Genomic DNA, 40,579 nt, shown 5'->3' on the forward strand with positions numbered 1-40,579 from the left:
GCTGCTGGCCCAGGCCGGCGAACGCGCGCCGGCCACCGACCGCGAGTGGGCCGCCCGCCACCGCGCCGGGCACGATGCGCGGGCGGCCAAGCTGGTGCAGGCCATGTCGAACGCGCCCGCCGGCAGCGATGGGCTGATGCATCCCAACCGCCTGCTCGCCGCGCTGCGCGAGGCGTTGCCGCAGGACGCCATCGTCGTGGCCGACGGCGGCGACTTCCTGAGCTTCGCCCGCGTGGGGCTGCCGGCCTCCACCTACCTCGATCCCGGCCCCCTGGGCTGCATAGGCGTGGGCACGCCCTTCGGCGTGGCCGCCAGCCTGGCCTGCCCGGACAGGACCGTGGTGGTGGCCACCGGCGACGGGTCCTTCGGCTTCAACGCGATGGAGATCGACACCGCGGCGCGCCACCGGGCGCCGGTGCTCATCGTGGTGGCGAACAACGGATCCTGGGCCATCGAGGTGCGCGACCAGCAGGAGACGCACGGCAAGGTGGTGGGCACGCGGCTGCAGTTCAGCGACCACGCCGCCATGGCCCGGGCCTTCGGCCTGCACGCCGAACGCGTGGAGCGCCCCGAGGACCTGCCCGGCGCGATCCAGCGCGCCCTGGCCAACCGCCCGGCGCTGCTGGACGTGCTGGTCACGCCCGAGGCCGCGTCCTCCGACGCCAAGAGCGGCCTGGCCTGGGTGCCCGACCTGCAGGCCCTGGGCGCCTGGGACGAGGCCGAACGCGCCTGGCGCGAGGGCTGATCGCCACCGAGACACAAGGAAACCCATGATCGACTTCAGCCTCCCCCCCGCCCTCGTGGAACTGCGCGAGCAGATCCGCGCCTTCGTCGACGAGCAGGTGATCCCGCTCGAGCGCGACCCGCGCCAGGGCGCCCATGGCCCGCACGAATCCCTGCGCGCCGAGCTGGTGGCGCGGGCGCGCCGCGCCGGCCTGCTCTCGCCGCACGCGGCGCCCGAGTACGGCGGCATGGGCCTGTCCCACGTGGGGCGCGCCATCGCCTTCGAGGAGGCCGGCTACTCGCCCCTGGGTCCGGTGGCCCTGAACGTGTTCGCGCCCGACGAGGGCAACATGCACCTGCTCGAGGCCGTGGCCACCCCGGCCCAGAAGGAGCAGTGGCTGCGGCCCCTGGTGGAGGGCCGCATCCGCTCTTGCTTCTGCATGACCGAGCCCGCGCCTGGCGCCGGCTCCGACCCGTCGATGCTGGCCACCACGGCCGAGCCCGACGGCGACCATTACCTCATCCGGGGCCGCAAGTGGTTCATCACCGGGGCCGAGGGCGCCACGCTGGCCATCATCATGGCCAAGGTGCCCGACGCGGGCGCCACCATGTTCCTGGCCGACATGGGCTCTGCCGGCATCACGGTCGAGCGCAGCATGGACACCATGGATCATTGCTTCCCCGGCGGCCATGGCGTGGTGGCCTTCGACGGCCTGCGCGTGCCGGCCTCGGCCATCCTCGGCGAGCTCGGCCAGGGCTTGCGGTACGCGCAGGTGCGCCTGTCGCCGGCACGCCTGACGCACTGCATGCGCTGGCTCGGCGCGGCACGCCGCGCGCATGACGTGGCGCTGGACTACGCGCGCCGCCGCCAGGCCTTCGGCCAGGCCATAGGCCGGCACGAGGGCATAGGCTTCATGCTGGCGGACAACGAGATGGACCTGCATGTCGCCCGCCTGGCCATCTGGCACTGCGCCTGGGTGCTGGACCAGGGCGAGCTGGCGATACGCGAATCGAGCCGCGCCAAGGTCATCGCCTCCGAGGCCGTGTGGCGCGTGGCCGACCGCTGCGTGCAGGTGCTGGGCGGCCAGGGCATCACCGGCGAGACGGTGGTGGCCCGCATCTTCAGCGACATCCGGGGCTTCCGCATCTACGACGGGCCGTCCGAGGTGCACCGCTGGAGCCTGGCCAAGCATGCGCTCAAGTCCGGCGGCCGCGCGGAGGCCCACGCATGACGCACCCCGTGGACGCCTTCCGCCTCGACGGGCGCACGGCCCTGGTCACCGGCGCCTCCAGCGGCCTGGGCCGCCATTTCGCCGGCACACTCGCGCGCGCCGGCGCGCGGCTGGTGGTGGCCGCGCGCCGCAGCGAACGCCTGCAGGACCTGGTCGCGCATCTGCGCGAGGCCGGCCACCAGGCCCTGGCCGTGCCCATGGACGTGACCGACCCGGCCAGCGTGGCCGCGGCCTTCGACGCCATGGCTGGCGAATGGGGCGCGCCCGACCTGGTCGTGAACAGCGCCGGCGTGGCCGTCTCGCGCCCCTTGCTGGAGCAGTCCGTGCAGGACTGGGACAGCGTGGTCGACACCAACCTCAAGGGCGCCTGGCTGGTCTCGCAGGAAGCCGCGCGCCGGCTGCTGGCGCAGGGCCGGCCCGGCGCCATCGTCAACATCGCCTCCATCACCGGCGAACGGGTGGCCGGCGGCGTCGCGCCCTACTGCGCCTCCAAGGCCGGCCTGCTGCACCTGACCCGCGCCATGGCGCTGGAGCTGGCGCGCGCCGGCATCCGCGTCAACGCGCTGGCGCCGGGCTACGTGGCCACCGAGCTCAATGCCGGCTTCCTGGCCTCCGAGGCGGGCGAGCGGCTGAAGGCGCGCATCCCGCAGAAGCGCTTCGGCCGGCCCGAGGACCTGGACGGCCCGCTGCTGCTGCTGGCCAGCGACGCCGGCCGCTTCATGACCGGCAGTGTCGTCGCCGCCGACGGCGGCCACCTGGTGGGCAGCCTGTGAGCGCCGCGCTGCCCGATGCCGCCCGCCTGGCCGACTGGCTGCGGGCACAGGTGCGGCCCTTCCGCGGCGGCGTGCAGGTCGAGCCGCTGGCCGGCGGCCAGTCCAACCCGACCTTCCGCGTCACCGCCGGCGAGCATCGCTGGGTGCTGCGGCGCAAACCGCCCGGCGTGCTGCTGGCATCGGCCCATGCGGTCGAGCGCGAGTTCCGCGTCATGCGCGCGCTGCAAGGCACGGCGGTGCCGGTGCCCGCCATGCACGCGCTGTGCGAGGACGCCTCGGTCATAGGCAGCCCCTTCTATGTGATGGACTTCGTCGAAGGCCGGGTGCTGGCCGACCCCGCGCTGCCGGGCATGGACCCGGCAGCGCGGGCCGCCATCTACTCGGAGCTGCAGCGCGTGATGGGCGCCATCCACCGCGTGGACGTCCAGGCCGTCGGGCTGGCCGACTTCGGCCGTCCGCAGAACTACCTGGCGCGCCAGGTCGAGCGCTGGACGCGCCAGTACCGCGCCAGCGAGACCGAACGCATCGAGGCGATGGAGCACCTGATCGCATGGCTGCCCGCGCACCTGCCAAGCCACGAGGAGGCGGCCCTGGTGCACGGCGACTTCCGCATCGACAACGTGATCTTCCATCCCAGCTTGCCCCGCGCGGTGGCGGTGATCGACTGGGAGCTGTCCACCCTGGGCCACCCGGTGGTCGACTTCGCCTACCACGCCATGGCCTGGCGCGTGACGCCCGACGAGTTCCGGGGCCTGCGCGGCCACGACCTGGCGGCCCTGGGCATTCCCGACGAGGCGGCCCACGCCGCCGGCTACTGCGCGCGCGTCGGCCGCACCGACCTGCCCCACTGGGAGTACTGCCTGGTCTTCAACATGTTCCGCATGGCGGCCATCCTCCAGGGCATCCTGGCGCGTGCCCGCGCGGGCAACGCCGCCGCAGCCGATGCCCAGGCCACCGGCCAGCGCGCGCGCCGCATGGCCGAGGCCGGATCGCGCCTGGCCCGGCAGGTCACGGGGGCCTGATGGCGCTGCTGGCCCAGATTCTGGGCGTGACCTTCCCCTTCTTCGCGCTGGTGCTGTGCGGCTTCGTGGCGGCACGCCGGCGCCTCGTCGGCTTCGAGGCGATCCCGGGGCTCAACGTCTTCGTGCTGTATCTGGCGCTGCCGTGCATGCTGTACCGCTTCGCCGCGCGCACGCCGCTGGCCCAGCTGCTCGACGCGGGCGTGGTGCTGACCTACCTGCTGGCCGGCCTGGCCATGCTGGCGCTGGCCCTGGCGGCCGCCCGGCGTCGCGGGCTGGGCTGGAACGACGCCGCCTTCGGCGCGCTGGTGGCGGCCTTCCCAAATTCGGGCTTCATGGGCGTTCCGCTGCTGGTGGCCCTGCTGGGGCCGCTGGCGTCCGCGCCGGCCATCGTCACCCTGGCGCTGGACATGGTGCTGACCTCGTCGGTCTGCATCGCGCTGTCGCGGCTGGACGCCGGCGGCGCGCAGGGCCCCGGCCGCGCGGCGGCACTGGCCCTGCGCGGCATGGCGGCCAACCCGCTGCCCTGGGCCATCCTGCTGGGCGTGGCATCCTCGGCCACCGGGCTGCAGGCGCCGCCGCCGCTGGAGCGCGTGGTGGGCCTGCTGGCCGACTGCGCCTCGCCCGCGGCGCTGTTCACCCTGGGTTGCGTGCTGGCGCGCACCCGGCACCAGGCGGCGCAGGCCAAGGTCGCCGGCACGCGCCTACGCGGCGACGTGCTGGAGGTGGCGCTGCTCAAGCTGCTGGTGCATCCGCTGGTGGTGCTGGCCCTGGGACTGGCGCTGGATCCGTTCAGCGCCCTGGTGCTGGTGCTGGTCGCGGCCCTGCCCAGCGCCAGCAACGTGCCCATGCTGGCCGAGCGCTTCGGCGCGCAGGACGGCCGCATCGCCCAGGTCGTGCTGCTGACCACGGCCGCGGCCTTCCTGACCTTCTCCGTGGCCGTCGCCCTGCGTGTGCCGGCCGGCGGGCTGGCGCGGCTGGGTTAGGGCTTGTTAACGCACGGCCTCGGTCCAGTGCAGACATGCGGATGTCACGAGCCAGGCGCAGACTCGGGCGCGACCAACACGACAGCTTCTGATCCAGGCGTAGCCGCGACCCTGCGGCGTTCCGTGTGATGATCCGGCCTGGTACCACCGCGGAGAATCCCATGGCCTCAGCCCCCGACCACGTCAGCATGGCGCTGTTCTGCGACTTCGAGAACGTCGCGCTCGGCGTGCGCGACGCCAAGTATGAAAAATTCGACATCAAGCCGGTGCTGGAGCGCCTGCTGCTCAAGGGCAGCATCGTGGTCAAGAAGGCGTATTGCGACTGGGAGCGCTACAAGGGCTTCAAGGCCGGCATGCACGAGGCCAACTTCGAGCTGATCGAGATTCCGCATGTGCGCCAGTCGGGCAAGAACTCGGCCGACATCCGCCTGGTGGTGGACGCGCTGGACCTGTGCTACACCAAGTCGCATGTCGACACCTTCGTCATCATCAGCGGCGATTCGGATTTCTCGCCCCTGGTCTCCAAGCTGCGCGAGAACGCCAAGCAGGTGATAGGCGTGGGCGTCAAGCAGTCCACCTCGGACCTGCTGATCGCCAATTGCGACGAATTCATCTTCTACGACGACCTGGTGCGCGAGAGCCAGCGCGCGCTGAGCCGGCGCCAGGCCCCTGGTGCGCCCGCCGCGCCGCGGCGCTCGCCCGAGGAAGAGCGGCACCGCAAGGAGACGCAGGAAGCGCGCCGCAGCCAGGCCATCGAGATGGCGGCCGAAACCTTCGATGCGCTGATGGCCGAGCGCGGGGACAGCGGCAAGATCTGGGCCTCCGTGCTCAAGGAGGCGATCAAGCGGCGGCGGCCGGATTTCAACGAGACCTACTACGGCTTCCGCAGCTTCGGCAACCTGCTGGAGGAAGCGCAGGCGCGCGGCCTGCTGGCGTTCGGCCGGGACGAGAAATCGGGCGCCTACGTGTACCGCAGCCTCGGCCCCGGCGCTCGCGCTGGCGCCCCGGAGCTGCCCGAGCCGGCGACCGAGCGGCCGGCAGGCCGCTATTTCCAGCCGGAGCCGCCCGCTGCCCCGGTGGCCGAACCCGCCGAGCCCGCCGAGCCCTTCGAGCGCATCGAGCCCGCCGGTGAGGCGCCCGTTCGGCCCCGCCGCGCCCGCGGCGGCCGCAAGCCGGCAGCGGCGCCGACGGGCCCGGTGGCGCAGGAAGCCCAGGAACCACCGGCAACGCCCTTGGCCGCAGGCAGCGCGACGCCGGTCGAGGCCTCTGCCGAGACGCCCGCGAAGCCGCGCAAGACCACCGCGCGGCCGCGGAAGTCCTCTGCGGCCGCACCCTCCTGAGCCCGCGCGTGGCCACCCGCGCCTGGCCGCAATCGCATTGAAGTAGCGCCGCTCGATGTCTCGCAGCCGGTACAGCGGCTTCCCCGCCATGACCGCGATGGCGAGCCTGGGGGCCGGTTCAGGCGGCGACCGACACGCCGTGGTCGCGCAGGATGTCCATCACCTTGGGCAGGTCCGGCGGCCCCGGCGGGATCTCCTGGTCCAGCTTCCTGAACATCGCGGTCGCCGCCGCGCCCTGGCCGGCGATCTCCAGCATCGCGCCGCCGCCCGGGCCGAACTGGAAGGCGTGCACCGTGCCGGCCGGCACATGGATGAAGCTGCCCGCCTGCCCGCGCACCGGCTGGCCGTCGACCAGGCAGTCCACGCGGCCGCGCAGCACATAGAAGGACTCATCCCAGCCGTGGCTGTGCGGCGGCGGGCCCGCGCCCTCGGGGCCTTCCTGCAGCGTCACCTCGTGGCTGCCGGTCTGCTCGCGCGAGGCCAGCACGGTGATGTTCACCCCGATCACGCGCAGCGGCGCGGCGCAGGCGTCGGCGGCGAGGGTGATGGCTTGCTTGCTCATTTCTGGACTCCTGAAGCTGGATCGACGAAGGGGCCGGCTGCAGCATGCAGCGCGGCGCCAGCTCCATTCAAACTGTTTCCTTTCACCGAATAAACATCGATTCATCGAACATGCTGTTCTATGATGTGCAACAGTCATGGGCCTGGACCTGATCGCCGCGATGCGCGTGTTCACCACGGTGGTGGATGCGGGCAGCTTCGCGGCCGCCGCGGACCGGCTGGAGATCTCGCGCGCCATGGTCACGCGGCATGTGGCGCTGCTGGAGGCGCATCTGGGCGTGCGGCTGCTGCACCGCACCACGCGGCGCGTCTCGCTGACCGAGGCCGGCGCGGCCTACCAGCCGCGCGCCGCTCAGGTGCTGGCCATGGCGCAGGAGGCGGCCGACCTGGTCACGCAGCAGGCAAGCCTGCCCAGCGGCAGGCTGCGCGTGGCCAGCTCCTTCGGCTTCGGCGAGCACCATCTGCAGCAGGCGGTCACCGGCTTCCTGCGCCGGCACCCGGCCGTGCAGATCGACCTGGTGCTCGGCGAGCGGCAGGTGGACCTGGTGGAGGAGGGCGTGGACCTGGCCGTGCGCGTGGCCGCCGCGATCGAGCCCGGGCTGGTGGCACGCCGCCTGGCGCGCGTGCGCACCCTGCTGTGCGCCGCGCCCGCCTACCTGCAGGCGCATGGCGAGCCGCGCGAGCCGCAGGAGCTGCAGGCCCATGCCTGCATCGTCTACGCGCACAAGGACTGGCGCAGCGAATGGCGGCTGCGCCGCGGCGACGAGCTGCAGGTGGTGCCGATCGCGGGCCGGCTGCGCGCCAGCGGCGGATCGGTGCAGGTCAGTGCCGCCATCGACGGCCTGGGCCTGGCGCTGGAGCCCGAGTTCCTGCTCTGCGACGCGCTGCGCGAGGGCCGGCTGGTGCGCCTGCTGCCCGATTGGCAGGGGCCGGAGCTCTCGGTGTTCGCCGTCTATCCCGAGCGCAGGCAGCTGCCGCTGAAGGTGCGCAGCTTCATCGACCATCTGGTCGAGGCCTTCGCCGCGCCGCCGCCCTGGGAGCGCTGGCAGGCACCGGGGCGCTGATCGCCCAGCTGTCGCGGACAGGCAAATGCTCCACCCCGCGACGCCGCGGGTCAGGAACAGCGGGCGGCAGCTCAGGCCTTCTTCAAGAACTCCGCCTTGAGCATGAAGTTGCCCTGATCGGTCTTGCAGTCCACGTCGTGGCCGGCTGCGCCCGGGCTCAGCCGGATGCTTTTCACCTTGGTGCCTTTCTTGAGGACGATGGACGAGCCCTTGACCTTCAGGTCCTTGATCAGGATGACGGCGTCGCCATCGGCCAGCGGGTTGCCGTTGGCGTCGCGGATGACGGCATCGACCTCGGCGCCGTCCTCGTCATTGAGGGTGGCGCTCATCGGCCACTCGTGCGCGCAGTCCGGGCAGACGTAGTTGTCGCCGTGTCGATGGCAGTGGCATGACGGGGCGGTCATGTTGACATAACGTACGCCGGGCTACTTGGGAGGCATGGCCCCCAGGCGCTGCGCTGCGCCCTGCAGGCCCTCGAGGATGCGCGTGGCCACCCGCTCCGGGAAGTCCCGCGGAAGCCGGCTGCGCACCTGCTGGATGACGCCCGGTGTCGCCTCGAGGATCTTCTCGATGAGGGGCTCCGCGTCCATGCGGGCGCGAAACTAAGTCGCAGGCTGCGCTTCCAGTCGCCTGGCTTGTGTTCGCATACCCTCGAAAATTGCTGCGGCAACATCCTCCGGAAAGCCTTCGGGCAGCTGCTTTGCGACCGCGTCGATAGCGCCTTCTACCTTTGCAAGCAGCTCGCCGATGATGTCCTCGGCGTTGTCTCCCCAGCCGCACTTCGCGGCAGTCGCGTTGAAGTGGCGCCGCATGATGGTTGCCAGGTTGTAGTGGCGGTTCTTTCCGGAGACTGCCATCGCTAGCTTGGCGTTCTTCCAGGCAAGCTGATTCTTGCCATTGCCGATGATGGGCCAGGCCGAGAGCACGTCGTACAAGGGTGTTAACGCGTACGTCCCGCCGGCGTGCAGCCGGATGCTGAAGTTCTTTGCGTGGCCGTCGGTTGCGGCCATCAGCCAGAAGGCGATCTGGCTTGCCAAGAGCGTGCGCAAGTCGGCGCGCGCGTTCTGGGAGCCGTGCAGCACCTGCGCCAGCTGCTCGATGCCGGGGCCGCCCTCTGCTTCGTACTTGACGGCAGGGCTCACCCCGCGCGCCTGGCAGAAATCTTCCTGGGGTAGGCGAAGAATCCATGGCCCCGATGGGTGTGGCTTGCGGTCAAAGCGCTGGACCACCAATACGGGGGGATGGTCTGCGAAGGTGGCGATGTTTGCCTGGGCTACGTCGAATCCAAGCGCGCCCATGAGCCTCAAACACAGCCACTCGTTGTAGACCGAGGTGCGCATGTCGGCCTGCATATTGCCAACCAGCCCCAGAGGCAACTTGAGGATGTGCGTCGTCGGTGTGGCGCCGCGCGGCCGCATCCACTTGCCGTCGTGCCAGAGCAAGGCCGTCTTCTCTTGGGCGCCGGCAATCGAAATACGAAAGTCCTGTTCCTGGTCCTGTTTGCCGAATTGGGACCCAGTCACCGTGCTGCGAAGCAAGGCTGCCACGGTCTCGTCATCCAGAGGCTCTCCTTCTGTGTGGTCAAACCCCTTCGGCTCTTCATCCGCGCCCAGAAGTTGCACGGCGCCAACGCAGTCGCGTCCGATGGCAGCGAGCAAGTCAAAGGTGTCCTCGGAGCCCGCGGCATACCGCTGCGCGAGGCGTTTTCGGATGGCACTGCTTTCCGGCAGCAGGTTCTCGAAGAAGTTCGCAACGGTCTCACCACGCAGGGGCTCGTTGCCCAGCAGCGGCATCGGCAGAGACAGCGACAGCGGCCGCGCGGAGGCTGACTTCAGCCAGCTATCTGCGTAGGTCAGCTCCATGGGTCGACGACCCGCCGGAGCCCATTGCCCCACGAACTCACCATTGGTCCAGATGGAAAGCGGACGAGAATGTGCGCGGCGGCCCATGGCTTACCAGATGGCAGCGGGGGTGCCTAACGCGGGCAGGTTGTCGTCGCGCGGCTGCACGCTTAGCTGTAGGCCCAGTTGGGCGCAAATCGCCAGGAGCTGGTCAACGCTCAGCGTACCCGGGGCGAGTTCCAGCTCAGACAGTCGCTTTTGGCTCAAGCCCAGCCGTGCGCCCAGCTGAGCTTGGGTGAGCTTGCGGCTCTTGCGAGCACTTTGCAGCAGCGTCCCAAGCTGTGATGCTGTGGCGATGGATTGGATTCGAGTGGACATGTTTACCGCCTATTCCGGTAAAATTATTTTAGTTGCATAACCAGTAATCGTCAAACACCGGCATTCCCGGTAAACCGTATTTACCGGAATGCCCGGTTCTCTGACGATTCGGCACCGACAGAACGCTCTTGCCTGCGGCGGCAACACCTCAAGTCACGGAGGGCGCAAAGGCGCTCCAGCGGGAGCTTTGGCGCCGCATGGCTTTCAACGCCATCTGCGGCTATGGCGACGACCACCCGCGCAACCACGGCCTGCTGTTTCGGGACGGCCGCTGGGGCCTGTCCGAGGCCTTCGATATCGCCCCGTACATCAGCTTCCCGGGCACGCTGGCCATGGCCATCACCCGCGAAGGGAGCGCTTTGGCGACCACTGAGAACCTCCTGAAAACCTGCGACAACTTCGCCTACGACGCGAAGGCGGCGGCAGAGTACATCGAGCAGTGCAAGGACAGCATCGCCAAGGGCTGGGGCGAGGAGCTGGCAGCCTGCGGACAAGCGCGAGACCTGTTGCCGGCGCCCACCTTTGAGTGGCTGGACGGCAGCACCTTACGGTAGGGCGGGCCTCGCCGTCCGGCTATCGACCCGACCGGCGCGCCAGGTACCGATGGCCGCGCCCGGCTGCAGGCAGCATCCTGGCCATGGCGGTGAGCTTCACATACGGGCAACAGTTGAAAACGGGCCTGATGATTCATCATGCCTTCCACTTGGCCAGGCGCGTTTGGCACTCCGCGTGAGGCAGTCGCGCACCACGCGCAAGCATGGCCTCCAAGCCTGTCGCGGCCCGTGCAGGCGGAATGACAGCGTGGGTAAGCATTTCATCGAGCAGCCACAGAGCGCCATGCACCTCGAGGCCGTCGTGCATCGCTTGCTTGCGCAGGCGGCCATCCCCGGTCAGCAATGGGCGGCCCGTTTCTTGTGCGAGCAGGTAACACGACACGTCTGCCAAGGAGCTGTTGTTGTGTGTGGTGATCAATGCAGCCAGTTTGGGTGTCGCGCTCGAATCCAATGTCTCGACGAGGAGACCAAGCTGCGTCAGCGCGCCATGATCGAAGTCGTCCAGTTCGGCCAGGACGAAGTCGGTGCAGCACAGCGTGAAGGGCAGCCGAAAGAGCTTGTCGAGCAGACCCGCGTTCCTGAAGTCGATCCAGATGTTGCTGTCGCCGACGTAGACGCGGTTCATTCATGCTCCGCAGCTGCATGAAGCGCGGGTTCCAGATCTCCGATCGGACGCTGCAAGAACTCTGCCGCACGCGACGGGCTGAACAAGTCCTCGGCAAGGCCCCAGAAAACGAGCGATTCAAACCGCCGGGGTCGCTCGGGCAAGAGAGGCTCCGGTTCTGCCGAACGCCAGCCCGCCTGGCTGAACTGGATGAACGCAGCCTTGTAGCCCGCCTCGCTCAGCAGGCTGAGGTCTTTCAGGCGTCGTAGAGCCACCTGCATGGAAATGCCGTAGCGTCGCTTGGCGTTGAGCAATTCGACGGGATGCACCTTCGACCTCTTGTGGCTGCCGAAGTCGATCAGCACGTGGTCTCGCGGATAGAGAAACGCACCGGCGAACCGGTGACAACATGCCTCCTTGTCCTTCTCTGGCATATCGTCCGGCAAAGCCATGATCCAGTGCCCCAGCTCATGCGCCGCGGTAAAGCGCATCCGCTCGCCAGGCCGCGCGGTGTTGAGCGCGATCAGTACATGCTGTTCGTCATGCGTCGCAGCGCAGGCGCCATCGAAGTCGTCCTGCGCATCTATCAATGCCACCTTGATGCCATGCTCTTCGAGCAGCTGGGTCAGGTTTGCAATGGCATCCCCCCCGATATCCCATTGCTGCCGAAGCCGATGCGCCGCATTCTCTGCTTCCTCTACCACCGTCACGGCGATGGACCGGGCGGGCGGTGGCGCAACGCTCACGTCTGCCGCATCGAAGCAGCGCTCGAGGGCCATGTAGCGTTCCAGATGCTCGCGCATCTGCTCTTCCACCTGAAGCTGCCGGTACTTCGGCATCTTGGCCAGCTTGCGGAACTCCAGGGGAGCGAGCGTTACAGCCTCGGACCGGAAGAAGTATTCCGGCTTGACGTGGAGCGCCTTCGCAAGCTGCAGCAAGCGGGTCGAGTTGGGCGTGGCTTCCCCCTTCTCGAACTTGCTCAACCCTTGCTTGGTGATGTCCCCCAGGCGTTGAGCGAGCGCATCAAGGCTCATGCCTCTCAACACGCGCGCACGCCGAATGCGGTCGTGAATCATCGCTGTGGTCCCCTTGGTTGACAAAAATTATATCAACTTGAAATTTGTCAACCTTGGCCACAGTCCAGGCTTGGCTGGGCCCACGATAGGCTCGGCTCAATCGAATCGCCGACGCAGGTTCTCGATGCGCCACTCCAGCGCTTCGCGCTTGGGCGCGAAGCGGGCCTGCGTTGGCAGGATCAACGCCTTGCCTTCGAGGTTTATCAGCATGGCGAGGTCGGGCAGGCGGTCGTCCAGGACAGGACTCACATGCCACTTTAGATCGGGGCCGGGGGCGATCAGGTTGCGGTCCATGGCCCAGTGCATGTTGGGCGTCAGCGCGAGGCCGTTACGCGGGTCGTCATCGCCCGCCTCGCTGAAGGGATGGATGTGCGCGGCCTCGACCATGGCCTCACCGGTAGGCAGCAGGATGCGGACGCCCGTGGCCGCGCAGCGGTAGTCATACAGCTCCGTGACCAAACGGCGGAACGCTGGATCGCGTACATAGGCTGGGGGCGGGCCCTCGGTGGCCGTTGCGACAGACCCGAGCCGCAGGCGCTGCTCGTAGCGGCTGATCTCGCTGCTGGCGGCGGCGATACCGCGCAAGTCTTGCAGCCCTCGATCGAGCCAGTGCGTGGAGATCGTCTCGGCCAGCGCCTCCAGGGTCACTGGCTGCTGCAGCAGGTCGAACAATTCTTCGTCGAGTGCTGCGCATTCGATGTTGGCCGTTATGTCAGAAGGACTGCGGGCCGTCGCCATCGCGGCCAGGACGGCCTCGCGCCCCGGCAGCGGCTTCAAATGCCAGAAGCTGGTTCCGCCTCCTCGCAGCTTTCCCTCAAGGTGGAAGAACGGAAAGTACGGATTGGGGTGATCGCCCGGCGCCCTCACCGCCGAGAAGAAGCGGTTGTAGCGTTCGAGCAGTGGGGGCGCATAGAGCACGCGGTTCTCTGCTATTCCGCCGGCCCGGGCCAGGTCCAGCACAGCCAGCAACATGCAAAGCTTGTGCGGGCTCGCGCGCCCGCCGCTCATGTTGACGACGAGTCGCTTGAACTTGTCCTGATACTCAGCAAGGCTCATGACCGATCGTGGTGCTAATTGCTGTGACACAGCGCCGACGCCTCGCACGCTCTGCACTCGGTGAAGGCCTGTCGCGCGGGCATCAAATCTGCGCCAAGCCAAGGCTCAGCAGGTAATCAAACGTCGAGTCGCAGAACTGTGGCAAACGGGTCGGATCGTTGCGGTCACCTTCTGGCACAACGATGACCATACCCTGCCGGGCACGAGTCAGCAGCACGCGGTAGGCATTCTTGAGATAGGTCTGACGTTCAGCTTTGTGAATATGTTGCCAGCGAGAGCCAACAAATGAGAAATGCTGCCAGCCATCCGGGCTGTGTCGGAAGTCGCCATCCCAAACGACGCATGCCCAGTCGAGTTCCAGCCCCTGCACATGGAATTCGGTCGCGACATCCTCGAGGTAGTACGACGAGCGTACGTCGTCTTTGCCATCAAGAAACCAGTGAATGGGGTCTATGGGTGACCGGACGTCGATGGCGTGCGGCTTGAGGCGCTGTGCCTGTGAAGACACGACGAGCCCATAACGTTCGCTACCTCTCGCCTGGGCTTTCAGCCAGGCTTTTGCCTGGCCCAGATGGCGTGTTATCAGTATGGGAAAGCGCTTCGTCACTAGCTCCAACGATTGCCGCGCTTGCGCGATGTCACGGTCCAGCAGCTGCTTCACGAGCGCAGACACATGCTCCGAACGGAAGGATCGCATAGACACGCGCAGGTGCAAATCGTCACTGAAATGCACGTTGCCATGACCTTGCACCGCTTCGAGGATTCGGCCCGCACCGTATTCGTCATCGTGCAGACGCGGTGACATGTGGACATGCCAGTCCGGAAACGATCGCCGGAGGGCATCGATCCACTCTTCGATGCCCGCTTCGCCGGTATTGATCTCCTGACCGCCGCCAACAAGACAGATGACGACCGCCCAGTCTCGATGGCGGTCGAGGCAGGAAATCAAGAATTCCGGCTCAGATTGACTGAAGCCAGGGCGTTGCTTCTTGCGCTGCATGAACGCCGCGGTTTGCTCCAGGTTCCAGGCCCGCTGCGCTTCGTCAAAGATGGCGACATGCTCAATCGGTGGTCGTTCGAGATCGATTAGACAGTCATCTCGGAAATGATGGACGTTCTGAATGAACTGCTTGACACGGCTGAGCGCCTCGCCTTTCTTTAGCTTGCGTCCACCTTCGGCCTCTCGACGCACACTGTCGCGGGCCAATGCCTCACGCAAGATATCAACCAAGGGACCATTGCCTGACAAGAACACGGAATACAGCGCGCTGTCTTTGTCCGTATGCTGGTTGGCGATGTTGAGTCCTACGAGGGTCTTCCCGGCGCCGGGTACTCCGGTGACTAGACAAAGGACTTTGTGCCGATTGATTTGTGACGACTCGATGATGCTGGAGATCGCATCGGATGTTTGGCTCAAATTGATGGCCGCGGCATCGCTGCGCGAGATGTCGGTGACGGCGTGGCCACCATACAAGGCCATGGCTGCCTCGATGATGGTAGGTGTGGGGTGATACCCGCCGGTCTCCCACTGTGCGGGGGCAATCGCCGGACCGTCACAGAACTGCAGCGCCAGTTCTATGAGATCCCCGATCTGGCGCGGAGCGATGCACATTGGTCGCAGTACGCCGTCATCTTGCAGCGTGGTCTCCGGCAGTAGCGGTTGCTCGGTCGCACGGGTGGCGATCAGTACAGGAACGACGGCTTTGTCGTGGGTGGTCTCGTGGAAGTTCTTCAGATCGATTGCGTAGTCCCAGACCTGATCAACGGCGTAGGACGGGAAGGTATCTTCGCCGACCTTAAATTCGAGCACAAAGAGCACATGTTCGATGAGCAGCACCACATCGATTCGCTTACCAAGGCGTGGGATGGCGTACTCGAAATACACCTTGCCCCGTTGGACATAGGGGGCCAGGTTTATGTGAAGAAGGCGGATCTGTTCTGCCCACGCATCGCGCTGGGTTGCTTCGACAGCAAAGGTGCTCTTTGCTGTAAGCGCCCCGAGAATTTCGTTAGATGAGCGCCCGAGAAAATCAGTAATGGAATCGCTGTAGTACGCCCGGGCGGTCATGGACGTCAGGCCTTCTTCAGGAACTCCGATTTGAGGAGCATGCTGCCAAGGTCGGTCTTACAGTCGACGTTGTGGCCATCGGCGCCGTCCACCAGCCGGATGCTCTTGATCTTGGTGCCCTTCTTCAGCACCGAGGACGAGCCCTTGACCTTCAGGTCTTTCACCAAGATCACGGTGTCGCCATCGGCAAGCGAATTGCCGTTGGCGTCGCGCACGACGAAGTCTGAGGCGTCATCGTCCTCTGCAGCAGCCTCGACCATCGGCCATTCGAAGCAGCAATCCGGACAGATGTAGTTGTCGCTGTCGACGTAGGTGTTCTCAAGCCCGCATTGCGGGCAGGCCGGCAAAGTGTTGGGTGTCGACATTCCCATCAAACGTCAATATTCCCCGCCCTCAACGCATTCGTCTCGATGAAGTCCCTGCGCGGCTCCACCTCGTCGCCCATCAGCATGGTGAACACGCGGTCGGCCTCGATGGCGTCTTCGATCTGCACGCGCAGCAGGCGGCGCACCTGGGGGTCCATGGTGGTTTCCCACAGCTGCTCGGGGTTCATCTCGCCCAGGCCCTTGTAGCGCTGGCGGCTGGTGGTGCGCTCGGCCTCGGCGATCAGCCAGGCCATGGCCTGGCGGAAGTCGCCGGCCTTTTCTTCCTTCTGCCGCTCGCCCTCGCCGCGCATGACCTTGGCGCCCTCGCCGAGCAGGCCGCGGAAGGTTTCTGCGGCCTCGGCCAGGGCCGCGTAGTCGGCGCCGTGCACGAAGTCCTGCGTGATCACGCTGCTCTTGATGTTGCCGTGGTGGCGGCGGCTGATGCGCAGTATGGGCTTGTCGCTGCGCACGTCGAATTCGCCCGCCACCTCGGCCGGCACGCCGGTGGTGGTCAGCTCGCGCAGCTTGACCTGCAGCGCCACGGCGCTGGCCTCGGCCTGCTCCACGCTGTCGAGGTTGATGGACACGCCGTCCGCCATGGCGCGCAGGGCCTCGGCGTCCATGAAGGCCGACAGGCGCGCGATCACGCTCTCGGCCACCTGGTGCTTGCGCGCCAGCTCGGCCAGGGTGTCGCCGGCCAGGGTCTGCGGCGCATCGCCACCGGTGAACACGCTCGCGTCCTTGAGCGCGATGCGCAGCAGGAAGCCGTCCAGCGCGGCGGCGTCCTTGAGGTAGAGCTCCTCCTTGCCGGCCTTCACCTTGTACAGCGGCGGCTGCGCGATGTAGATGTGGCCGCGCTCCACCAGATCGGGCATCTGGCGGTAGAAGAAGGTCAGCAGCAGGGTGCGGATGTGGGCGCCGTCGACGTCGGCGTCGGTCATGATGATGATGCGGTGGTAGCGCAGCTTGTCGATGTTGAAGTCGTCCACGCCGCTCTTGCCCGACTCCACCGCCGCCTTGCCTATGCCGGTGCCCAGGGCCGTGATCAGGGTGACGATTTCGTTGCTGGTCAGCAGCTTCTCGTAGCGCGCCTTCTCCACGTTCAGGATCTTGCCGCGCAGCGGCAGGATGGCCTGGAACTTGCGGTCGCGGCCCTGTTTGGCCGAGCCGCCGGCGGAGTCACCCTCGACGATGTAGATCTCGCACAGCGCCGGGTCTTTCTCCTGGCAGTCGGCCAGCTTGCCGGGCAGGCCCATGCCGTCCAGCACGCCCTTGCGGCGCGTCATCTCGCGCGCCTTGCGCGCGGCTTCGCGGGCTCTTGCGGCCTCGACGATCTTGCCGCAGATGATCTTGGCGTCGTTGGGCCGCTCTTCGAGGAACTCGGTCAGGGCCCTGGCCACGATGTCTTCCACCGGGGCGCGCACCTCGGAGCTGACCAGCTTGTCCTTGGTCTGGCTGCTGAACTTGGGCTCGGGCACCTTGACTGAGAGAACACAGCACAGGCCCTCGCGCATGTCGTCGCCGCTGACCTCGACCTTGGCCTTCTTGGCCAGCTCGTTGCTTTCGATGTACTTGCTGATCACGCGCGTCATCGCGGCGCGCAGGCCGGTCAGGTGGGTGCCGCCGTCGCGCTGCGGGATGTTGTTGGTGAAGCAGAGCACGGACTCGTTGTAGCCGTCGTTCCACTGCATGGCCACTTCCACGCCTATGCTGGTGCCGGGGATGCCGCCGTAGCTGTCGGCCGGGCGCTCGCCCGTGGCGTGGAAGGCGTTGGGGTGCAGCACCTTCTTGTTGGCGTTGATGAAGTCGACGAAGCCCTTGACGCCGCCGGCGCCGGAGAAGTCGTCTTCCTTGCCCCCCGAGCGCTCGTCCTTGAGGCGGATGCGCACGCCGTTGTTCAGGAAGGACAGCTCGCGCAGGCGCTTGGCCAGGATCTCGTAGTGGAACTCGCTGTTCTGCTGGAAGATCTCGGTGTCGGGCAGGAAATGCACCTCGGTGCCGCGCTTCTCGGTGGCGCCGGTCACCTTCATGGGCGAGACCTCGTGGCCGTCCACGGTCCCGAGCTGGCGGTTCTGCACGAAGCCGCGCGCGAACTCGATCTGGTGCACCTTGCCGTCGCGCCGCACCGTGAGGCGCAGCCATTTGGACAGCGCGTTCACGCAGGACACGCCCACGCCGTGCAGGCCGCCCGAGACCTTGTAGCTGTTCTGGTTGAACTTGCCGCCCGCGTGCAGCTCGGTCAGCGCGATCTCGGCGGCCGAGCGCTTGGGCTCGTGCTTGTCGTCCATCTTCACGCCGGTGGGGATGCCGCGGCCGTTGTCGGTGACGCTGATCGAGTTGTCGGTGTGGATGGTGACGACGATGTCGTCGCAGTGGCCGGCCAGGGCCTCGTCGATCGAGTTGTCGACCACCTCGAACACCAGATGGTGCAGGCCGGTGCCGTCCGAGGTGTCGCCGATGTACATGCCGGGGCGCTTGCGCACGGCCTCCAGGCCTTCCAGGATCTGGATCGCGCCCTCGCCATAGCCCTCGGACGCATTCGCCTGGTGCACGTCGATGCGCGGCTGGGCGGTGGTGTATTCCTCGCCGCTGGGCTTGTTCTCTTCGGTCATGGTCAGCTCACTCAATCTCTTCAAAGGCCAAAACCCGCGTCGGGGCGCGGGTTCCGGCGGGTAGGGCCCCGGCGGGGGTCAGATGCGCATCGGCATGACGACGTACTTGAACGTCGCGTTTTCCGGAATCGTGACCAGCGCCGAGCTGTTGGCGTCCTGCAGGTCGATCTTCACCATGTCCTGGTCCATGTTGGCCAGGGCGTCGATCAGGTAGCTCACGTTGAAGCCGATTTCTATGCTGTCGCCGCCGTAGTCGATGTCGAGCTCGTCCACGGCCTCTTCCTGCTCGGCGTTGTTGGAGGCCACGCGCAGGGTGCCGGGCTCGACGTTCAGGCGCACGCCCTTGAACTTCTCGCTGGTCAGGATGGCGGTGCGCTGCAGGCTGGCCAGCAGCGGTTGGCGGCCCAGGGTCACGCTGTTCTTGTGGTGGCGCGGGATCACGCGGTTGTAGTCGGGGAACTTGCCCTCCACCAGCTTGCTCACGAACTCCATGCCGCCGAAGCTGAACTTGGCCTGGTTGCTGGCGAACTGCATCTCGATGTGGGGCTGGTTCTCGCCGCCGGCGTCGGACAGCAGGCGCTGCAGCTCCAGCACGGTCTTGCGCGGCAGGATCACCTCCTGCTTGGGCACTTCCACGTCCAGCGTGGCCGAGGCGTAGGCCAGGCGGTGGCCGTCGGTGGCCACCAGCGACAGCTGCTTGCCCTCGGCCACGAACAGGATGCCGTTGAGGTAGTAGCGGATGTCGTGCACCGCCATGGCGAACGAGACCTGGCCCAGCAGGTCCTTGAGCGTCTTCTGCGGCACGCTGAAGGCGGGGCCGAAGCTGGCCGCCTCCTGCACCAGGGGGAAGTCTTCGGCCGGCAGGGTCTGCAGCGTGAACTTGCTCTTGCCGCCCTTGAGGATCAGCTTGGCCTGGTTGGATTCCAGGCTCACGGTCTGGTCGGCCGGCATGGTGCGCAGGATGTCGATCAGCTTGCGCGCGCCCACCGTGGTGGTGAAGCTGCCGGCGTCGCCGTCGAGCTCGGCCGTGGTGCGGATCTGGATTTCGAGGTCGCTGGTCGTCAGCTGCACGCTGGATCCGGTCTTGCGGATCAGCAGGTTGGCCAGGATGGGCAGCGTGTGGCGCCGCTCCACGATGCCGGACACGGATTGCAGCACCGCGAGCAGCTTGTCTTGTGTTGCCTTCAGGACGATCATGTCAACCTCGGTTGGGGTGGTTTCTGGTTCTGGTTACAAGGCGCCCTCCGGCGGCCCAATCCGCCATTTTCGCCTTTTTCATCAGCCCTTGAGCGTCTGCTCCAGCACGTGCAGCTGCTGGTTCAGCTCGGTCAGCTGCTGGCGCTCGGCGGAGATCTTGCGCACCGCGTGCAGCACCGTCGTGTGGTCGCGCCCGCCGAACAGCTCGCCGATCTCGGGCAGGCTCTTTTGCGTCAGCTCCTTGGCCAGGTACATGGCGATCTGGCGCGGCCGCGCGATGCTGGCCGGGCGCTTCTTGGAGTACATGTCGGCGACCTTGATCTTGTAGTAGTCGGCCACCGTCTTCTGGATGTTCTCCACGCTGATCTGCCGGTTCTGGATCGACAGCAGGTCGCGCAGCGCCTCGCGTGCCAGCTGGATCGAGATTTCCTTCTGGTTGAAGCGCGAATAGGCCAGGATCTTGCGCAGCGCGCCCTCGAGCTCGCGCACGTTGGAGCGCACGTTCTTGGCGACGAAGAAGGCCACTTCCTCGGGCATCTCGGCGCCCTCGGCGCGCGCCTTGTTGATCAGGATGGCCACGCGCATCTCGAGCTCGGGCGGCTCGATCGCCACCGTGAGGCCCGAGTCGAAGCGCGAGACCAGGCGCTCGTGGATGTCGGCCAGGCCCTTGGGGTAGGTGTCGCTGGTCATCACGATGTGCGACTTCTTGGCCAGCAGCGCCTCGAAGGCGTTGAAGAACTCCTCCTGGGTGCGGTCCTTGTTGGCGAAGAACTGCACGTCGTCGATCAGCAGCAGGTCCAGCGAGTGGTAGCGCTCCTTGAACTCGTCGAAAGTCTTGCGCTGGTAGGCCTTGACCACATCCGACACGAACTGCTCGGCGTGGATGTAGAGAACTTTGGCGTCGGGGCGGTCGGCCAGCAGCTTGTTGCCGACCGCGTGCACCAGGTGGGTCTTGCCCAGGCCCACGCCGCCGTAGATGAACAGCGGGTTGTAGAGCTGGCCCGGCATGCCGGCCACGTGCATGGCGGCGGCGCGCGCCATGCGGTTGGCCGTGCCCTCGACCAGGGTGTCGAAGGTCAGGGCCGTGTTGAGCCGGCTCTTGAAGCCGTTGGCCACCGGTTCGGTGTCGGGCTCGGCCGCTTCGGTGGGCGCTTCGAAGCTCGGCGGGCGCGGCGCGGCATAAGTCTTGACGGGGCCCTCACGCGGAGTGAGGGCTAACTCAAGTTGCACCGGCTGGCCGTAGAGCTTTTCCAGCAGGCCGGCGATGCGCCCGGCGTACTGGGCACGCACCCAGTCCAGCTTGAAGCGGTTGGCGACGAAAACGGTGACCTTGGAGAAGTCTTCGGTGACCTGGGCCGTCAGCGGCTTGATCCAGGTGTTGAACTGCTGCTCGGGCAGCTCCTGCGCGAGCTGGTCGACGCAGGCCTGCCACAGGCTTTGTCCCGCGCCGGCGGCCGCTGAGGCTGCCGGGCTGGCATGGAATCCATCGGACATTATGGTTATAGGCTTCTGTGGATATTTCGAATGTACGCGACCGGCGATTCTAAATTATCAAGAATTTATCCACACGGGAAAGGGTGGCCGGCGCCGATGTGGCGCCTGCGCCGCGCCGAGGCCCCCAGCATTGCCGAGGCGGCGAAAATTTGTGATAATCGCGGGTTTCCCGAGAAATCCGGGACAAATTTTCCTGGGCAGTCGGCCCAGGGCATGGGGGTAGAGGGCCGAGGGCTGCTACCGGCTTCGTCCAGAAGGGCCTAGCCAGAGCAGAGCAGGGCCATCATGCCGCCATAGAACCCGTCGTACCCCCAGAGGAACCTAGATCATGAAACGCACTTACCAGCCCTCCAAGACGCGCCGCGCCCGTACCCACGGCTTCCTGGTCCGCATGAAGACCCGCGGCGGCCGTGCCGTCATCAACGCGCGTCGCGCCAAGGGCCGCAAGCGTCTGGCCGTCTGAGTCCGCACCTGCGGACTCCGGCGGGCCTTGTGCCTTGTCTGCGCAGGGCGGTACCGTGCAGCGGCTGAAAACGCGTTCGCAGTTCCAGGCGGTCATGGCCGGCGGCACGGTGTCACGCACCGCGCACTTCGTCCTGCACCGCGCGGCGCTGAACGCATCGCCTCCCGCCAGCGAAACGCCTTCAGGGCCTGGGTCGCATCGACCGCAGGCCCTGTTTGTCGTTCAAGATGTCTGGCTGGGGGCCCTGGTGCCCAAGCGCTGGGCGCGCCGCGCCGTGACGCGCAACACCATCAAGCGCCAGATCTACGCCGTGAGCGCGGCCTTCGCCTCGCGCCTGCCGCTGGCCGCCCATGTGGTGCGGCTGCGCGCGGGCTTCGACCGCGCCGAGTTCGTCAGCGCCAAGTCCGAGCCGCTCAAGCGCGCGGTGCGCGGCGAGCTCGAGCAGCTGTTCGCCCGCGCCGCGCGGCCGGCCGCCGGGGTGGCCCCATGATCGCACGCCTGCTGGCCGGCCTGGTGCGCGGCTACCGCCTGCTGCTGAGCCCCTGGCTGGGTTCGGACTGCCGCTTCGAGCCCACCTGCTCGGTCTATGCGCTCGAAGCGCTCGAGCGCCATGGCGCCGCGGCCGGCAGCTACCTGACGCTGCGCCGCCTGGCGCGCTGCCAGCCCTGGTGCGCCGGTGGCTGCGACCCGGTGCCCGAGCATCCGCCCAGGCTGTTGAGCCGGCTGCTTTCCCCCACCTTCCAGAAGAAGTCTTCATGAACGATATCCGCCGCACCATCCTGTGGGTGATTTTTGGTTTCTCCATGGTTCTGCTGTGGGACCAGTGGCAGGTCTACAACGGGCACAAGGCGACCTTTTTCCCCTCGCCCACCCCGCCGGCCGTGACGGCCGCGGCCCCCGGCGGCGCCGCTTCCGCGCCGGCCGGCGCGGCCAGCGTGCCCTCTGCCGCTACCACCTCGCCGCTGGCCCAGGTGCCGGCCACCACAGCCACCGCCACCACGCCCGCCCCGGCGATCCCGCGCGAGCGCATAGCGGTCAGCACCGACGTGCTCAAGCTGAGCTTCGACACCGAGGGCGGCTCGCTGGTGCGCGCCGAGTTCGTGCGCCACAACGACCTGGCCGACCGCAGCAAGCCCTTCGTGCTGCTGGACGAGAGCCAGGAGCGCGTCTACCTGGCCCAGACCGGCCTGATCGGCGGTGCCTTCCCCACGCACAAGACGCCCATGAAGTTCAGCGGCGAGCGCGCGCTCAAGGACGGCAGCGACGAGCTCAGCGTGAAGTTCGAGTCGGCCGACCTGGGCGGCGTCAAGCTGGTCAAGACCTACAGCCTCAAGCGCGGCAGCTACGCCATGGCCGTGCGCCACGAGGTGGTGAACACCGGCGCGGCCCCCGTGTCGCCGCAGCTCTACCTGCAGCTGGTGCGCGACGGCAACAAGCCGGCCGGCGAGTCCTCGTTCTACTCCACCTTCACCGGCCCGGCCATCTACACCGACGCCAAGAAATACCACAAGGTCGAGTTCAGCGACATCGAGAAGAACAAGGCCGAGATCGACAAGAGCTCGCCCAACGGCTATGTGGCCATGGTGCAGCATTACTTCGCCAGCGCCTGGCTGCTGGGCGACGGCGTGCAGCGCGAGAACTTCCTGCGCAAGGTGGACAACAACCTTTACGCCGCCGGCATGATCACGCCGCTGGCCGAGATCGCCCCGGGCCAGTCCAAGGCCGTCGAGGCGAAGCTGTTCGTCGGTCCGCAGGAAGAGAAGATGCTGGAGTCGCTGGCGCCGGGCCTGGAGCTGGTCAAGGACTACGGCTGGCTGACCATCCTGGCCAAGCCGCTGTACTGGCTGCTGGACAAGCTCTACGGCCTGCTGCACAACTGGGGCTGGGCCATCGTGGCGCTGGTGGTGCTGCTCAAGATCGCCTTCTACTGGCTCAACGCCAAGGCCTACGCCAGCATGGCCAAGATGAAGGCCATCAACCCGCGCATCATGGAGATGCGCGAGCGCCTGAAGGACAAGCCGCAGCAGATGCAGCAGGAGATGATGCGCATCTACCGCGAGGAGAAGGTCAACCCCATGGGCGGGTGCTTTCCCATCGTGATCCAGATTCCGGTGTTCATCGCGCTCTACTGGGTGCTGCTGTCCAGCGTCGAGATGCGCAACGCGCCCTGGATAGGCTGGGTGCGCGACCTGTCCGCGCCCGATCCCTTCTTCATCCTGCCCCTGGTCATGACCCTGACCACCCTGCTGCAGACTGCGCTGAACCCGGCCCCGCCCGACCCCATGCAGGCCAAGATGATGTGGATCATGCCGCTGGTGTTCAGCGTGATGTTCTTCTTCTTCCCGGCCGGCCTGGTGCTGTACTGGCTGACCAACAACATCCTGTCGATCGCCCAGCAGTGGCTGATCAACACGCGCATGGGCGTGCCGCCGCAGTTCAACCTGCCGAAGTTCAAGTAAACCCGGGGCCGCTTCGAGCGGCCCTTGTCTTTGCACCCCATGCTGGCCCGCCACCATGACCCCATCGCCGCCATCGCCACCGCCCCCGGGCGCGGCGCGGTGGGCATCGTGCGCGTCTCGGGCAAGGACATCTCGGCCATCGTCCAGGCGGTCTGCGGCCGCGCGCTCAAGCCCCGCGAGGCCAGCTACCTGGCGTTCCGCGACGCCGACGGCTCGACGATCGACCAGGGCCTGGCGATCCACTTTCCGGCCCCGCATTCCTACACCGGCGAGGACGTGCTGGAGCTGCAGGCGCACGGCGGCCCCGTGGTGCTGCAGCTGCTGCTGGCGCGCTGCCTGGCGGCGGGCGCCGAGGCCGATGCCGCCAGCGGCCGGCCGCGCCTGGCGGGCCTGCAGGGCCTGCGCCTGGCCCAGCCCGGCGAGTTCAGCGAGCGCGCCTTCCTCAACGGCAAGATCGACCTGGCCCAGGCCGAGGCCATCGCCGACCTGATCGACGCCAGCACCGAGGCCGCGGCGCGCAGCGCCAGCCGCTCGCTGTCGGGCGAGTTCTCGCGCGAGATCCATGGGCTGCGCGACGCCCTGGTCCACCTGCGCATGCTGGTCGAGGCCACGCTGGACTTCCCCGAGGAGGAGATCGACTTCCTGCAGCAGGCCGACGCCCGGGGCCAGCTGGCGCGGCTGCAGGACCGCCTGGCCCAGGTCATGGCGCGCGCGCGCCAGGGTGCGCTGCTGCGCGAGGGCATCAAGGTGGTGATCGCGGGCCAGCCCAACGCCGGCAAGAGCTCGCTGCTCAACGCCCTGGCCGGCGCCGAGCTCGCCATCGTCACGGCTATCGCCGGCACCACGCGCGACGTGGTGCAGCAGACCATACAGATAGCGGGCGTGCCGCTGCACGTGATCGACACGGCCGGCCTGCGCGAAAGCGGCCTGCCCGAGGTCGACGAGGTCGAGAAGATAGGCATCGCGCGCGCCTGGGGCCAGATCGAGGCGGCCGACGCCGTGCTGTTCCTGCACGACCTCACGCGCAGCAGCCTGCCCGACTACCGCGCGGCCGACGAAGCCATCGCGCGCACCCTGGCCGAGAAGCTGCCGGCGCGCGTGCCGGTGCTCGACTGCTGGAACAAGCACGACGCCGCGCCCGGTGCCGCCGTGCCGCTCGGCGGCCTGACCCTCTCGGCGCGCACCGGCGAGGGCCTTGAGGCGCTGCGCCAGCGCCTGCTGGCCCTGGCCGGCTGGCAGTCGGCCGCCGAGGGCCTGTTCATCGCGCGCGAGCGCCATGTCCAGGCCCTGCGCCGCGTGGCCGAGCACCTGGACCTGGCCGCAGCCCACTTGGCGGCCCAGGCCGCCGCGCTGGACCTGCTGGCCGAGGAGCTGCGCCTGGCCCAGAACGCCCTGGGCGACATCACCGGCGAGTTCACGTCGGACGACCTGCTGGGCGTGATTTTTTCGCAGTTCTGCATAGGGAAGTAGCCCGACTTCCAAGAACGTCTAGTGCCCATTCTTGAATGGCGCGGCGTTCGACGAAAAGGTTTGTGGTCGTCTGGAGGCCTCCGAGCCTGGCCCGAGCGAGCTTCCCTGTGAACGGTGCCCACTCAAGGACATATGCTTCATGTGCTGCATTTATTTCACTTGCATCCTATACTTGGATTCCGAGCTTGGAAAACATAAGCCGCGGTGCACATGTAGCACTGACGAGCAAGGAGAGAGCAATGACAACGATCGACCGGGAAAGGCTGGTCCCCCCTGACCTCAGCGCCGATGAGGTGGAGATGGCTCGGACTGCTCAGAGGGTCATCATGGAATCCCTGGATCATTCCCGTGCGGCATCGATTACTGTGGTGAGCGATGAAGGCGAGGGTCCCACGGTGTCAGTGCCACCTCAGGCGCTGCGGGTTATCGGCAAGGTGCTGGGTTTGATGGCCCAACGCCAGCCTGTCGTTCTGCTTCATGAGAAGCAGGAGCTTTCCACTGTCGAAGCGGCCAACTTCCTGAACGTCTCGCGCCCGTTTGTGATCAAGGAAATTGCCGAAGGTCGTCTGCCCCATAGGATGGTGGGCTCTCACCGACGCATCTTGTTCGAGGACTTGCTCACGTACGCCAAGGCAATGCGTGCCCGCCAGCAAGCAGCGCTGGACAGGATGGCGGAGAACGCACGCGAGCTGGGACTTGAATACTGACGGCTTGACTTGAATGGCTGGGCACCCGCGCTACACGGCATTGCTGGATGCCTGCGTTCTCTATCCCATCGCCGTCTGCGACGCATTGATGAGCGTGGCTGGCACCGGCATCTACGCAGCCAGATGGACTGCCCGCATCGACGATGAGTGGACTCGCAATCTTGCTCAGCAACGTGGCGTCCCTCAGGGCTCCTTCGATACCCGTCGGGATGCCATGCACGACGCCTGTCCGGACTGGGAAGTTCCCGCCGAAGCTTGGCAGCCCTTGGAACCCTGTATTGAGGGACTGCCTGACCCGGACGATCGTCACGTGCTTGCAGCTGCTATTGCAGGACACGCCGACTGCATCGTCACTGTCAACCTCAAGGACTTTCCCGCTGCCGTAGTTGCCCCGTTGGGGATCGAAATTCTCCATCCGGACTCATTCCTGGTTGCTCAACTGGACCTGGAGCCGTTGAGAGTACTGCCCGCGTTCAAAGCGATGCGCGCAAGGCTTAGGAATCCAACCTTTACGCCAGACCACTTCGCCGAAACCTTGGAGGCGAAATACGGCTTGGTAGAAACGGCCCACGTTCTCAGACAAGCTAGCGAACTCATTTGAGCCGATTCCTTGACCGGTTAGCTTGACGATTCCTAACCGCACCCAAGTTGGTGTCCAAGTGATCGCCGGTATCTGCCAGGCGCAAGATCCGGCGCGGTATTGCGGCCCTTTTTCACATCCTGCATCGAAATAACCACCTTCCCCGCTCGGGTAAAGGTTGACGCTGTTCAAGCGTGGGAGAATACTGCTTCCTAAGTGAATCAACGTTTCATTAGCTAAACGGACGAGGTCAAATGAGAGTCATGAGCAATGTCAGCGCGCCCGCCGGGACGGTCTCCGATTCCCAGCGCCCGTCCGGTGCCGCGGCCGGCCAGTCCGCGGGCGTTCCCGCGATCGAATTCATGGGCGTGGACAAGCGCTTTCCGGCCCGCGGGCGGGCCCAGGAGGTGCTGGCGGCGCGCAACGTGAATCTGGCCATACAGCCCGGCGAGGTGGTGTCGCTGATCGGCCCCTCGGGCTGCGGCAAGAGCACGCTGCTGAACATGGGCTCGGGCCTGGCCAAGCCCTCGGCCGGCCGGGTGCTGGTCAACGGCGAGCCGGTGACCGGCCCCAACAAGCATGTGGCCTTCATGCTGCAGAAGGACCTGCTGATGCCCTGGCGCACGATTTCGCAGAACGTGGAGTTCGGCCTGGAGCTGCGCGGCGTCAAGGCCGCCGAGCGCCGCGCGGTCTCCGAGCGCCTGCTGGCGCAATGCCACCTCAAGGGCTTCGGCCACAGCTACCCGCACCAGCTCTCGGGTGGCATGCGCCAGCGCGCCGCCATGGCGCGCACCCTGGCGGTGGACCCGCTGGTGCTGCTGATGGACGAGCCCTTCTCGGCCCTGGACGCGCAGACCAAGATGATCCTGCAGCAGGACCTGGCCCAGACCGTGGCCGCCCACGGCAAGACCGTGCTCTTCATCACCCACGACCTGGCCGAGGCCGTGGCGCTGTCCGACCGCATCCTGGTCATGAGCGAGCGGCCCGGCACCATCGTCGAGGAGATCGAGGTCGACATCCCCGACCGCGACAAGCCCATGCAGCGCCGCAAGCACCCCGAGGTGGGCGGCTACGTGTCGCGCCTGATGGACCTGCTCAAGCTCGACGCGCATACCGACGTGCACTGAGCACGGCGCCACTTCCCCATCCCGCCCCCGCAACCCGGAGTAAGCCATGACCCTGCACGCCTCCCTCGTCCGTTCCCTGAGTGGCACGCGCCGCGCCTGCCTCGCGGCTGGTGCCGCCGCCCTGCTGGCCCTGCCCGGGCTGGCCCAGGCCCAGCTGCAGGAGGTGACCTACCTGCTGCCCGCGCCGGGCACGCTGCCGGCCTTCGGTCCCTGGATGCTGGCGCAGGCCAAGGGCTACTACGAGCAGGAAGGCCTGAAGGTGAGCTTCGTCACCGGCCGCGGCGGCGTGGACGTGGCCAAGCAGGTCGGCGCGGGCAACGCGGTGATCGGCGGCGCGATCGGCGACACGCCCATCATCGCGCGCGCCCAGGGCATCCCGGTCAAGGCCGTGGCCGTGATCGGCGCGGGCTCGCTGATGCAGCTGGTCAGCCACGAGGACGCGAAGATCGAGAGCCCGCGCGAGCTCAAGGGCAAGACCGTCACCACCCTGGCCTACACCGACACCACCTACTACGCCCTGCTGGGCATGCTCAGCAAGTCGGGCCTGAGCAAGAACGACCTGGACATCCAGGCCGCGGGCCCGGCCGGCGTGTGGCAGCTGTTCGTGAACAGGAAGGCCACGGCCATGGCCTCCACGCCCGACTGGACCGTCAACGCCATGGAGGCCGGCGCCAAGGTCACGATCATCCCGGCCGACGTCTACTTCAAGAGCATGGCCCAGGGCATCCTGGTCTCGGACGAGACCATACAGAAGAACCCGCAGCTGGTGCAGAAGCTGGTGCGCGCCACGCTCAAGGGCATGAAGGACATCATGGCCAACCCCAGGGAGGCGGCCAAGGCCTATGCCGCCCATGTCACGGCGCACAAGGGCAAGGAAGCCACGATAGAGAAGACCTTCGAGATGTACAACAAGTACGTCTACGCCAACCAGAAGCTGCCGGGCCAGATGGACGAGCAGCGCCTGGCCGAGCTGCAGAAGTTCTACGTGAGCAACGGCATCGTGCCGCGCGAGGTACCGCTCAAGGACCTCTACACCAACCAGTTCGTGTCCGCCAAGTAAGCGCGCATCTCCGAAGGTCTGTCCATCATGAACGAAATGCTGCAGCGCTACAGCACGGCGCTCTGGAGCCTGCTGGTCCTCGTCGTCTTCCTGGGGGTCTGGGAGTTCGGCCCCGGCGCGATCGGCGTGCCCGACTTCGTGCTGCCCCATCTCTCGCGCGTGGCCGAGGAAGCCGGTCGCATCTGGAGCGGCGAGAAGCTGCTCTGGCACGCCGGCATCACCACGCTGGAGGTGGTGGTCGGCTTCGTGCTCGGCTCGCTGCTGGGCGCGCTGATCGGCTACGCCCTGGGCCTGTCGCCCAAGGTCGAGTCCGTGCTCTCGCCCTACCTGCTGGCGTTGCAGATCGCGCCCAAGGTGGCCTTCGCGCCGCTGTTCGTGATGTGGCTGGGCTACACCGTCTACCCCAAGATCCTGGTCGCCATCCTGATCGTGTTCTTCCCGGTGCTGATCAACGTGCTGTCTTCCATGCGCACCATGGACGCCGACATGATCAACCTGGCGCGCTCCTTCTCGGCCACGCGCCTGCAGGTGTTCCGCATGGTCGAGTACCCGACCACGCTGCCGGCCCTGTTCTCGGGCCTGCGCATCGCCAGCACCCTGGCCGTGATCGGCGTGGTGGTGGGCGAGCTGGTGGGCGGCAACATGGGCCTGGGCTACCTGCTGGTGTTCTTCGAGGGCCAGGGCAACACGGCCGGCGTGTTCGTGGTGATAGGCGCGCTCACCGTGATCGGCATCGTCGCCTACTACGCCGTGGTGCTGGCCGAGGCCCGCGTGCTGCACTACCTGCCCAAGGCCACTGCGCGGATGAACTGAACATGAGCCACACCCACTCCACCCCCATCTCTCTGGCCGGCCGCCGCGTGCTGATCACCGGCGCCGCGCGCGGGCTCGGCGAAGCCTTCGCCCGCGCCTGCGTGGCCGCCGGCGCCCGCGTGGCCCTGAGCGACGTGCTGCACGAGCGCGGCGAGCAGCTGGCCCAGGCCCTGAACGAACAACAGCCCGAGGCCGCGCGCTATTTCCCCATGGACCTGTCCGACCCGGACTCGATCCGCGCCGCCACGGCCCAGGCCGGCGAATGGCTGGGCGGGCTGGACGGCCTGGTCAACAACGGCGCCATCACCAACTCGGGCGGCAAGGCCATGGACGAGATCGCGGTCGAGACCTGGGACCAGGTCATGTCGGTCAACGTGCGCGGCACCTGGCTGGCCACCGTGGCGGCCCAGCCCTGGTTCAAGGCCGGCGGGCGCGGGCGCGTGGTCAACATCGCCTCGGACACCGCCCTGTGGGGCGCGCCGCGCCTGATGGCCTACGTGGCCAGCAAGGGCGCGGTGATTTCCATGACGCGCGCCATGGCGCGCGAGCTCGGCCCCGATGCGATCACCGTCAACGCGGTGGCGCCGGGCCTGACCCTGGTCGAGGCCACCGCCTACGTGCCCGAGGCCCGGCACCGCTTCTACGCCGAGGGCCGCGCGCTCACGCGCGCCCAGCTGCCCGAGGACGTGGTGGCCGCCGTGCTGTTCCTGCTGTCGGACGGCAGCGCCTTCGTGACCGGCCAGCTGCTGCCGGTCAACGGCGGCTTCGTCATGAACTGAAACCCTTTCACCTAACGGAGAAAACGATGAACAAACCGAACCTCGCCGCCAACGAGCCCCAGTTCAACGAGCGCGGCCTGCACGACGCGCTGATCCCGCCCGAGGCCGAGATCCAGAAGTCCATGATGCAGGCCGAGGGCCAGAGCTTTGCGCAGTGGATGGAAAGCCGCGTGGCGCGCAAGTCCAGCCGCAGCTACGACTGGGACGCGCTGAAGTTCCAGGCCGACTACGATCCGACCTACCGCCGCGCCCAGATGCGCTACGTGGGCACCGGCGGCACCGGCGTGTCCAAGGACAGCAACACCGTGCCCTCGGCGCACTTCACCTTCTCCACCATGGTGATCCCGGCCGGCAACATCGGCCCCTCGCACATCCATTACGACGTGGAAGAGGTGTTCTTCGTGATGCGCGGCGCCATGAAGGTGGTCTGCGAGAAGGACGGCCAGCGCTGGGAGGCCGTGCTCGGCGAGCGCGACCTGATCTCGGTGCCGCCCGGCGTCTACCGCGAGGAGCACAACATCGGCGACGAGGACGCGCTGATGTGCGTGATGCTGGGTTCGCCCAAGCCCATCACCCCGGTCTACCCGCCCGATTCGCCGCTGACCCAGATCAAGCGCAACCTCGGCTGAACCCTGCTGCCCTCACGCCCATGAACCTCTGCGAGCTGTCCCTGCAGTTTCCCGTCCAGCGCGTGGCCACGCAAGGCGGCGCCATCGCCTACCGGCGCGCCGGCCAGGGCCCAGTGCGGGTGCTGCTGCATGGCATCGGCTCGGCCTCGGGCAGCTGGCTGCGCCAGCTCGAGGCCTTGAAGGCCGCGCACACCGTGCTGGCCTGGGAGGCGCCCGGCTATGGCCAGAGCGAGCCCCTGCCCATGGACCAGCCGCAGGCGCAGGACTATGGGCGCCGCGTCTGGCAATGGCTGGACGCGCTGGATCTGCCCCCCGCGCCGCTGACCCTGGTCGGCCATTCGCTGGGCGCCCTGATGGCCGCCGCCGCCGCGGTCCAGCGCCCCGAGCGCGTCCAGCGCCTGGCGCTGCTCTCGCCGGCCCTGGGCTATGGCCGGGCCGAGCCTGCGCTGCGCGAGAGCAAGCTCGCCGACCGCCTCGCGAACCTGCGCGAGCTGGGCCCCCAGGGCATGGCGGACAAGCGCGGCGCGGCCATGCTCTCGCCCACCGCCGACCCGGCCCTGGTGGCCTATGTCAAGCAACTCATGGCCCAGATCGACCCGGCCGGCTACACCCAGGCCGCGCAGATGCTGGCCGGCGCCGACCTGGCCGGCCTGCTGGGCGCCTGGCGCGGCCCCCTGCTCGTGGCCAGCGGCGCAGCCGATACCATCACGCCAGCCCCGGCTTGCGAGGCCCTGGCCCGCCAGGCGGGCGCGCCCTACGTCTCCCTCGGGCCCGTGGGACACGCCTGCGCCCTCGAAGCTGCGGATCTGATCAACCGTTTGCTTGAGCGTGAGGACTATCCATGAGCACCGACGACCGTTACCTTGTTCCCGGACTGGCCCGGGGCCTGCAGCTGCTGGGCTGCTTCACCCGCCAGGAGCCGCAGCTCACCGGTGCCGAGCTCTCGCGCCGCCTCGAGGTGCCGCGCGCCTCGGTGTTCCGCCTGCTGCAGACCCTGGAGCAGATGGGCTATGTCGAGCGCGTGCCCGACAGCCCCAACTACAAGCTCAGCATAGGCGTGCTGCGCCTGGGCTTCGAGTACCTGGCCTCGATGGAGCTGACCGAGCATGGCCGCCCGGTGATCGACGAGCTGCGCGACCTGACGGGCTACTCGGCCCACCTGGTGGTGCGCGACGGCCGCGAGGTGGTGTTCGTGGCCAAGGCCGCGGGCCGCAGCGCGCTGTTCCACTCGATCCAGGTCGGCGCGCGCCTGCCGGCCCATGCCACCGTGCTGGGCCGCCTGCTGCTGGCCGACCTCGACATGGCGGCCCTGTCCCAGCTCTACCCCGAGACCCCGCTGCCCAGCTACACGCCCAAGACGCCCACCACCCTGGCCCAGCTCAAGGCCCAGATCGACCAGGACCGCGCCAACGGCTATGGCATCAGCCAGGGCGGCTTCGAGACCGGCATCTCCACCATCGCGGCGCCCGTGTTCAACGACAGCCACGAGGTGGTCGCCGCCATCAGCATCACCGTGCCGGCCCAGCAGGTGTCGCCCGAACAGGCCGCCCAGCTGGTGCCCCAGGTGCAGCAGGCCGCCGCCCAATTGACCCAACGCATCAGCCACCTGCCTCAGCGCGCCGGCTGGCCAAACCCCTCAGAAAAGATCGCCGCATGACACACTCAAGCCCCACCCGCATCACTGTTGGCGAACTCGCTGCCCGCTTCCTCGAGCAGTGCGGGGTTCGCGCCGCCTTCGGCGTGATCTCCATTCACAACATGCCCATCCTCGACGCGTTCCACCGGCGCGAGAAGATCCGCTTCGTGTCCGCCAGGGGCGAGGCTGGGGCTTGCAACATGGCCGACGCCTATGCCCGCGTGACGGGCGGGCTCGGCGTCTGCGTCACCAGCACCGGCACCGGCTGCGGCAACGCCGCGGGCGCCATGGTCGAGGCCATCACGGCCGGCACGCCGCTCCTGCACCTGACCGGCCAGATCGAGTCGCCCTACCTGGACCGCGACCTCGGCTACATCCACGAGCACCCGGCCCAGCTGGCCATGCTCAAGGCCGTGGGCAAGGAGGCCTTCCGCATCCGCAACCCCGAGACCGCGCTGGCCACGCTGCGCGAGGCCGTGCGCCTGGCCCACACGCCGCCCTGCGGGCCTGTGAGCATCGAGATCCCGATCGACGTGCAGAAGATGCTGCTGGACCTGCCGGCCGACCTCGCGCCGCTGGCCGTGCCGCCCCTGGTGCCCAGCGCCGCGGCGCTCGACGCCCTGGCCGAGCGCCTGGCCGGCGCGCGCCGCCCGCTGCTGTGGCTGGGCGGCGGCGCGCGCGGCGCCAGCGCGGCGGTCGAGCGCCTGGTCAAGCTGGGCTGGGGCGTGGTGACCTCGGTCCAGGGCCGCGGCATCCTGCCCGAGGACCATCCGGCCTCGCTGGGCTCGTACAACCTGCAAAAGCCCGCCGAGGAGCTCTACGAGAGCTGCGACGCCATGCTGGTCGTGGGCTCGCGCCTGCGCAGCAACGAGACGCTGAGCTACAAGCTCAGGCTGCCCAAGGCCCTGTACCGCATCGACGCCAACGCGCTGGCAGAGAACCGCGGCTACCAGAGCGACTGCTTCATCCAGGGCGACGCCCAGCTGAGCCTGGACGCGCTGGCCGACCGCCTGGAAGGCCGCATGCGCGTCGACCCCGGGCTGGTGGCCGATGTGGCCCGCGCACGCGCCGAGGCCGCCAGCCTGGTCGACGGCACGCTGGGCAATTACGTCAAGCTCAAGAACACCCTGGCCGAGGTGGCCGGCAAGAAGCTCTGGTGGGTGCGCGACATCACCCTGTCCAACAGCATGTGGGGCAACCGCGCTCCGGTGCTGGACCACCCGCGCGCCGGCGTGCACGCCCTGGGCGGCGGCATAGGCCAGGGCCTGGCCATGGCCATAGGCACGGCCGTGGCCGACACCGAGCACGAACTGGGCCGCAAGACCGTGGCCCTGGCCGGCGACGGCGGCTTCATGCTCAACGTGGGCGAGCTGGCCTGCGCGGCGCAGGAGAGGGCCGACCTCGTGGTGCTGCTGATGAACGACAGCCGCTACGGCGTGATCAAGAACATCCAGGACGACATCTACGGCAGCCGCCACTGCTATGTGGAGCTGCACACGCCCGACTTCGCGCAGTTCTGCGCCAGCCTCAAGGTCAGGCATTTCAAGCTCGCCGACCCCAGCCAGACCAAGGAGGTGCTGAGCGCGGCCTTCGCGGCCCGCGGCCCGGTGGTGGTCGAGGTCGACATGAACGCCTGGGGCCCGTTCTCGGCGCGTTTCGCCGGCCCCATTTTGAAGAAGGACTGAGCATGTCGCGCCCTGTCCAACAAGTGACCCTGGTCGGCTTCGGTGCCATCGGCCGCTCGGTGTTCCAGCGCGCGGCCGGCCTGCCCGGCCTGAAGATCAGCCACATTGTCGTGCCCGAGGCCCATGTGGCCGAGGCCCAGGCTTTCGCGGGCGAAGCGGCCGTCGTCGGCTCGCAGGTGCCCGAGCACACGCAGCTGCTGCTCGAATGCGCGGGCCACGCCGCGCTGACCGAGCATGTGCTGCCGGCCCTGGCGCGCGGCGTCGAATGCGCCGTGCTCTCGGTGGGCGCGCTGGCCGAGGCCGGCCTGCCCGAGCAACTGGCCGACGCGGCCGAGCAGGGCGGCACCCAGGCCCATCTGCTGGCCGGCGCCATCGGAGGCGTGGACGCGATCGCCGCGGCCCGCCTGGCGGGCCTGAGCGAGGTGGTCTACACCGGCCGCAAGCCGGCCGAGAGCTGGCGCGGCACGCCGGCCGAGCTGACCCACGACCTGGCCGGGCTCAAGGAGCCCACGGTGATCCTCGAGGCCACGGCGCGCGAGGCCGCGCGCCTGTACCCCAAGAACGCCAACGTGGCGGCCACGGTTTCGCTTGCCGGCCTGGGCCTGGACCAGACGCGCGTGCGCCTGCTGGCCGACCCCCAGGTCAGCGAGAACATCCACGAGATCGAGGCGCGCGGCGCCTTCGGCGAGATGCGCATCACCATGCGCGGCAAGCCCCTGGCCGACAACCCCAAGACCTCGGCGCTCACGGTGCTGTCCGCGCTGCGCTTCCTGCACAACCGCGTGTCCGCGCTGACCCTCTAACCCTAGGCTGAGCCCGCCATGACCGAGAAACTCCAGACCCTGATCGCCGGCTGCTGGCGCGACGCCTCCGGCCCCGAGTACGCGACCGAGTACCCGCACGACGGCAGCACCGTGGCCCGCCTGCACGCCGCCACCGCGGCCGATGTCGACGAGGCCGTGCAGGCCGCCGAGCAGGCGCGCCAGCGCCCCGAATGGGCCCGCCTCAAGCACCACGAGCGCGCCGCCATCCTCTACCGCATCGCCCAGGGCATACGCGAGCGCGGCGAGGAGCTGGCCCAGCTGCAGCGCCTGGACAACGGCAAGCCGATCAAGGAATGCCGGGCCCTGGTGGCCAGCGCCGCCGGCACCTTCCAGTTCTTCGGCGCCGCCGCCGAGACCTGGGAAGACCAGATCACCCCCGCGCGCGGCGACTACCTGAGCATGAGCGTGCACGAGCCGCTGGGCGTGGTCGGCGCCATCACGCCCTGGAACAGCCCGATCGCCAGCGAGGCGCAGAAGCTCGCGCCGGCCCTGGCCGCCGGCTGCGCCGTGGTGTTCAAGCCGGCCGAGATCACGCCGCGCATGGCCATCGAGCTCGCCAGGATCTGCCAGCAGGCCGGCGTGCCCGACGGCATCGTCAGCGTGCTGCCCGGCAAGGGCTCCATCGTCGGCGACGCCCTGGTCAAGCACCCGCTGATCAAGCGCATCGCCTTCACCGGCGGCACCAATGTCGGCTTAGGGATACAGCGCCTGGCCGCGGAAAAGCTGATGCCGACCTCGCTGGAGCTGGGCGGCAAGTCGCCCACCATCGTGATGCCCGACGCCGACCTGGACCATGCCGTGGCCGGCGTGCTCTACGGCATCTTCAGCAGCTCGGGCGAGTCCTGCATCGCCGGCTCGCGCGCCTTCGTGCACGAGAGCCTCTACAAGGAATTCAAGGCCCGCCTGCTCGAGGGCGTGCAGCGCCTGCGCGTGGGCGACCCCGCGCGCGAGGACACGCAGATGGGCCCGCTGGTCAACCTGGCCCACCGCGCCAGCGTGGAGCGCTACGTGCAGCTGGGCCGCGAGGAAGGCGGCCGCGTGCTATGCGGCGGCGAGCGCCCCACGGGCGGCTTCTACGACGCCGGCAGCTACTACCTGCCCACCGTGTTCGAGGGCCTGCCCAACAGCGCGCGCATGTGCCAGGAGGAGATCTTCGGCCCGGTGCTGGCCCTCTTGCCCTGGAAGGACGAGGCCGACCTGATCGCCCAGTGCAACGACAACATGTTCGGCCTGGCCTCGGGCATCTGGACGCGCGACTTCAAGAACGCCTGGCGCATAGGCCGCGCGCTGCAGACCGGCACGGTCTGGGTCAACACCTACAAGCTGTTCTCGATCAGCACGCCGTTCACGGGCGTCAAGATGAGCGGCTACGGCCAGGAAAAAGGGCGCCTGGGCATCCTCGAGTACTGCAGCCAGAAGAGCTTCTACTGGGGCCTGAACGAGTCGCCCATGCCCTGGGCCAACAGCTGAGTGAAAGGGCACGCCATGGATCTCGGCATTGCCGGAAAGAAGGCGCTGGTCTGCGGCGCCAGCAGCGGTCTGGGCTACGCCTGCGCCAAGGCGCTGGTGCGCGAAGGCGCGCAGCTGGTCATCGTGGCCCGCACCGAAGGGCCGCTGCGCGAGGCCGCGGCCGAGCTCGCGGCCCTGGGCACTGGCCCGGTGGCCTGGGTGGCGGCCGACGTGGCCAGCGAGGAAGGGCGCGCGCGCATCTTCGCGGCCCACCCCGAGTTCGACATCCTGGTCACCAACGCCGGTGGCCCGCCGCCCGGCGACTTCCGCCACTGGGACCGCGAGGCCTGGCTGCGCGCGATCGACGCCAACATGCTGGCGCCGATCGAGCTGATCAAGGCCACGCTGGACGGCATGCTGGCGCGCGGCTTCGGCCGCATCGTCAACATCACCTCGAGCGCGGTGAAGTCGCCGGTGGACGGCCTCGGCCTGTCGGTCGGCGCGCGCAGCGGCCTGACCGGCTTCGTCGCGGGCCTGGCGCGCAGCACCGTGGCGCGCGGCGTGACCATCAACAACCTGCTGCCCGGCACCTTCGACACCCAGCGCCTGGCCGGCAACTTCGCGGCCCAGGCCCAGCGCGAGGGCCGCTCGGTCGAAGAGGTGCGCGCCGCGCGCCTGGCCAAGCACCCGGCCCACCGCTTCGGCCAGCCCGACGAGCTGGGCCACACCTGCGCCTACCTGTGCAGCGCGCATGCGGGCTACATCAACGGACAGAACCTGCTGATGGACGGGGGGTCGTTTCCGGGGGTGTTTTGATTCAGGCTGGCGTGCTTGCGTCGCGCCAGCGCGCCGGCTGAGCCAAGCCTCACGGTGCAATGCCTGTAGCGAACAACTGCAGGCGCTGGCACTCGGCGCGTGCCTCGGCCAGCAATTGGCTCCAGTCGTCCGGAGGATGGCCGCTTTCCAACATCTTGCGGAACACCCGGTAGGCGTCGTCGCTGCTCTCGTAGGCGCGCTTGGTGTCCTCGTCGTTGACCCAGGCGAACACGATCACCTTGGCTTGCGCGTGGTAGCGGAAGAACAGCCGGTGTTGCTGGAAGAACTTGGCCCGGAACCAGTGCTTGTGATCTTCGCCGAGGGTGTTGCCTTGGCGGTACTCCGGCCGTGTCGGGTCTTGCGGGATGACATCGAACGCCAGTTTGGTGATCGCCGCCAGTCGCTTGTTGGCGTTCTTCTTCACGTACCCGACGGGGTCCTTTTGCCTGAACGCCTCGACCTGCTGGGCCAAAGCTTCAATTTGTGCAAGGAACAAGGGGTGCGCGAACACCGTCCAGCCATGAATGACCAAGGGTGCGAGCTTGCTCGCGCTCATTCATCGTCCGCCGACAGGGGGAGATCAAGATCAACTTCGATGCCGCCGGTCAGCAATTGAAGGCGCAGCACGAAGTTGGCGTCGATGACCTGCAGGCGCTCCGGATGCTGGGCGATGTCGCGGGCCAGGAAGCCCAGGAACTGACCGAGCACCGGGTCGCCACCCTCGGATGACTCGGCCCGCGTCAACACAACTTCGCCGCTTGGGCGGATCGTGTAGTGGATCTTGTCGCGCTTACCCAGCCGGAGGGCACGGCGCACGGTTTCCGGCACCGTGGTCTGGTAACGGTCGGTCAGCGTGGATTCGACTTCAAGGGTGGCGGGCATGACGCTCTCCGGTCAAAGAAGGGATTGTCGTGCATGGTAATGCAATCGCCTTGTCAAGTCAATGCAAATGCATTGCTGGCGATTGTTGCCATCCTATCCGGAGTTTCGGAGGGCGACTTGGTTTCCACGCTGACGCAGCAACCACTCCCGCCAAGGTTGGGCACTACCAAGGTGTACGCGCAGTAGCATGCCGCGATTTGGGGAGTGTGGAGGGATATGGATACCTCCGCTGGGGACCAGACGGCGAAGTGCCCATTGCCGTCGTAGGGGCGTGTGCCGCATAGCGGTCGGTTGACCTACGTCGCAGGAAAATGCCCGACGCAAGGTGCCAGTTATAGCCAGCGCTTGAAGATGGACGTACATTATGTTGGGCCTAATGAACACGATGGTAGAAGCTTGGCATTACGCCTCCACAGTTCCGGTTCAACGCGTACAAGCGCTGTTGGCTTGGAGTTCCTTTTCCGAGATCGCTTGTCAAATCGCTGAGAGTTCAGTGGTAGTCAGTGCAGAATGGGAGCCATTTCAGACGGCCACGCTAGCTGGCTGCAATCGTGCATCCGTCTTGCTTTCGGTACCGAAGCCAATCTACGACGCGTTTTACAACGCTCCTGTAGGGATACGTGGGCAGTACGCCCGATCCGAAACCGCTGGCGAGCAAGCGGACCGATTCCTCATCGACCAGCATGAATCCGAACTAATGTGTGCCTTGGCTCGGTGCACGAAAGCTCCGCGTGACCTGCTGCAACGGTCGCTACGGGCAAAACAAGCAAAGACATGGATCAAGGAAACCGAGTCCGACACGGACGAGGGTGACGAGGGCATCGTGTACGAGCCTTGGGAGCGCGAAGCGATATCCCGAGACGGCCTTCGCACTCCTGTAGGTACTCTACTCGAGGTGAAAGGCGGCTGGATCGATGCACAGGGTATGGAGCGCCTCAATCCGACAAAGACCCATCGAAGCTACACCCTTCATCGTACAGGCTACGTTTGACATGAGGCCTAACATTTCGAGCGGACCTTTACCGGCTTACCGCTTCTCGGGGGGCACGTTGTCTTCTGCCGCCAGTTGACTTCGGCTGAGCTCATACGTTCAAGTTTTACGTTCCACACTATCAGTATGCCTACACATCTGGAGAACTTGGCAACCCTCGTCATAGCTGCACTGGGAGCATTGGGCGGCTGGGCTGTCGTCGTCGCTGCGCTGACGCACTACATCAGTGACCTATTCGCAAAGCGAACGCTTCAGCGTGAGGCAGCTAGGTTCAGCGAAAGGCTTGCGGATCTTGGTCATGAACTGAAGCTCCGAGAGTCCGCTTATAGCAAGCACCTAGACCTTCTGCTCGCCTACTACTCTGCTTTTTATCGGCACTATCGTATCTGCCAGAACGCGACAAACCAAGATGCGCATCGCCATGACGACGGCACGATCGTGCGCACAAAAGAAACCTTCTGGGAAAATCTTGATCGGTATCGCGAGCAGATGAGCTCCCTTGAAGGAACTGCTCGTCTTCTGCTCTCGGCCTCATTACTCGAACTGCACGATGAGGGAATTGCCGCCTTCAACGCCTTTAAGGACGTGATGAAGCGCGACCTCTACGATGACAAATATCACAACGATAAGCGAGAAGCCTTTGCAAGCATTATGGGCGTGAAGCAGCGACTCGAGACTGGCCTCAGAACGTTCTTGCGTACCGAACACATGCTCAGCCCCAGTGAAATCTAACCTTATTGAGAGGGCATCCCCCGGCAGGTTGGAGAGCATCCATCTTCATGCCAAACTAAACGGGCGTCCAAACAAGTCGAGCAACAGTTAGGCTTCCTTTTATGGATGATATCTCTGAGCTAGAAAAGCGTTCGGAAATCGAATTTCATAAACTCGGGGTTGCCGAAGAACTCGGGTGGATTATCGCGAGCTTGGTTGCTGTGATCATGTATATGAAATGGGAGAGTTGGTGGCTAACCATTGGCGCACTGCTCGCCAGTTACTTCTTCGTCACGCTGCCTTACAGGCGGAATAATGATAGTGCCCGTGAGGCAGTTCTGAAAGCCTCTGGAGCGAACAAGTACCCGAACGCCTATGATCGTCGTGACGATGAGGGATAGGCGCAAATCAAATGGTGTTCCTCGATGCTTTTGATGCCTAATCTTACTGTGTCACAAACGTAGTCGGACGCTAACCGCGGCGCAATGCGGGCAATGTCCCAGGGCGCCTGCGAGTGCGACGCTCAACTGAAGGCGCAGCGTCCTGATCGAGTCC

General features: G+C 67.0%; 43 protein-coding genes and 1 pseudogene (1 of these 44 cut by a window edge). 29 read left to right on the top strand and 15 right to left on the bottom strand.

The features are described 5' to 3' along the window. The 6 genes and pseudogenes from FFS10_RS07115 to FFS10_RS07140 all read left to right on the top strand — a co-directional run. Window positions 1-745 carry the 3' end of a 2-hydroxyacyl-CoA lyase gene (locus FFS10_RS07115; protein WP_137893007.1) on the top strand. It extends 977 nt beyond the left edge of the window, so only the last 745 of its 1,722 coding nucleotides appear in the window; its start codon lies off the left edge, out of view; its stop codon occupies window positions 743-745. 28 nt (window positions 746-773) lie between these two features. Next, window positions 774-1,955 (top strand): acyl-CoA dehydrogenase family protein, encoded by a 1,182-nt coding sequence (locus FFS10_RS07120; RefSeq protein ID WP_137893089.1) that lies wholly within the window; start codon window positions 774-776, stop codon window positions 1,953-1,955. After that, window positions 1,952-2,728: an SDR family NAD(P)-dependent oxidoreductase gene (locus tag FFS10_RS07125; protein ID WP_137893009.1), complete on the top strand. Its 777-nt coding sequence runs from the start codon at window positions 1,952-1,954 to the stop codon at window positions 2,726-2,728. Before FFS10_RS07120 ends, FFS10_RS07125 begins: the two co-directional genes overlap by 4 nt. Continuing rightward, window positions 2,725-3,750, top strand: coding sequence for a phosphotransferase family protein (locus tag FFS10_RS07130; protein ID WP_137893011.1), 1,026 nt, complete (start codon window positions 2,725-2,727; stop codon window positions 3,748-3,750). The genes FFS10_RS07125 and FFS10_RS07130 overlap by 4 nt, the downstream gene beginning before the upstream one ends. Window positions 3,751-3,758: 8 nt before the next feature. Further along, window positions 3,759-4,733, top strand: coding sequence for an AEC family transporter (locus FFS10_RS07135; RefSeq protein ID WP_137893091.1), 975 nt, complete (start codon window positions 3,759-3,761; stop codon window positions 4,731-4,733). A gap of 161 nt (window positions 4,734-4,894) precedes the next feature. Continuing rightward, window positions 4,895-5,767, top strand: a pseudogene (locus FFS10_RS07140) (NYN domain-containing protein); the annotation flags it as partial. 424 nt (window positions 5,768-6,191) lie between these two features. On the opposite strand, the gene FFS10_RS07145 reads toward FFS10_RS07140, so the two are convergent. Next, window positions 6,192-6,635, bottom strand: a complete 444-nt coding sequence (locus FFS10_RS07145; RefSeq protein WP_137893015.1) for a cupin domain-containing protein — start codon at window positions 6,633-6,635, stop codon at window positions 6,192-6,194. 136 nt (window positions 6,636-6,771) lie between these two features. On the opposite strand from FFS10_RS07145, the gene FFS10_RS07150 reads away from it, so the two are divergent. Then, window positions 6,772-7,698, top strand: a complete 927-nt coding sequence (locus FFS10_RS07150) for a LysR family transcriptional regulator (RefSeq protein ID WP_137893017.1) — start codon at window positions 6,772-6,774, stop codon at window positions 7,696-7,698. A 71-nt stretch (window positions 7,699-7,769) separates the two neighbouring features. Here the strand turns inward: FFS10_RS07150 and FFS10_RS07155 are convergent, their stop codons facing one another. The 4 genes from FFS10_RS07155 to FFS10_RS07170 are packed head-to-tail and all read right to left on the bottom strand — an operon-like array spanning window position 7,770 to window position 9,917. Then, entirely contained in the window at window positions 7,770-8,102 is a 333-nt protein-coding gene (locus FFS10_RS07155; protein ID WP_137893019.1) for a zinc ribbon domain-containing protein YjdM, read from the bottom strand. Between the two features lie 21 nt (window positions 8,103-8,123). Beyond that, the gene (locus tag FFS10_RS07160) at window positions 8,124-8,288 is read right to left on the bottom strand and encodes a type II toxin-antitoxin system HipA family toxin (RefSeq protein WP_137893021.1); all 165 of its coding nucleotides are present in this window, start codon (window positions 8,286-8,288) and stop codon (window positions 8,124-8,126) included. Between the two features lie 12 nt (window positions 8,289-8,300). Then, window positions 8,301-9,647 (bottom strand): type II toxin-antitoxin system HipA family toxin, encoded by a 1,347-nt coding sequence (locus tag FFS10_RS07165; RefSeq protein WP_137893022.1) that lies wholly within the window; start codon window positions 9,645-9,647, stop codon window positions 8,301-8,303. 3 nt (window positions 9,648-9,650) lie between these two features. Beyond that, window positions 9,651-9,917: a helix-turn-helix domain-containing protein gene (locus FFS10_RS07170; protein WP_137893024.1), complete on the bottom strand. Its 267-nt coding sequence runs from the start codon at window positions 9,915-9,917 to the stop codon at window positions 9,651-9,653. Between the two features lie 128 nt (window positions 9,918-10,045). Here FFS10_RS07170 and FFS10_RS07175 point away from each other — a divergent pair, with 128 nt between their 5' ends. Then, window positions 10,046-10,471: a HipA domain-containing protein gene (locus FFS10_RS07175; protein ID WP_283957625.1), complete on the top strand. Its 426-nt coding sequence runs from the start codon at window positions 10,046-10,048 to the stop codon at window positions 10,469-10,471. Window positions 10,472-10,607: 136 nt separating this feature from the next. On the opposite strand, the gene FFS10_RS07180 is transcribed toward FFS10_RS07175, so the two are convergent. From FFS10_RS07180 to dnaA, 8 genes are all read right to left on the bottom strand, one after another. Further along, window positions 10,608-11,096: a PIN domain-containing protein gene (locus FFS10_RS07180; RefSeq protein WP_137893028.1), complete on the bottom strand. Its 489-nt coding sequence runs from the start codon at window positions 11,094-11,096 to the stop codon at window positions 10,608-10,610. Beyond that, the gene (locus FFS10_RS07185) at window positions 11,093-12,151 is read right to left on the bottom strand and encodes a helix-turn-helix domain-containing protein (RefSeq protein WP_137893030.1); all 1,059 of its coding nucleotides are present in this window, start codon (window positions 12,149-12,151) and stop codon (window positions 11,093-11,095) included. The genes FFS10_RS07180 and FFS10_RS07185 overlap by 4 nt, the downstream gene beginning before the upstream one ends. Before the next feature lie 96 nt (window positions 12,152-12,247). Further along, window positions 12,248-13,207 carry an HNH endonuclease gene (locus FFS10_RS07190; RefSeq protein WP_137893032.1) on the bottom strand — a complete coding sequence of 320 codons (960 nt, stop codon included), beginning with the start codon at window positions 13,205-13,207 and terminating at the stop codon, window positions 12,248-12,250. Between the two features lie 82 nt (window positions 13,208-13,289). Then, window positions 13,290-15,275, bottom strand: a complete 1,986-nt coding sequence (locus tag FFS10_RS07195; protein WP_137893034.1) for a DUF2075 domain-containing protein — start codon at window positions 15,273-15,275, stop codon at window positions 13,290-13,292. Between the two features lie 5 nt (window positions 15,276-15,280). After that, entirely contained in the window at window positions 15,281-15,640 is a 360-nt protein-coding gene (locus FFS10_RS07200) for a zinc ribbon domain-containing protein YjdM (protein ID WP_137893036.1), read from the bottom strand. A gap of 5 nt (window positions 15,641-15,645) precedes the next feature. Beyond that, the gene (gene gyrB / locus FFS10_RS07205; RefSeq protein WP_137893038.1) at window positions 15,646-18,252 is read right to left on the bottom strand and encodes a DNA topoisomerase (ATP-hydrolyzing) subunit B; all 2,607 of its coding nucleotides are present in this window, start codon (window positions 18,250-18,252) and stop codon (window positions 15,646-15,648) included. A 78-nt stretch (window positions 18,253-18,330) separates the two neighbouring features. Then, on the bottom strand, window positions 18,331-19,449 hold the full coding sequence (gene dnaN, locus FFS10_RS07210) for a DNA polymerase III subunit beta (protein WP_137893040.1): 1,119 nt from the start codon (window positions 19,447-19,449) through the stop codon (window positions 18,331-18,333). An 81-nt stretch (window positions 19,450-19,530) separates the two neighbouring features. After that, on the bottom strand, window positions 19,531-20,943 hold the full coding sequence (gene dnaA / locus FFS10_RS07215) for a chromosomal replication initiator protein DnaA (protein WP_137893042.1): 1,413 nt from the start codon (window positions 20,941-20,943) through the stop codon (window positions 19,531-19,533). A gap of 328 nt (window positions 20,944-21,271) precedes the next feature. On the opposite strand from dnaA, the gene rpmH reads away from it, so the two are divergent. The 18 genes from rpmH to FFS10_RS07305 all read left to right on the top strand — a co-directional run bounded on the left by rpmH (window position 21,272) and on the right by FFS10_RS07305 (window position 37,440). Next, window positions 21,272-21,406: a 50S ribosomal protein L34 gene (gene rpmH / locus FFS10_RS07220; protein ID WP_005798102.1), complete on the top strand. Its 135-nt coding sequence runs from the start codon at window positions 21,272-21,274 to the stop codon at window positions 21,404-21,406. 55 nt (window positions 21,407-21,461) lie between these two features. After that, complete coding sequence (locus FFS10_RS07225; protein WP_137893044.1) at window positions 21,462-21,896, top strand: ribonuclease P protein component; 435 nt, start codon at window positions 21,462-21,464, stop codon at window positions 21,894-21,896. After that, window positions 21,893-22,165, top strand: coding sequence for a membrane protein insertion efficiency factor YidD (gene yidD, locus FFS10_RS07230; RefSeq protein ID WP_137893046.1), 273 nt, complete (start codon window positions 21,893-21,895; stop codon window positions 22,163-22,165). The genes FFS10_RS07225 and yidD overlap by 4 nt, the downstream gene beginning before the upstream one ends. Next, entirely contained in the window at window positions 22,162-23,865 is a 1,704-nt protein-coding gene (gene yidC, locus FFS10_RS07235) for a membrane protein insertase YidC (RefSeq protein ID WP_137893048.1), read from the top strand. The genes yidD and yidC overlap by 4 nt, the downstream gene beginning before the upstream one ends. 39 nt (window positions 23,866-23,904) lie before the next feature. Further along, window positions 23,905-25,335: a tRNA uridine-5-carboxymethylaminomethyl(34) synthesis GTPase MnmE gene (gene mnmE / locus FFS10_RS07240; protein WP_137893093.1), complete on the top strand. Its 1,431-nt coding sequence runs from the start codon at window positions 23,905-23,907 to the stop codon at window positions 25,333-25,335. Window positions 25,336-25,574: 239 nt separating this feature from the next. Further along, window positions 25,575-26,042 carry an excisionase family DNA-binding protein gene (locus tag FFS10_RS07245; protein WP_137893050.1) on the top strand — a complete coding sequence of 156 codons (468 nt, stop codon included), beginning with the start codon at window positions 25,575-25,577 and terminating at the stop codon, window positions 26,040-26,042. A 13-nt stretch (window positions 26,043-26,055) separates the two neighbouring features. Next, window positions 26,056-26,643, top strand: a complete 588-nt coding sequence (locus FFS10_RS07250; RefSeq protein ID WP_137893052.1) for a PIN domain-containing protein — start codon at window positions 26,056-26,058, stop codon at window positions 26,641-26,643. Window positions 26,644-26,885: 242 nt separating this feature from the next. Next, window positions 26,886-27,749, top strand: a complete 864-nt coding sequence (locus FFS10_RS07255) for an ABC transporter ATP-binding protein (RefSeq protein WP_137893054.1) — start codon at window positions 26,886-26,888, stop codon at window positions 27,747-27,749. A gap of 46 nt (window positions 27,750-27,795) precedes the next feature. Then, window positions 27,796-28,809, top strand: coding sequence for an ABC transporter substrate-binding protein (locus FFS10_RS07260; protein WP_137893056.1), 1,014 nt, complete (start codon window positions 27,796-27,798; stop codon window positions 28,807-28,809). 27 nt (window positions 28,810-28,836) lie between these two features. Continuing rightward, complete coding sequence (locus FFS10_RS07265) at window positions 28,837-29,622, top strand: ABC transporter permease (RefSeq protein ID WP_212744098.1); 786 nt, start codon at window positions 28,837-28,839, stop codon at window positions 29,620-29,622. A gap of 2 nt (window positions 29,623-29,624) precedes the next feature. Then, window positions 29,625-30,401 (top strand): SDR family oxidoreductase, encoded by a 777-nt coding sequence (locus FFS10_RS07270; protein WP_137893058.1) that lies wholly within the window; start codon window positions 29,625-29,627, stop codon window positions 30,399-30,401. A gap of 122 nt (window positions 30,402-30,523) precedes the next feature. After that, complete coding sequence (locus FFS10_RS07275) at window positions 30,524-31,030, top strand: cupin domain-containing protein (RefSeq protein ID WP_137893097.1); 507 nt, start codon at window positions 30,524-30,526, stop codon at window positions 31,028-31,030. Window positions 31,031-31,050: 20 nt separating this feature from the next. Next, window positions 31,051-31,875, top strand: a complete 825-nt coding sequence (locus FFS10_RS07280) for an alpha/beta fold hydrolase (protein ID WP_137893059.1) — start codon at window positions 31,051-31,053, stop codon at window positions 31,873-31,875. Further along, window positions 31,872-32,687, top strand: a complete 816-nt coding sequence (locus FFS10_RS07285) for an IclR family transcriptional regulator (protein WP_137893062.1) — start codon at window positions 31,872-31,874, stop codon at window positions 32,685-32,687. Before FFS10_RS07280 ends, FFS10_RS07285 begins: the two co-directional genes overlap by 4 nt. Further along, complete coding sequence (locus FFS10_RS07290; RefSeq protein ID WP_137893064.1) at window positions 32,684-34,351, top strand: thiamine pyrophosphate-binding protein; 1,668 nt, start codon at window positions 32,684-32,686, stop codon at window positions 34,349-34,351. The genes FFS10_RS07285 and FFS10_RS07290 overlap by 4 nt, the downstream gene beginning before the upstream one ends. Window positions 34,352-34,353: 2 nt before the next feature. Continuing rightward, the gene (locus FFS10_RS07295) at window positions 34,354-35,154 is read left to right on the top strand and encodes an aspartate dehydrogenase (RefSeq protein ID WP_137893066.1); all 801 of its coding nucleotides are present in this window, start codon (window positions 34,354-34,356) and stop codon (window positions 35,152-35,154) included. 18 nt (window positions 35,155-35,172) lie between these two features. Next, on the top strand, window positions 35,173-36,645 hold the full coding sequence (locus tag FFS10_RS07300; protein ID WP_137893068.1) for an aldehyde dehydrogenase: 1,473 nt from the start codon (window positions 35,173-35,175) through the stop codon (window positions 36,643-36,645). Window positions 36,646-36,660: 15 nt separating this feature from the next. Continuing rightward, window positions 36,661-37,440: an SDR family oxidoreductase gene (locus FFS10_RS07305; RefSeq protein ID WP_137893070.1), complete on the top strand. Its 780-nt coding sequence runs from the start codon at window positions 36,661-36,663 to the stop codon at window positions 37,438-37,440. A gap of 49 nt (window positions 37,441-37,489) precedes the next feature. Here FFS10_RS07305 and FFS10_RS07310 read toward each other — a convergent pair whose 3' ends face one another. Then, on the bottom strand, window positions 37,490-37,996 hold the full coding sequence (locus FFS10_RS07310; protein ID WP_137893072.1) for a type II toxin-antitoxin system YhaV family toxin: 507 nt from the start codon (window positions 37,994-37,996) through the stop codon (window positions 37,490-37,492). Next, window positions 37,993-38,322 (bottom strand): type II toxin-antitoxin system PrlF family antitoxin, encoded by a 330-nt coding sequence (locus tag FFS10_RS07315; RefSeq protein WP_137893073.1) that lies wholly within the window; start codon window positions 38,320-38,322, stop codon window positions 37,993-37,995. Before FFS10_RS07315 ends, FFS10_RS07310 begins: the two co-directional genes overlap by 4 nt. Window positions 38,323-38,698: 376 nt before the next feature. Here FFS10_RS07315 and FFS10_RS07320 point away from each other — a divergent pair, with 376 nt between their 5' ends. The 3 genes from FFS10_RS07320 to FFS10_RS07330 all read left to right on the top strand — a co-directional run bounded on the left by FFS10_RS07320 (window position 38,699) and on the right by FFS10_RS07330 (window position 40,425). Next, window positions 38,699-39,313 (top strand): hypothetical protein, encoded by a 615-nt coding sequence (locus tag FFS10_RS07320; RefSeq protein ID WP_137893075.1) that lies wholly within the window; start codon window positions 38,699-38,701, stop codon window positions 39,311-39,313. A gap of 147 nt (window positions 39,314-39,460) precedes the next feature. Then, window positions 39,461-40,045 carry a hypothetical protein gene (locus FFS10_RS07325; protein ID WP_137893077.1) on the top strand — a complete coding sequence of 195 codons (585 nt, stop codon included), beginning with the start codon at window positions 39,461-39,463 and terminating at the stop codon, window positions 40,043-40,045. Between the two features lie 101 nt (window positions 40,046-40,146). Then, complete coding sequence (locus FFS10_RS07330) at window positions 40,147-40,425, top strand: hypothetical protein (protein ID WP_137893079.1); 279 nt, start codon at window positions 40,147-40,149, stop codon at window positions 40,423-40,425. The last annotated feature ends 154 nt before the right edge of the window (window positions 40,426-40,579 follow it).

Source organism: Ramlibacter sp. 2FC (genome assembly GCF_005503345.1).
Lineage (GTDB): Bacteria > Pseudomonadota > Gammaproteobacteria > Burkholderiales > Burkholderiaceae_C > SCMQ01.

Bases quoted from the DNA above. Each gene is read 5' to 3' on its own strand.
- FFS10_RS07265 (WP_212744098.1), top strand. From the start codon at position 28,837: ATGAACGAAATGCTGCAGCGCTACAGCACGGCGCTCTGGAGCCTGCTG.
- FFS10_RS07305 (WP_137893070.1), top strand. From the start codon at position 36,661: ATGGATCTCGGCATTGCCGGAAAGAAGGCGCTGGTCTGCGGCGCCAGC.
- FFS10_RS07190 (WP_137893032.1), bottom strand. From the start codon at position 13,207: ATGAGCCTTGCTGAGTATCAGGACAAGTTCAAGCGACTCGTCGTCAAC.
- FFS10_RS07200 (WP_137893036.1), bottom strand. From the start codon at position 15,640: ATGTCGACACCCAACACTTTGCCGGCCTGCCCGCAATGCGGGCTTGAG.
- FFS10_RS07150 (WP_137893017.1), top strand. From the start codon at position 6,772: ATGGGCCTGGACCTGATCGCCGCGATGCGCGTGTTCACCACGGTGGTG.
- FFS10_RS07315 (WP_137893073.1), bottom strand. From the start codon at position 38,322: ATGCCCGCCACCCTTGAAGTCGAATCCACGCTGACCGACCGTTACCAG.
- FFS10_RS07195 (WP_137893034.1), bottom strand. From the start codon at position 15,275: ATGACCGCCCGGGCGTACTACAGCGATTCCATTACTGATTTTCTCGGG.
- FFS10_RS07290 (WP_137893064.1), top strand. From the start codon at position 32,684: ATGACACACTCAAGCCCCACCCGCATCACTGTTGGCGAACTCGCTGCC.
- FFS10_RS07295 (WP_137893066.1), top strand. From the start codon at position 34,354: ATGTCGCGCCCTGTCCAACAAGTGACCCTGGTCGGCTTCGGTGCCATC.
- FFS10_RS07285 (WP_137893062.1), top strand. From the start codon at position 31,872: ATGAGCACCGACGACCGTTACCTTGTTCCCGGACTGGCCCGGGGCCTG.
- FFS10_RS07165 (WP_137893022.1), bottom strand. From the start codon at position 9,647: ATGGGCCGCCGCGCACATTCTCGTCCGCTTTCCATCTGGACCAATGGT.
- FFS10_RS07260 (WP_137893056.1), top strand. From the start codon at position 27,796: ATGACCCTGCACGCCTCCCTCGTCCGTTCCCTGAGTGGCACGCGCCGC.
- FFS10_RS07270 (WP_137893058.1), top strand. From the start codon at position 29,625: ATGAGCCACACCCACTCCACCCCCATCTCTCTGGCCGGCCGCCGCGTG.
- FFS10_RS07330 (WP_137893079.1), top strand. From the start codon at position 40,147: ATGGATGATATCTCTGAGCTAGAAAAGCGTTCGGAAATCGAATTTCAT.
- FFS10_RS07280 (WP_137893059.1), top strand. From the start codon at position 31,051: ATGAACCTCTGCGAGCTGTCCCTGCAGTTTCCCGTCCAGCGCGTGGCC.
- dnaA (WP_137893042.1), bottom strand. From the start codon at position 20,943: ATGTCCGATGGATTCCATGCCAGCCCGGCAGCCTCAGCGGCCGCCGGC.
- rpmH (WP_005798102.1), top strand. From the start codon at position 21,272: ATGAAACGCACTTACCAGCCCTCCAAGACGCGCCGCGCCCGTACCCAC.
- yidD (WP_137893046.1), top strand. From the start codon at position 21,893: ATGATCGCACGCCTGCTGGCCGGCCTGGTGCGCGGCTACCGCCTGCTG.
- FFS10_RS07185 (WP_137893030.1), bottom strand. From the start codon at position 12,151: ATGATTCACGACCGCATTCGGCGTGCGCGCGTGTTGAGAGGCATGAGC.
- mnmE (WP_137893093.1), top strand. From the start codon at position 23,905: ATGCTGGCCCGCCACCATGACCCCATCGCCGCCATCGCCACCGCCCCC.
- FFS10_RS07145 (WP_137893015.1), bottom strand. From the start codon at position 6,635: ATGAGCAAGCAAGCCATCACCCTCGCCGCCGACGCCTGCGCCGCGCCG.
- FFS10_RS07245 (WP_137893050.1), top strand. From the start codon at position 25,575: ATGACAACGATCGACCGGGAAAGGCTGGTCCCCCCTGACCTCAGCGCC.
- FFS10_RS07310 (WP_137893072.1), bottom strand. From the start codon at position 37,996: ATGAGCGCGAGCAAGCTCGCACCCTTGGTCATTCATGGCTGGACGGTG.
- FFS10_RS07180 (WP_137893028.1), bottom strand. From the start codon at position 11,096: ATGAACCGCGTCTACGTCGGCGACAGCAACATCTGGATCGACTTCAGG.
- FFS10_RS07125 (WP_137893009.1), top strand. From the start codon at position 1,952: ATGACGCACCCCGTGGACGCCTTCCGCCTCGACGGGCGCACGGCCCTG.
- gyrB (WP_137893038.1), bottom strand. From the start codon at position 18,252: ATGACCGAAGAGAACAAGCCCAGCGGCGAGGAATACACCACCGCCCAG.
- FFS10_RS07300 (WP_137893068.1), top strand. From the start codon at position 35,173: ATGACCGAGAAACTCCAGACCCTGATCGCCGGCTGCTGGCGCGACGCC.
- FFS10_RS07155 (WP_137893019.1), bottom strand. From the start codon at position 8,102: ATGACCGCCCCGTCATGCCACTGCCATCGACACGGCGACAACTACGTC.
- FFS10_RS07170 (WP_137893024.1), bottom strand. From the start codon at position 9,917: ATGTCCACTCGAATCCAATCCATCGCCACAGCATCACAGCTTGGGACG.
- FFS10_RS07320 (WP_137893075.1), top strand. From the start codon at position 38,699: ATGAACACGATGGTAGAAGCTTGGCATTACGCCTCCACAGTTCCGGTT.
- FFS10_RS07255 (WP_137893054.1), top strand. From the start codon at position 26,886: ATGAGCAATGTCAGCGCGCCCGCCGGGACGGTCTCCGATTCCCAGCGC.
- FFS10_RS07160 (WP_137893021.1), bottom strand. From the start codon at position 8,288: ATGGACGCGGAGCCCCTCATCGAGAAGATCCTCGAGGCGACACCGGGC.
- yidC (WP_137893048.1), top strand. From the start codon at position 22,162: ATGAACGATATCCGCCGCACCATCCTGTGGGTGATTTTTGGTTTCTCC.
- dnaN (WP_137893040.1), bottom strand. From the start codon at position 19,449: ATGATCGTCCTGAAGGCAACACAAGACAAGCTGCTCGCGGTGCTGCAA.
- FFS10_RS07250 (WP_137893052.1), top strand. From the start codon at position 26,056: ATGGCTGGGCACCCGCGCTACACGGCATTGCTGGATGCCTGCGTTCTC.
- FFS10_RS07275 (WP_137893097.1), top strand. From the start codon at position 30,524: ATGATGCAGGCCGAGGGCCAGAGCTTTGCGCAGTGGATGGAAAGCCGC.